This window comes from Vibrio sp. 9-16B-A1, from assembly GCF_056726165.1.
The window spans coordinates 1-55,522 of the sequence record NZ_JBSDZD010000020.1 but is presented as its reverse complement, the minus strand read 5'-3'; the positions used below and the strand labels follow the sequence as shown (position 1 = coordinate 55,522).

The window sequence follows — 55,522 nt, the reverse complement described above, 5'->3', positions numbered from 1 at the left end:
CGCTCAGCTGGCATTTCAGGTTGGTGGTGAGCTGATTTCAGAGACAAAGCGTATGGGCGAAAGCGTGCAAAAAGGTGAGGTTATCGGCCAGATTGATCCGGTGGATTACCAGTTGGCGGCGGATGCCATGCAGGCCCGTTTTGAATTGGCCAGTACCCAGTATTCCCGTGATAAACAGTTGTTTGCCAAGAATCTTATCAGTGCAGATGCCTTTGAACAGAGTCAGACCCGTTATCAGGCGGCCAAAGCCGAGCTTGAAAAAGCCCGCACTGATCTGAGCCATACCCGGCTGACAGCGCCGTTTGATGGCATCGTTTCTCAGACTTTTGCCAAACAATATCAGCTGGTTGGGAGTAATCAGGTGGTGCTGAACCTTATTAACAATACCAACATGGATGTGGCATTTTCTATGCCGGTGGATTACGTCCGTAAAACCGGAGTGGAAGCCCTGAAAGGTAAGCAGTTCTGGGTACGGATGGATAATCATCGCAGCGCCGTTATTCCAGCGCGCTTTAAAGAGATCTCTACTCAGCCAGATACCGATACCAACAGCTATCAGGCGTCGGTAACCATTTTGCGTCCGGAAAGCGTGAACCTGCTGGCGGGTATGACAGGTCAGGTACTGGTTGAGGGTGAAAACAGAACGCGGCCATTTTCCCTGCCGGAATCTGCCTGGGTAACCCGGGATGAAAGCCTGGGGCAGGTGTGGCGCTACGACGCGCATACCGGGCAGGTCGATCTGGTGGAAGTGGATCTGAACGAGCAGGGGGATGTTATCGGTGGCGTCAGTCAGGGGGATATGATTGTTTCTGCCGGGGTACATAACCTGGTGGAAGGTCAGGTAGTGAAAGCCTGGCAGCGTGAAGGGGGCATCTGATGAAAAAGGCATTATCCGTAACGGCGGTTGCCGTTGCACTGTTACTTCAGGGTTGCAGCATGGATCAGACACAGCAGGAAGCAAAGCCGCTGATGTCGGTTTCTACCTTCGAGGTTGCTCCGCCACACGAGAGTCAGTTCCGTTACTTTAACGGTTTGGTGGTACCTGCAGACCAGACGCCTCTGGCATTTCGTCTTGCGGGCGAGGTGGTCTGGCTCAATGCTAAAGAGGGCCAGAAAGTAGCAGAAGGCGATCTGCTTGCCACTCTGGATGATCGCAAGATCCGTCAGCAGCTCAGTGATGCTTCAGCTCAGTATAAGCTGGCGAAAAATCAGCTTAAGCGGGCAAAAGAGTTGTATGGCCGGGGCATGGTGTCACAGGCTGAGTTTGATGAGCTGAATGCGAACCTGAAACTGGCCAAGGCTCAGTATCAGAATCAGAGCAAACAGCTGGAGTATACCCAGTTGCGGGCGCCTTTTGATGGCGTGATTGCATCGGTTTCTGTAGAGAAATTTGAATCGGCAGCCGCCGGCAATCCGGTGATTTCGTTGTACCGTGATGACAAGGTATACGTTCAGATCCAGCTGTCAGATACGGTACTGGCGATGCTCAATCCGGATGACCGTGAGCGGGTATATCGCCCGGATGTCACCTTTACCGGTTACTCACAGAGCTGGCAGATGCGCTACCTGGAGCACACCAGTGAGCCGGCGGCACAATCCAAATCCTATGAAATGTGGCTGGAAATGGATCAGGTGACGCCGTCTATCTTGCCGGGCACACCCGCGACGGTAGAGGTGGATATGGCCGCGGCAGGTCTTGGTGTGGAGAGCGGCTACCGTCTGCCAATGACGGCGCTTGAGGCGGGCAGTGTCGATGGCCAGTTCTATGTATGGAAATGGCAGGATGGCAGGGTAAACCGCAGCCCGGTACTGGTCGATATGGTGACTGGCGATGGTGCGCTGGTCAGTCGCGGGGTAAGCGAGGGCGACGTGCTGGTAACAAGCAGTCTGCGAAAGCTGCGTGAGGGACAAGAAGTGAACAATGCCGGGAGCCGTGCACAATGACCATTGCAGAGTATTCAATCAAACATAAAGTCATCAGCTGGATGTTCATCATCATTCTTGCTGCTGGTGGCATCAGCGCCTTTAATAGTCTGGGGCGGCTGGAAGATCCGGCGTTTACCATCAAAGACGCCATGGTGATTTCTACCTATCCGGGAGCCACCTCTGAAGAAGTGGAAGAGGAGCTGACTTATCCGCTGGAAAAAGAGATCCGTAAGCTGCCGTATGTGAAGAACATAACGTCCACCTCTTCTGAAGGTATGTCTCAGATCATGGTGAGCATGAAGATGGACTACGGCCCGGACGAGCTCCCGCAAATCTGGGATGAGATGCGCAGGAAAATCAACGATCTTCGGCCAACGCTGCCTCAGGGCGTTCAGTCAGTGCAGGTGATCGACGATTTTGGTGACGTGTACGGCGTAATGCTGATGCTGACCGGTGACGGCTATGACTACACCGAGCTTAAGCGTTATGCCGATCAGCTGCGCCGTGAGCTGGAGCTGGTCGATGGCGTGGGCAAAGTGTCGATTGCCGGTGATCAGCAGGAACAGTTGTTCGTTGAGATTTCGCTGGAGAAGTCAAACGCGCTGAATCTGGATATCAACACCATTGTGGGGCTGCTCAATCAGCAAAACAGTGTGAACCCATCGGGTGAGGTGATGATCAACGGTGAAAGTCTGACGATTCGTCCGGCTGGTACCATGTCTTCGGTTGAAGAGCTGGAGAACCTGATTATCCATGGCCGCGATACTGGTCAGCTGATTCGTCTCAAAGATGTGGCGACGGTTACCCGTGGTGTGCAGGAAAAGCCGTCGAATGTGATCACCTACAACGGCAAACCGGCGATTAACCTCGCGATTTCATTCTCTGCCGGTGTCAACGTGGTTGAAGTGGGTCACCGTATTGATGCAGAGCTGGCCGCTCTGGAAAGCATTAAGCCGGCAGGACTGGATATTCAGTATTTCTATAACCAGGCGCACGAAGTAGACAGTTCGGTACAGGATTTTGTGGTGAGCCTTGGCCAGGCGGTAGCGATTGTTATCGTGGTTCTGCTGTTTGCCATGGGGCTGCGCAGCGGACTGATTATCGGCGCAGTACTGCTGCTGACGGTATTTGGCACTTTCATACTGATGCAGTGGAGTGAAGTTGAGCTGCACCGTATTTCACTTGGTGCACTGATCATCGCTCTGGGTATGCTGGTGGACAACGCCATCGTAGTGGTCGAGGGGATTTTGGTCGGGATCAGGCGGGGCAGAACCCGGACAGAAGCGGCTAAAGATATTGTCACCCAGACCCAGTGGCCGCTGCTCGGAGCGACGGTGATTGCTATTACCGCGTTTGCACCGATTGGCCTGTCTCAGGATGCGACCGGTGAGTTTATGGGTTCGCTTTTCTGGGTATTGTGTTTCTCGCTGTTCTTAAGCTGGATCACCGCGCTGACGATCACCCCGTTCCTGGCCGAACTGCTGCTGAAAGACGCGCCGGATTCAGGCGAAGATCAGGACCCGTATAAAGGCGCGCTGTTTACGTTCTTCCGCTGGATTTTAGAGTTGGCGATGAAGTTGCGCTGGGTAACGGTTGCTGCCATGGTGGCGCTGCTGGTGGGTGCGGTACTGGCCTTTGGTATGGTTAAGCAGCAGTTTTTCCCGCCGTCCAATACGCCGATGTTTTATGTTGATATGTGGATGCCGGAAGGTACTGATATCCGCAAAACCCATCAGCAGGCGATGGAAGTGGAGCAGTACATCCGCACTCTGGACAACGTTGAGTTTGTCACCACTTCGACGGGTCAGGGCCTGCAGCGTTTTGCACTGACTTACGCGCCGGAGAAAAGTTATGAGGCTTACACCCAGTTGCAGGTGAGAACAACCAGCCGGGAGAAGATGTTTGAGCTGCTCGATGAGCTCGATGCGTCGCTGGACAGCCGCTTTGTGGTGCCAACCTTCCAGTTCCGTTTGATGGAGTTTGGTCCGTCACCGGCCTCGAAGATTGAAGCGCGCATTACCGGACCTGACCCGCAGATACTGCGCGATATAGCCGGTCAGGTGGAAGATGTGCTGAGTCAGGACCCGGGAGCGCGCAATACTCGTCATAACTGGCGCGAGCGTACCAAAGAGCTGGTGCCGGTATTTAATGAGTCCAAAGCCCGCCGGCTGGGTATCTCCAGGCAGGAGCTATCGAATACCCTGCAGACCGCCTTTGGCGGCAGCGTGATGGGCGTGTTCCGCGATGGTACACAGATGTTGCCGATTGTGGCCCGTCTGCCGGAGCAGGAGCGGGTGGACTTTAAATCGGTTGAAAACGTTAAGATATGGAGTCCGGCGCTGCAGAGTTATGTACCAATCGATCAGGTGATCGACAGTACGGAGCTGGCATGGAGTGAGCCGCTGATTCAGCGCCGTGACCGCAAGCGTACCCTGACGGTGCTGGCCGACCATGACGTGCTGAGCGAAGACACCGCAGCCAGCCTGTTCAGCCGCATCCGTGCAGATGTGGAGTCCATCCCGCTGCCGGACGGTTACAGCCTGAGCTGGGGAGGAGAATACGAGTCATCCAAAGAGGCAAATGATGCGCTGTTTAAATCTTTGCCGATGGGGTATCTGCTGATGTTTATCATCACTGTCTTTTTGTTTGACTCGTTCCGCAAACCACTGGTGATCTGGTTCACCGTGCCACTGTCGATAATCGGCGTCTCGGTGGGGCTGCTGGCAGGCAATATGCCGTTCAGCTTTACCGCGTTCCTGGGCCTGCTGAGCCTGAGCGGTATGATCCTGAAAAACGGTATTGTGCTGATGGATCAGATAAACACTGAGCTGGCATCAGGCAAGGAGCCTTATCAGGCCATCGTGGACAGCGCAATCAGCCGGGTACGTCCTGTGAGTATGGCGGCCCTGACGACGATTTTGGGGATGATCCCACTGGTATTTGACGCCTTCTTTGGCTCAATGGCGGTGACTATTATGGCGGGCCTGGGTTTTGCCACGGTGCTGACTCTGGTGGTGGTGCCGGTGATGTTTGCGATAATGTTCAGGATACGGCCGGCCAGCTAACTGCAAAAAAAAGAAAGGAGAAGCCAATGGCTTCTCCTTTTTTACATCAGGCTTATCTTATTGCCTGGTTACACTCAGTGCCGGAACTACTTTGCTGCTTTGGTCACAGAGACCGTTGCTTTATCGACATCGTTGCTCTGCTCGTGAATAGCGTTCAGAGTGAAGGTGTAGCTGCCTTCTTCTGTGACAGCAAGCTTACAGTTACCCTCAGTGCCAAGAGCAAGCGAGTCTTTGTCAACGGTCACGTTATCACAACCGAAGTTCGGGTTAGACCAGCCAGACTCAGCAAACTTAAAGCCGTAATTGCCTGCTTTCAGAGTCGCGGTCAGGGTGTAGATGCCATTACCAACAAACTTCATCGCCCAGTCGTCACCAGTGCCCCAGCTGTTCATATCGCCACGAACGTAGACGGTAGTGTCAGCGTAAGGAGGTACTTTGGAGATATCCTTGTTTGAGCTGTCAACAGGCAGACCAGCGCCCTGTGCACCTGACTGAGGCTGAACAAATACCGCAGTGGTCAGAGCCGGCACGCTGAAGTTGCCATTTTCAAATGCAGACTGTTTAACAATGCTGTCCTGAGAGGCTTTCAGTACAGGGTGCAGTTCAAACCCGGTTGCGCCATTAATGTTAAATGACTGAGCTTTAGAGGTAGAGTTGATCATAACCACAATTGCATTGTAATTAGGATCCAGGTCTTTACCCGCAGATACACCGTCATCGATACTCATCACGATAAGACCCTGAGTCTGCTCTTTACCCACATTGCGGAAGTCAACCCGGTTCATTACTTCCTGAGCAGTGTCCAGACGGAACAGCTCGCTCGAGCTGCGGATCTTCAGCAGTTCCAGGAACTGTGCCTTGGTCAGGGCAATGTCTTCAGCCGCTGGTTTGGCTGTGCTGTCACCAACGATGGTTTTGATCAGATCCCAGTTCGCGCCATCCTTGTCTTCACGTGGCAGACCAACGTTCCAGTTGTTGTCCGAGCCGTCAAAGCGTACGCGGTTGTACCAGTCACCAGAATCGTACGAGTCACGCTGCATGGACTTGGAACGAAGCAGTTCTGAGCCCATGTGGATAAACGGAATACCCTGACCCATCATGACTGTCGACAGAGAGACAGTTTGCATTCGCGCCCGCTCAGCAGCACTGGTGCCGGTAGCGATCTTGTAGGCGTTGTTATCCCACAGGGTCTGGTTGTCGTGCTTGGACACGTAGCTGATGTTTTCTGACGGGAACTTGGTGTAACCGGCTGGTGCGCCATTGTAATCAATGCCTTTACCGGTTTTTGTGTTGCCCTCGTAGTCAAGCATCACAAAGCTTGCCAGGTTACCAGCCATACCCAGACGAACGATGTCCTGGTTGTGCAGCATAGCGGCGGTGTACTTCGCGTCCTGGACGACTTCTTCGTTAACATATGCACCGTTACCAAAGCCCTGGTTAAACCGGAGCGGGTGTTTGTCTTCAGAGTTTTTGCCGCCGTCAAACGGGCTGCCGCCACGGACTGCGTCACGCAGACGGTCAGAGAACGTACCGATCTCAGTACTGGCCATATTGACCTGGATAGACTGCTCAAAACGGGCGTTCTTGGATACTTCACCAAAGTCCCAGCCTTCACCGTAGAACAGGGTGTCGTTATCAATGGTACGAACTTCTTTCAGCGCTTCAACCATCAGAGGTTTCGGCTGGTGGCCCATAAGGTCAAAGCGGAAGCCATCGACTTTGTACTCTTTGGCCCAGACTTTGAGCGAGTCAACCATCAGCTTGCCCATCATCTTGTTTTCTGTCGCGGTGTTATCACAACAGGTTGAGGTGGCTACGGCACCGGTGTTCGGGTCAAGACGGTGGTAATACCCTGGGACAATCTTATCCAGTACGGATTTATCGTTTACGCCTGACGCATTGGTGTGGTTGTATACCACGTCCATGACCAGCTTAAGACCCATATCGTGAGTGGATTTCACCATTTGGCGGAATTCCAGGATACGCTGGGTGCCATCAGGGTTGGTGGCGTAGCTGCCTTCCGGTACGTTGTAATGGAACGGGTCGTAACCCCAGTTGAAGCTGTCGAGCATGCGCAGGTCGTTCATCAGCGCCTGTGCGTCACCGGTTTCCGGATTGTAGCTCTGAAGAACCTGCTCAATGGTGCTGGCTTTGTTTTCAGTGCTACAGACTTTTGCATCCGCCTTTTGTGCACACAAATCGCCGATGGTATCGGTAATGTTGACCTGTTTAGCGCTGTCTTCGTCTACCGTGGCAATGTCAAATGCAGGCAGAATGTGCAGAGTTGTCAGGCCGGCATCTTTCAGTTCCTGAAGATGTTTAACAGACTCACGATCTTTCTCGGTCAGTGCAATGTATTTGCCGTTGTTTGCGCTGTTGCCAGATGTGTCACTAAAGCTGAAATCACGAATATGGGACTCGTAGAGAACATGGTCTTCATCTTTGGTGAAAGTCGGGCTGTCAGTGGTCGCCCAGCCTTCCGGCATCAGGGCAGGATCACTCATATCCACAACCTGAGAAAAGAGCGAGTTTTGCGACAGGCTGAGAGAGTATGGGTCGGTTACTTCCCGGGTTTCGATTTTGCCGGTGGTCGGGTGATAAACTTTCACCTGATAACGGTAGAACTTGTTTACTGCGCTGCTTACAGCATCACTTGCCCAGATACCGGTTGTTGCATTTTCGGTCATGGTCAGTGTCTGTTCTACAGTCTTTTTATCATCGCTGTAAATCAGCAGTTTTACTTCCTGAGCCGTTGGCGCCCACAGCTTAAACGTCGCAGAAGAGCCTGTAACAATAGCACCAAGCTCAGCGCTGATTGCATTACCTGCATCTTTATCAACAAAGATGGAATCCAGTACACCTGGTTTCTGGATTTCTGTAGCGGCTGTCAGGTCACCTTTCGAGTTGAAAGTCGCAATCACAATTTGAGACTTAAGAATGGTTTTCAGCAGTTCGTCGCTGACAGTGATGGTCGCGCTGCCCAGACTGGAAAGGTGAGGGAAGCTGCCTTTCAGCTCATCAGACAGGCCGCTTCCTTTGGTTAGGTCAACAGTGGTGCCACCAGTGATACTCTTGGTTTTTTCATCAAACCCAATGCCGGCGGCTGAGTCGTAGTAGAGGACGATCTTGTCAGCACTGCCTGCGGATTCCCATGCGATAGTATCTGCGCTCAGCCAGTGGGCTTTTTGACCATTGATAGAGACCGGACGATCTCCGATAGGCTCATAGTACAGTTCGCTGCTGCCATGGAAACCAAATACGCCTTTGGAGCTGTCGAGTTTGGTCAGTTCAACTTTTGAGTTACCACCATAAGCTTTTTCATCACCTTTGTGCACGATGAAGTTCATACACTTGTGTGGGTCAGAAGCGTCAGGATTAACTTTAAGAACGAAGTAGGCGCCATAAGTATCGCTGATCCCGTCCCATTTGCGGGGAGATGACCATTGTGTTCCGGAATCGGCAATGTTCATCGCTTTCAGATCCGTACTGGTACAGCCTTCACCGTTCCATAAGTGCAGCCCCCAGCCGGAGTAATCACTGTCGGAAGACATGGCAGCAACATCACTGTCGCGTTTGTAGTAAATAACGACTTCGTTTTCACCTGCCTTTTTCAGGCCGGAAATGCGGTCGGTATTAGCAGATGCTTCAGTTGTGTCGTTGCCACAACCGCTCAGTGCCGCTACTGATAAAAGCGGAACCATGGCCTTGGCCAAAAGGTTTAGATTAAAAGTTGTTTTGTTCACGTTTCACAATTCCATTGTTCTTAGTTGATATAAAGGTGATTTGAGTTCCCCCTCATAGGGTTATTACAGATGCTATTACATGCCCGTATGAGCAATGTGTGATGTTTTCCGGTTATGTTTTTTGTAATTAACAAATAAGAGTTTTGAGTGATATGTTTCACGCTAAGTCAACCTGAAAGTTGCGCTGAGTGAGAGGTGTGGCACAGACATTTCATAAATCTGCACGGGGGAGTAGAGGGCAGGGATGAGAGGCGAATATGAGAGCTCATCCTCCGAAATGTGATCGGTATGCATGAAAATCTGCCAGTTATTTTCCATGAAAAAATAAGTGTTGGGCAGACCGGTTGTTTTTGCAGTTCAAATGCCAAAAAGAGGAGAGCTTAGCCTGAGTTGTGCTGGTATTTACTTCCTGAAGGAGTATTTACTCATATCTGCTGGTCAGGGTTCATGTATGAAAATCCTGATAACGTACATTGCGCAGTTGGAACTAAATTATTTGTGAAAACAATGCACTGGATAGAGAGCTGGCACAGTATAACTGCTGCTGTTTTTATATACAGTAATTGCGGAATTCAGTAACACACAGGATTATGCTGCTGCCTGTCTCAAATGATACAGAGGAGTATGAGCATGTCGGGCATTAAACGTGGTGATGTAAATGACGAGTGGGCACATCAACAGAGTTCGCCTAGTCACAGAAACGCTCATAAAAGGCATTCGACCCGATTTTTATTCGCTGCTTTTGCTTTATATAAAGCATTGTCAGCTCTTTGCATTGCATCATCGACACATTCATCGGACGCTCTCAGTTCAGAAATCCCGATACTGACGGTGTAGTTAATTTCCGCTCTGTCATGGACAACGGTGGCGGCTTCAACTCTGGACCGGATGCGTTCCGCTACGTGCTTTCCTTTTTCAATAGGGGTATTGCGTAAAATAACAGCAAATTCCTCACCTCCTAGCCGACAGAAAATATCATTTTCCCGCAGGGAAGTTCGGCATACATCCGAGAAATGTCTCAGTACCTGATCGCCATGTTGGTGACTATATTGGTCATTAATTTTTTTGAAATTATCCAGATCCAGGATCATAACTGTCAGTGCATTATCATATCTTCTGCAGGCACTAAACTCACTGGAAATTCTCTCACCAAAGCCCCTGCGGTTTAGTGCGCCTGTGAGCGGATCGGTTATTGCAAGCATGCGGTTTAACTCTTCCAGCTCTTTATATTCAGTGATGTCCTGGATGAAACCTGTGATTTTGTCAGGCTCTCCATTATCTTTATAAAGGACTTTTCCACGGCAATCTATCCAACGGCATTCACCATCGGATGGTCGTTTAATTGGGTAACGAACATGGTGTTCGCTACCTGAGTCCAGACTTGATTTTAAAGAGTTCTGAAACACGGTGTGATAGTCTTCATGCATGATCCCACAGAGTGTTTCAGGACCGGCAGGAAGCTCTTCTGAAAGTCCAAAGATCTGGTAGATTTGCTCTGACCAATAAACATCTCCTCCCTGATATGGAAATTCCCAGTAACCTATTTTTGCGTAGGTCAGGGCATCCTGGAGTCGGGCTTCACTTTCTTCCAGTTGGGTGCGGACGTCTATTAGATGCTGGGCAGTCTCCGACAAAGAATCATAGGTAGATAAGGTAATGTCCAGCAGCGCCTTGCCTTCCCCGTTAACTACGTTTTCTGCTATACGCTGTGCGTCATTGAGGCTGGTTCCTGACTTGATATCGGTCACCATCGTTGCCAGATATAAGTCACCTTCTAACATGTGTGTGATCAACCAGTGACTCAGGTTATCCAGAGATTGCTCAACCCGGTTTTCCTTAGGAATGGCTGGAAAGTCGACTTTTAACTGTTTAATTTTTTTTAGAAGCTTTTTGTGCTCATCAGCGTGCTTAAGTAAAAGTTCATCGCCAGGTAAGCAGGTACGCCATACCTGTTCTTCATTTTTAAAATGAGATTCTGTGTAGCGGGTAAGCTCATCAAATGCGCTGTCGATTTCTGACATATCAGACTGCGAAACGACGTAGTTTGCAAGAGCGTCCAGAAGATAAACAAGCTGCTTATGCTCTTTGTCTATTTCCTCTACCCCCATGGAGTAACGTTCATTCCATTTGAAGAATTCTATTGCATTTTCAGTCATTTACTACCACCAGGTCTCTAGCGTTACTACATCTCAGGCGGAATGAAGCCACCATTTTCAGGGCGCGCTTCTGTTTTATCCGGTAACTCACAATCTCATCAGAAACAGGGTAGGTTCGTGAGAAAAGAGAAACAGGCATTATAGCAGTCCATTCATTTATAAATTCAGTACTGCAAGCAGCTTTGTCTGAATGAGCACTGATGAGTCCATGTCAGCTTATCGCCAGGGGGGCTTTCGGTGAAGTGAAAGTGACAGTGCTTCCCTGTGAGCATGAGAGTACATGCCATATCAACAGAGACGCCCACCGAACAAAGATGGTAGTCACGAACGCACTTAAAACCAATAAATACAAAAGGTTACAGTGCGGAATTGGCCTTGTTTTTCGAAGAGAAAAAGGAAATTAGGCAAAATTCAGGCCTTATAAATCAATGGGTTACAAATCTGAAACTACTGTATTTTACCCTCGAAGTGAGCGTGAGGCACTATCCCTAAACTGCATTTATATCGGCTTAGAGTAACTAAGCCATTTCTGGCCTGCTTGGGGTGTTGGGTGCTCGTCCAGGCTATACACGACATGAACGTTTACTCCGTGTTGGTTGTAAATCGTCTACTGTTCATAGCTATAGTCGTTTCAAATCTCTCTGTCATTCGGCGGCTCCAAGGTACTGTCTGCAGAGCCTGATGTGCAACTTGTACAACATTGAGTTATATCACTGTTTTTTATCATTAATGTCGATAGTATCACCGCCATATACAAATAGCTGACGGTGACAACGTGGGAGAGATCTGCGGTGTTGTGCTGTAGACAAGGCGTTAAGATTATTATGACCATGGAGTGTATTTTGAGTAATTATAGTAAAGTTAATGAATTTGACAAAAACAACAAGCATAGAATAAATGGATTGTTAAAATTAAAAGGGAAGGCTCTTCACTATGATTCCAATCTTTCTCAGAATCTAATCAAAAAAGAACCTTGTTGTTATAAAAGTTTCTTTTATCACATGTCGAATGTGATGGACACTTCCTTAGTGTTTTTCATTAATGATGAAATTACAGCATGCTTGAGTGAAAGAGGCCCAATCCATGAACTTTTGGGTGAAGTTGAAGTTGATTATGGTCAAGATGATTATGTTGAATTGGCTAAATGTGAATTGCCTTTAATATTTCGAGAGCGTGTTGACTTCTTAATCGGCTCGCAGTTTTTAGATTTTTCCGTTAATACATTTTCAGCTTTTGAAATGTGGATGGAACGTATCTATGAAAAGTTAATAACGTTAAAGCCATCTAGTAATTCAAAAAGGAAAAGGTTAGTTAATTATATATCTAGATATAACAAGCCTGATGAAGATAAAGATGACATTATAGATAAAATAATGAGAAACTGTAGCTCTTATGTTTCTGGTGGTGAAAAGATAAACTATGTTTTGGCCGAAGCAAAAGAAAATGGATACAGTCGCAATTTAGAACGTGATAAAGAAATAATTAAACTTTATCAAAGGATGAGAAATACGGTTCATAATGCAGGTATTAATAAGTCAAATGATTCAATTTATTTTGAAATTAAAGGTATTAAAGTTTCAATGCCTGCTAATGCACCTGTGCATACTGAAGACCATAACTCCCATATGTTTTTGTGTGAGGAGCTTATAGAGATATATCTACATGTATTTAAATCATTAAGTCATTTAGATGATGATTGCTTCATTGATATTCAGTGAAAATACTTTTAACAATGCAACCAAGGTGATGCGTTACACTCGGCGGTTTTGGTATGGAGTTCGGTGTGCTTGGTTGGTTCAGTGGGGCACTCCTTATTGCAGGCGTTATGTTTATGAGGATGTATCAATATGACAATTAACCAAGTAGAGCGAGCCTATAAAGCTTGGCCTATATTGGCTCAAAGAGCTAAAGATCGTAAAACGATCACATACAAAGAGTTAGGTGATGCTATAGGCGTCCATCATCGAGCCATAAGGTTCGTCTTAGGTGTAATACAAGACTATTGCTTGGCAGAAGAAATACCGCCTTTAACTATTCTGATAATTAACTCTACAGGAAAGCCTGGAGATGGATTTATTGCATATGACTTAAGAAATTTTGGAGATGGCCTAGAAGAGGTATATGACTTTAAGTGGGAAAAACATGGCAACCCATTTGGTTTTTCTCTAGAAGGGCTCTCTTATCCAAATATTATTAAATCATTGGTTGATAACCCTGACTCGTCAGAGGAAATTTACAGTAAAGTAAAATCCCGTGGTATCAAGCAAATGTTATTTAGACAAGCTCTACTCAAAGCGTATTCTCATCAATGTGCGTTTACAGGACTTTCATTTGTGCAAGGGCTCGAAGCCGCCCATATAATACCTTGGAAGCATGCAACAGACGCACAAAGAATGGATGTGCGCAATGGTATTCTGTTAAATAGCTTTCATCATCGTCTATTTGATGCTGGCCTTATAACACTATCCAGCGAATATAAAATTCGCTATCACGATCCAAATGGCAGCGACGGCGATTATTCCAAATTTGATCGCTTAATGTCAACCAAGCTGCATGGAAAAACTATCAATCTTCCACACAAGATTAAAAATAGACCTTTAAGTGAATTTATAGCTGTCCATAACCGTTTACACGAGTGGGGAGAATAAATATAACAAACGATCATGGCACCACCCCACGGTGCCATCTCCTAATACCGAACCCCCACAGCCGGCACCTCATGCCACTCAACATCATGCTTGTCCGTATAAATCCGGGTCGATTGTTCACTGGCGTGGGCCATGCGTTGGCGGGGGTTGATGCCCATTTCATCGATCAGCCTGGCTGATAGCCTGCGGATTTCATGGAATGTGGGGCGCAGTTCTTTATCTACATCATCGAACAGGCCGAGGGCGTCGCGCACTTTGGCGAACTCGTGGCTGATGTTCTTGGATTGAACCTGGTAACGATGATCGCAGTCCTTCGCGATTTTTCCTCGTCGTACCGGTGCGCGGTGGACGATGTAAGGGCAGTGCAGCTTGTCTGTTCGGGACAGGTCCACAACGTCTTTAATTTCCTGAGTTACCGGTATGGCCACATAAGACGTCTTCGCTTTCTGGGCCTTGGCGCGGTGTATGTATAACGAGCCGTAGATGGTTACGCCGTCTTTCTGAGTTGGCTCTTTCAGCCACACAATCCCGCAGGTGTTTGGCTTGGGTGCCCGAATCCGGTATTTGATTCGGTACAGTTCTTTCACCGCGTGAGTGGACTGCAGTGAAAGACGCATAGCAACTTTGAGGAAGAGTGGGGCAGCGGCCTCTATCGCCCGGAACGCTTCCAGGCTTAAATCCATACGTTTTTTCCTGGCGTCTTCCTGGTTGAGGCGCTTTGGCTTCTTGTTCTTGATGAAGTTCTGAGTGACGGCCGATTCATCAGCCAGGTAATCGAAGATCTTCCTGAGCCTGCCCAGCTTTTTATTGAACACCGCTTTTGACTTCTCGCCGTAATACGTGTTCATAAAGTCGTTGATGTGTACGAGAGTCAGAGATTTGGTGAGCTTGTGGCCAAGGAACTCATCCAGCCGGCGAACGTCGCTTTGCAGCTCTTCCAGGATCCGCACGGAAAGCTGCTCTTCATCTTTAATTCGTTTCAATACCAGTGGCAGCCACTCACGGAGCGGCTTGTTGAACTTATCTCTGCGCCTGGCAAAAGCGTTTGCGAGCTGATGTTCTTCCGGCCGGTGCTCTGCGTTGTAGGCCACCGCCGCTGTGATTATCTCATCACGGGTGTATTTGTCTGGCATCACAATGCGGGTGCCATCAATCAGCGTGAAGCGGTAACGCTCCACGCCGTTTCGTGATTCAACATACAGATGCTTTGGCAGGCCAAGGCGCGAGCCAGATCTCTTTCTTCCTGTCATACTAACTTTCCATCAAAGACAACAGTTCCCGAACATTCTCGCTGACGTGTGGATCAGAACCATCGTCCGGAACGCATACCAGCCAGCGCCCGGTTGGTAACTGGCGGCCTTGCAGAATGCCTCTCTTAATCCAGTTACGGATAGACTGAGCGGTGTAGTTAGTATGGGGTAAAAACTCCTGCTTATACTGACTGACAGTAATCTCTCTCATTGTGCAGTCCTCTTTGTTGGTTTCGGCCGCTGGTCAGGCGGCCATGGATGGAATGAAGCGGAGCTCACTCCTTTCTTCCAAACGCCAAATAAAGTAAATAAAACACCCCACACGCGATGGAGTACGTGGCAACACTCAGCATTGTTTTGTCTCCTTGGTTGGGTCGTAGATCCTTACCCGTTGGGTGGTGTGGAAGCAGTTTGCATCGCCGTTGAACAGGCCGCCTTCGCGGAGGCGGGCGCAGCCTTCCGGGAGTGGTTCGCCGCACATTTTGCAGGTGCCCAGGTCCTCTTTGATGGTTGGGATCTCTGCGTGAACGCGGTGGACTAAGGCGGATATCGCTTCATCGTGCGAGTAGGGTTCGCCGGGGTAGGCGAAGAACTTGCAGATTTCTTCCAGCTTTTTCAGTTCCACATCGGCGAAAACAACGGGGAAGGTAGTCAGGCCCTGTTCTTTTCGGCGGTCCCGCAGCGCTTGGGCGCGCTTGCGGTTCTGCTCTTTAACTTTGTCGCTAGCCATGGCTGCACCTTACTTTTTCTTCTTAGATTTCTTGCTTGGTGCAAGCAGCTGGCGGGCGCGGGCCAGGCACTCATCGAAGACTTTACCGCGGGCGAAGCGAGCGTTCGTCCGGTAGAAGGTGATGCCGTGTTCAACGGCGCGGTTTATCTCGAACGAGTTGAAGCCATCCGCAGCAAGTTTTGCTTCCATATGTTTGGCGATGAAAGCTTCCTTGCTGTTGTTAAAAGTCATCGTACTCATTGCACACTCCTGATCTGTTTTGGGTGAAACCCGGCAATCAGGTATACGGTTGTCAGGTTGGTCAGGCCTGTATATACTTGATTGCGAGGCTGAAAAGTCTCATTGCACAAAGAACGCCCCTGTTGGTTTGGTCACCGATGGGGGTTTTCTCTTTTTAGTGAACTCCTTCCTTAGCCAATGCTCTCTCCAACTCCGGTCTAAGCGCCTGCGCAGCATCATCAGCATCGAGCGCGGCCGATGATGTTTCATCGGTGACGATCAGCGAGAAGGTGTCGAAGAACGCGGTGATTTTTGCCTGGGCGTCTTCGATGCTGCCGTGTAGCGGATCGTCTTTGGTTAGCGAACTTTTTACGTTATCCAGCGATTCCATCCAGCTTTCATAGCCCTGGATGCTGTTCATCAGTTCGGTTACTTCTGCCAGCTTGAGTGTTTTCATATCTAAAGCCTCATTACACAAAGTTCTCAGTAGATGGCGCCGGCCATCGTGGTGTTTAGTTTGTCGCCCAGTTGGTCAGAAAGGGCGAGGGTGTGAGTAAATCAAAGACCGGAGAACTCGAATCTTTGGGATTTCTTAGCGTCCGCTAACACTGCTTTTGCAAGACGCACCTGGCTGGCTTTTGCTATATCTCCGCCGGGTGCTCTTTCTGGGTTCTCGATAACATCAAGCAGTTCCTGCATCACTATTGCCAGAGTTCGACCCTCTAACGGGATGTATGGCATTGGTTCCAACATACTCAAATCCTCTTTTGATGGTTGGTTATGCGACATCTTCAGCAGGGCGAAGGTGCGCAGGCGTCAGCCTGGAACTCAGCGCTTCAGACCGGTCAAGAACCTGCATAGTTTTTGAGTGCAGCTCCGTTGAGATCTGAACTTCAAAGCTGTTGATGATGTCGTCCAACTGCTCAACGTTGCTGGCCAGCTCACCAACGACAGGATCTGACTGATGCAGGCTTCCGATAAAGTCGTGCAGTGAACGTCTGTGAATCCGGTAATCGTGCAGTTTGATAGCCAGATTGATGATTTGTTGAAGAGATAAGCTTTCCATATGTACCCCGCTTGTATCTATTTGATACATTCAAGGTACATAGGAAACTTGATCCTGTAAAGTACAAATTTTCGTATTCTCTTCTTTTGGGAGGTGTTCAGGCGAAAAAAAAGCCGCTGTTAAGCGGCTTATCTCATTGAGAATTGGGGAAATTATAGGTTCATAATGACCTGTTTCACATAACCTACAATTCGACAATTTCCATTAATCGGGATTGGGTCATATTTAGGGTTGAGTGGTACTAAGAACTTTTGTGGGCCATCGATCTCGAGTTTTTTGATAGTGGCCTGTGGCGCATCATTTAATGTTGCTACTACGATTTTTCCGTTATCAGGGCACTCGCAAGGCTCTACTACCACAATGGAACCATCTGGAATGCTGGGGGAACCATACGGATTCGTCATGGAATTACCTGAAACACGCATAGCGAATGCATTGTGTGAAGCATTGACAGAGATAGTTTGCCATTCGAACTCTAAATCAGCGTCCACAATAACGCTTGCCCAACTACCAGCTTGTACTTCACTTAAAATCGGTACCGCTTTGAGTTTGTCAGGATCTATGAATTCGGCATTGATACCCATTCTTTTAGCAATGGACTCAAAGTATTCCTTGTCTGTACTGCCTTCAGTACAAATTGATACGTTGTATTCTACATCCAGCCAACCTTCAGGCTTGTTGAAACATAGTTCAATGTGACGAGCGAGCTTTGATCCTATAGCCCTCGTTGCACCTTTCCCCATAAAGCGACTAACTTGAGTCGGCGCTCTATCAATACGATCAGCAAAGGCGGAGTTACCTCCTATGCTTTCTGCCAGTTCCCTTGCTTTGGTTCTTCGGATTTCTTCTACCGTTCTCATATCGTTAAGCACTGTTGCTGAATGTACCCACCATTTTACTTGCTGTACTAAATAGGTATATATCCTTGACGGTACAAAAAACCGTTTGCATAATGTATCGCGGAGGTACTGTTTATGTATGCAAACTATTGGCGTCAGTTAGACGCAGATCAACGATTGGCCTTAGCAAATGCAGTGGGAGCAAATCCAGATTACCTACGGCAGGTGTTGTATGGCTACCGCAAAGCCGGAGCTAAGTTAGCCAAAGAACTTCACACAATTACCAAAGGGAAGGTGGATAAGAAACGCCTTCGACCTGATTACTTTTAGTGTAGCGGAACTAGGAGCTATCAGTAGAACACCATTTTTCTGTATAAATAACCAGTAAGGAAACACAATGATTACCAGTCTGAAAGGCGTTATCCGTAACGCTGTTGAAGGGTGGCGAACTGAGGTGAGCAAAGAGTTTATTGCTTCCAAGGTGGCGCGCCATTATCACGGCCTGAAACTTTCGCATGAGGTGGATGCCCAGCGCAAAGAACTGCTCAAGGTTCCCGGGGCTGATGATAAGAACAACACACAAAACTTCTTCCGTTATAACGAGCGAACCAGCATCGAGGCCAAGGCCACGATCATGGATCTGCTTCCGGCCATTCTTGCGGCCATGCCTTCGTCCCGCGCTGCGGACATGCTCAATACTTTCCTGAATCCGCTCGGGTTTTCTGTGGCGGCCATTGGCGCCAGTGATTCTCAGGGCAACCGGGATCAGCTGCTTGCGGCTTTCAGCAAGGAATCGAGCGAGGCATTCCAGTCTGTATTACTCCTCAGTGAACACGCGTCGATTGACCAACTTCGCCGTGCTTACAAAGAGGTTCAGGAAAGCGAGGGCGCACACGAGCCGCTGCTCAACTATCTGGAAACCCTAATCAGCCAGAAAGCGTGAATGGAGAACTTTGTGCAATGAGTCTTTACATGATCATCAAAAACGGCGAAAGCCATTGGGTAGCGAATACAGGCCACGGCCGTTGTGAAGTCCCGCCGGATGAAGCGGCGTGGATCTTTTATCTGATGCAGGCGAGGAGGGGGGCAGTATGAGTATGTTGCTCATGGTTCAGGCCATGAAACTTAAGGTAGGCAACCCGACCAGAAAACTCGTGCTGCTCAAGCTGGCAGACAACGCGAACGATGAGGGCTATTGCTGGCCCTCGTACGACTATATCGCCAAGGCCTGCGAGGTAGACAGGCGAACCGCCATGCGCCACATTCAGGCGCTGATTGAAGCAGGTTGGGTGAAGCGCCATTACCGCAAAAAAGGATCTGACATCCGGATAAACGACAGCAATGTTTACCTGCTGGACCTGTCCGAAAAGGCGGAAAAGGGTAGTGACAATCTGACACCACCCCCTGGTGACAATTTGTCACCACCGGTAGTGTCAGAGGATCACCAGGGTAGTGTCACCGGTGACACCAGGGGTGGTGATCGTATGTCACCCAGAACCAGTCAATTAGAACCAGTCATAGAACCTATAAAAAATAAACAAAAAGATTCTGACCAAATCGAAGCCTGTTTTGAGCAGTTCTGGAAAGTCTTCCCGACCAAGAAGGGCAAGAAACAGGCCCTCTCCAAGTTCAAATCCATCGTGAAGGGGCGATGTGAATCCGTTCAGGATTTCTCGGCCATGTTGTGCCGTGACGTAACCCAACGGGTGCAGAACCGTCAGTTCGGTTTCGACAAGCTGCACCCAACGACGTACTTGAACCAGGAGCGATGGAACGATGAACACGAATCTAATCCAACCGGCGCAGGCACAAGCAACGGCGCCAACCGTTATGACCAGCACAATGCAAGGCTGCTCGCAGAGTTCGGAAACACTGCCACACCAGCTGGGGGCGCAGGTACTCCACCTGAGCCCGGAAGCGTGGATCCAAACCAAGTTTGTGGAGGCCTACGGGGCGAAGTGGCCGCACCAGGAACTACCATCGACCTGGATTCAGGGGATTTCCATCATGTCGGTTCCTGAGATCCGCAAAGCGGTGAGCAAGTGCGTAACCAGCGGAGACGCATGGCCGCCAAGCCTGCCCCAGTTCGTTGCCATGGGCCAGCTGCTGGAGATCGACTTCGACGAAGCATTCAGCCGGATGCTGCACGGCAGGCCGAACGGGGATATCGAGTACTGGGCCTGTCAGGAAGTGGGCTTCGCCTGCCGCCGATACCTGACCGAAAAAGACGCCCGAACCAGATACCGCCGCGCCCTGAAGAAATACACGGACAAGGCCAAAACCGGATCCCTCCCGGTACGGGACCTGATGCGCCTGAAGGATGAAACAAACATCACGCCAGTCACCGAACTAAAACAGCCAGAGCCAGCCGCGTTCGCCAAAGGATCTGTGTTTGAGCGGGTAGCGATGATGGGGAGCAGGGCATGAAGAAATACCAGGTTATCTATGCGGATCCCCCATGGCAGTTCAACTCAACGCGAACCGGCGGGAACATGAAATCCGGCGCGGCCCAGCACTACGACTGTATGACGCTGGACGAAATGAAAGCTATGCCCATCAACGAAATCACCGAAGACAACGCGCTGCTGGTGATGTGGTGGGTAGGCGCCATGCCGCAGGAGGCGATCGATCTGGTGGAGGCGTGGGGCTTCACCCTGAAAAACATGAACGGCTTTGTGTGGGAAAAGCTGACGGTGCACCACAATCCGGTTTTCGGCCTTGGTTACTACACCCGGGCGGGATCGGAATCTGCGATTATCGCCGTCAAAGGGAAGTTCAAGCCACAGAACCGCTCCGTTCGTGCAGTACGCCGCGCCCCGGTCGGCAGGCACAGCGAGAAACCGCACGAGTTCAGAGAAGATATTTTAAAACTGGCTGGCGACGTCCCCCGCCTGGAGCTGTTCGCAAGAACGGCTCCGGAAGGCTGGGACGTATTCGGCAACGAATGTGACCGCTCAATAGAGCTGATGGAGGCAATCTGATGCGACCAGAAACGTTGTTAGCGAAATTCAACCTGAAGGGACTCAACTACGAGCAAATGCAAAACGGTGGTGGCAAAGGCAAGTTCAGCCTGGAAGAGCAGCTGGCAATGGTTGGCGTCTGCTGGAAAGATTCCCCGGTTGGTTTTCTGGTGCTGTTCGTAGAAGCACTGGGTGATAAACACTCCCTCAAAATCCTGAGGCAGGCCGTACTGCTGGAAGCCATAGAACTCACCAAACTCTGGCGCGGCCAGAAAAGCGAAGCCGCGTTTGATGCCATGATTAACGCCGCCATTGTGGAAGCAACCAGACCATTAGGGCAGGTCTGCGCAACCTGCGGCGGAACAGGCAAATACAAGAATGCTAACTACGATATGCGGAACTGCCAGCACTGTAAGGAAGGCCGCGTTCTGTGGAGTGTCGAAACCCGTTTTGCAGTGATGTGCAATGGCCAGTTCGCCTGCACATACTCATTCTTTAAAGGGCACTACCACCCGGTACTGGAGCAACTGGCCAAGTGGCTATCCGACAAACGCAACGCTGCCATGCTGGCACTGATGCAACGGATAGAGGCAGAGGAGGCCGCCTGATGGAACCCTACAAGATAGAAACGCACAACGACCTGGCTGCGCGTTCCGTTGCTAACCATATTCGTAGTTTGGGAGGGCAGGCCATGTGCCGGGGGGCGGCAGTATTAACGAAGCACCAGTTCACGGAGCAGGATGCGGAGCCGGTAAAGTACTGCATTGGGCATACAACAGGCTGGCTAAGCCCCAGTGATGAGGAACGTTGGGATGAGTTTAGTGCTAAGCATTGCGAGCCATGCCAAGAGTTTGCTGGTGTGGGTTAGGTCAGTAGGAATTGTGGGAGTAGGTTGATTGGTGCGGGGGGAAGATTACACCTCGCTTGCTAGCCTTGGAACGCCCCGTGAAGGGGCGTTCTTCTACTCATCATATTGTGTTTCTAACAGTTCCAAAATATCGAGATTCATTTTAGCCCTCGCTACCTCTAGAATTCTATTTCGTGACTTTGGTATATGACATTCACTTTCACCATAGATGCGGTTGTCGAATGAGGCTGGTTTTTGGTCCTTTTCGTGGTAGTAAGTAGCATAAGTTGTAGCGAGACTTTCAACATCGCATTTGTAGGACTTATACCTGTTTTGAAGCTTGAGATCACAAACGGTGTGATCATTAGTTCTGGATGAGTTTGACTTCTTTATAATATTTAGTTCGCTAAATGAATATCTCTTGTTTGTCCCCAGTTTTATTAGTTCGATATCAGGAACACAGAAAGAGTAATGCTTGTCAAATGAGTCCTCATATGGGTTTATATGATTCGATGTGGTAAACTCTTTATTACCTCGAATTGATGAGTTGCAGATATGGCAGCAAGGAATTAAATTAAAGAATGATAGAGCTAGATATGGATGTTTAGACTTCAGGAAAAAATGGTCTAGATCAAAAAGAGCTCGACCTTCATCGTCAGTTGTTACTCCATTTGAAGGTTTATCTGTTGAAATTATCTCAAACTTGTAATTGTTACAATAAAAGCAATGTTTAGATTGGAGTCCCATTTCTTTATACAAATCCACACAGATTTTGTTACTTCGAAAACTCTTGTAATTGAACATTCTAGTTTGTAGGAGAGAGCAAAATTCTGTTGGTTTTTCTTTTCCGTCTATAGTTGCGGTAATGTCCCCTTCCAGAAGTATTTGTTTTATCTCTGAGATGATATTATCTAAATCTGACGGTCTAGAAATAATGATTCTCTTTAGGTTTTCATGGTTGTTACTTGTTAGATATCTAAAAAAATCAGTGAATCTCTGGTTTTTTGCAACATTATTCTTGGAAATTTTAGCTAAATGCTGGTTTGATTCAAACTCTAACAGTAGCAATGTGCTTTTTTCAATTAATGAGTTTTGGTAGTATTCAACTTTACGAGATTTTGATTTTTTCTTCTTCTTTTTATTTAGGTTGTTCCAATGATTCTTGGCTAGATCGTCAAGTAACCCTGGGATTGTAGTTGCACCTAAACTATCTTCAAATTTAATCATTATTAATCACCCTCATTAATTGATTTCGGGTAAGGTCATCTCCGACTATGCCTGCAAACTTTGTGAGTTCTTCTTTTCTTGAAGGTGTAAGGTTTCCCCGATTTGCTTCTGACGCAAATGAAATGATATTTTCGTACGCAAAGCTGCCTATTTTTTCGTTATCTAAGAAAAATGCTTCTCCGAAAAGTGTATACAAATTAGCACCAAATGTTCTTAATGGTTCACTCATTGGTTCATTGTATAGACTATGATTGTTAAGTATTTTGACATTGTCTCTCGGAAGGTCAGTAACCAAGAATGGTGAGTGTGTGGAGAAAACTAGTTGTATTTTTTGGTTCTTAGATAAGAAACTTGGCAATACCATGTTTAGTGATTTTATAAATTGAAGTTGCCACTTTGGATGGAGGTATAAATCACCCTCGTCTATACATATTATGGTGTCATTTTTGGTGTCCTTTAAAGCATCTTTTAATAATGAGAAAATATTTAGGTATGCTTGATGGCCGGAACTTATACCTAACCAAGATAGATTTATCTTTGGTGTGAGGCTTAAAGCCTCTATGAATCCGTATAGTTCATGTTTTTTGTCCATTCTTCCATGAGTTCTTAGAGCAAATTGCTGTAGGTTTCCGCGCGTTTTATCTGTTACTTCCTCTACATCTAACTTATCTATTATATGCTTATCATTTTCCAGTGCGTGGAGTATTGATTCGAATGGTAAGTATGCGTCCTCTATAGTTGAGTAAATATTGGAACGCTTTGACTTGATTTTAATTGATATGTCATTATTAATTTTACTCATAAGTTTGTATGTCGATTCAAACAGTGAGTTTATTGATGAATGAATGTCGCTTCCATAATAGGACTCATGGATTACATCCACTATTTCTTCTTGGCACTCATGGATTGTTCGATTTATTCTTTCCAGTGTTTTTTTTGCGATGAAGTATTTTATCCCCAAGATTAGTTTGTTTTTTGAAGATTTAATGTTCTTAATTTTGGTTGAATGTGATGATAAGATGTCATTTATAGCATTGACTAAGTTTTGGTTTTTTACTTTATCAATCCCAGAGTATAGGTTTAATGCCCGATCAACAGGGAATGATATTAAAATGTCTTCAATTTTGTCTAATGACAAGCTTTCTAGTATGTCATTGCTGGTTTTACCTAGAAAGTTAACTTGCTTGTAGAACAAGCTTTTTTGGTTGACCACAGCTTGGTAATTCGTTTTTGGTGAGATGGTTTTTACCCGTTTTGTAAACTCTAGATCCCTGTTGTCATATACGTTAGAAAAATAGATGGCATTGATTTTTCTCAATATTGAATTGTTTTCAATGGCGTTAAATAAATGTCTGCTATTACTGGAAATATTTATAATTAGATCTTTTGGTTTGTATACCGTGAAAGAATCATTGTCCTTAGTTATAAACAAGTACTCTTTTGGTAGACTTCTTCTTGAGCCTTTCAGAATACTACATATGAACTCTATTGTGTTGGTTTTCCCAGAACCATTTTGTCCAACTAGGGCCGTAACGTTGTTGAAGCATGGGTCAAATAGCCCTGTAATTTTGCTCTCTTTCTTTGTGTGATTAAGTACTCTGTTCTCCGGATCGAACGTGAAGTCATCATCCGGAGAAAAGTTCAGTTCAAAATCATTAAATGACCTATATTTTTTAACCCAAAAGTAACAAAGTTCCATCGTCTAAACCTATGGTAAGCAATTGTTTTTAATTATATTAACTGACGTAAGGTTTCGCAATAAAGTTAAAGGGAATACTTACAAGTAATTATTGACATTAGGCCTGTTTTGCGGTGAAACCCAAGTTGCAAAACCTCGTCCACTCGGTGAGGTTTTGTCGTTTCTGGACTTTATTACTTACCGAGGCGCCTTTCAAACTAGCTTGAGATAAAAGAAAACCCAGCATAGAAGCTGGGTTTGGTAGGGATAATCTTACCTGGGTGGATACAGCTCAAGCTGCTCAAGCACATGCCTTACACTAAATGGCTCGGAATACACATCCTGAATCTCCATCATCTTCTCTTTATCCAGATGTTTGATGCGCTCTTTTGCCAGTTCGTCCAGCGGAGTCAGGTCTACTGAGTAGGCGTTCTCCAGCTCTGGGTTTTTGTCTCGCTTTAACGCTTCTTTCAGGTTGTCCGTGGCGTCCTGCATACACAGGCTATCGTTGTAGTTGTATAGATACCCGATTACCGTTTTCTGATCTTCGAAAGAAAGAGAGTCGAACCACGGTGTGGTAGGGAAATCTATTTTATTTTTCTGAGCAAGTTTGTAGCAATAGTCAAAGCGTGCATCCCAGGCTTTCGCAGCTTCGGTACTGCTTGGTGCATTGCTAACGCAGCCAGCCAGAGCCAAGCAGGTTAGTAGTAGATTATTTCGTAGCTTCACTGACACAGTTCCAAAATTTCTGTTCTTCGCCATAGGTAAAGATTTCCTGCTCATAAGCAACTCTGAAAATCCGGTCACGAATAATCTGGCGTGCACCAGCCATTGCCGTAATGAAGGTTTCCCAGTCATTTTCCCGGATAGTAATCAGCGTTTCGATTGGTTTACCGGTTACGCTGGGCGTTCCGAAAATTTGATAAAAAGGAGTGACAGCAAGAGCACCTGCAAATAGGTTGCCTTGCTCTGCGATTCCTTTGATTTCATCAATCGCGTGCTTACTTTTTGTGCTCAACTTCATGTTGTTGATATCGCACATTCCAATCCTAGCCATACGTTGTTACCTATATTCTCTTTATAATCAGCGGGTAAGCTACCATGTGATGCTGGCTGGTGCAATTGGTGGCGTATATATTTTCGTGGGGAAGTATTGACTTACACGTGAACATGCGGGATTATTCCCATGTTGCAGAACCTCGCCCATCCGGCGGGGTTTTGTCGTTTCTGGACTTTATTCCTTACTGGGGCGCCTTTCGGGGCGCCTTTTTCATATCTGGGGTTTTCGATGGCGCTAACACGTATTGAAGAGTGGAAAGGGCGAATCATCACATACGGTGGTAGTGGTGGCATTAGCCTGTATAACGAAAAGGCCATTGCCAAAGCTCAGGAAGCGGCTGAGGTGGTGGCAAACAATTCTGAACTGTTTACTGAAAGGCTGATCTCATCGATTGGCCTTTTTCTTATCGCCTGCCGGTTGGTTTTCGAGATCTTTGTGTTTTTCGACCAGCGCCGGCTGAAAAAGCTGCGGGAGCAATCTGATGACCGAGCTACAAACCAGGAACTTTAAAGCCACCGAACTCCGCTGTAAGTGCGACTACTGCAAACGCGAACAGCCACACCAGTGTGATGCGCGGGCGCTGCAGGCCTTACAGGCAGTGCGTGAAGAGTTGGGCTTTCCGCTCACTGTTACTTCTGCGTATCGCTGCGAACGGCACCCGTCTGAAGCGAAGAAGAGCAAACCCGGCACCCATAACCGCGGCACGGCGTTTGATATTGCGTTGCCGTATGGTGAGTTGCGCTACAAGCTGCTTGCCGTAGCCATCAAGCATGGTTTTAACGGGGTGGGTTTTGCCAACTCGTTTATCCACATCGACTACCAACGGCCCACGGATATGACGTGGACCTATAAGTGAATTACTAACGGCGGCCAACTGGCCGTTTTTTTTATGGAGATAGCACAGTGAAAGTGAAGCTAAAACACCTGTGGCTGCTTATGTCAGCACTCGTTGTCGGGCTGGGTGCCAGCTTGTATTCCGTGACGGCCTCGGCCACTGAAATCGTGAACAACGCTTTTCCTCCGGATGCACCGGCGTGGATTGGTACCGTCATTGGTTTTGTGGTTGCCGCTGCCGGTCTGGTGGCCCAGCTGGATGCTCAGGTCAGTGAAGACTTTAAGCACAAATGGCCGTGGTGGCTGCGCGTTCCGTGGGATGCGCTGGCAGGTAATTACAAACATTCGAAGAACATCGGCAGCGTTTGAGCTGGGTAAAGGCCATTCCGGTACTGGGTAAGCTGGTGCTGACAGTACTGGAAGCCTGGCAAAAGCACCAGCGTAAACAACAGGCCAAGCAGCAGGAGCAGGAACGTGAAGCGATTAAGCAGGATCCGGTTAGTCACCATCGCGAGCGGTTTGGCGATAGTTCTGGCAGGGTGTCAGTCTCTGCCAGCGCTAAGCCCCGCGACTGACTTCTACAGCTGCAAGCCCACTCCGCCACAGCTTGAGTGGTATGAGGTGGAGGAGGGCGGTGTCTACTATCCCAAACGGGCCTTTACCAATCTTCAGCTCTATATCGAAGATCTGAATGATTGTATTGATTACTACCAGGCTAACCCGGGTTAGGTGGGTGCCTGGCATTTCCGGATAACCCGATTAACTCCAACTAAGGGATCCTTTCCCTCATCAAATTCTCACCGCCAAGAGCAAAAAAGTGCACTTCATAAGGCGCCACCGAGCGCCCGCAGGCTTCGGCCATTAGTTCTACGTGCTTACGGCGGTGACCCTATACATCAGGCGCCCCGGCACCTCGCCGACGGAATCGTTAGCCATGACCACGAAGCAGCTCAGGCTGTTTACTCCTTACGTGTAGCGCGGTTCGTAAAGTCATAAGGTGCAAGCCAGGGAGAGAGACCCACATTAAACGGAAACGTCAGCCTGAGGCGAAAAAGCGGCGTGACACCCGGAGAGACGGGAAAACCCTTTGAGTGAGGTAACGATGAATAACGAGAAACGGTTGTGGAATTTATCGGAACTCGAAGCGTTTAATTACCACCGTTCCACCATCCGCAAGAAACTGAAAGCCGCAGGCATTGAGCCAGTGGCCCACAAGGGTTCAACACCCCTGTATGACGTGGTGCAGATAGCGCCGTATTTGTGTAAGGCCCCGGTGAAAGAGAGTGATGCGCCGGATCTGATGGGCTTTCCCACTGCGGCGGAGCTTCGGGCTTATATCCAGTCGGAGCGGGAGAAGTTAGCGCTGCAAAAAGATTCCGATGAGTGTGTCACCCGGGAAGATTATGAGAATGAAGTCGGGGTGTGCATCGCCAGCGTGAAGGCCTTTAAAGATAAGGTGATCACCCGGATTGAGTCGGCCATTCCTACCGCAGCCGCAGAGCAGTTGGAAGACCTGGAAAAACTACTGAATTTCGATTTGAAGGCGGTGACCGATGAGCTTGGACAAGTTTGATCCCCGGTTGGGAGTGAAGTTTGCGGATGCTGCGGCTATCCGTCGTAGCCTGGCGTACTTGTGTGCACCAACCGATAAAACACCGGTTGAGGCAGCAGACGAGGAACTGTGGATCTCAGACGGTACGGACGTGACTAAGTTTCTGTCTTCTCAGGTTCCTTACATGCGCGAGCCAATGGATTGTTTGGCCCGTCGGATTTATGAGGCGGTGATTGTCGTCGGCCCGGCACGTTCGGGTAAAACCAAGGCTATGGTTGAGGGCTGGATTAACTATGCGGTAACGCAGGCCCCGGGCGATATGCTGCTTATCTACAGTACTAAGACCAAAGCGGCGGATATGTCCAAAGCGGACCTGGCCCGCTGCTTTGCTGCCACACCAAAGATCAAGAAGCTGAGAACGGGGCGAAAGTCAGACGATAACATCACCTACAAACGCTTCAGGAACGGGATGATTTTGCAGCTGGACTCAGCAACTGAATCGAGTCTGTCTGCTTCGACTTATCGCTACGCTGGCGCGACGGACTATGACCGCGCTGATGATGCGGTCGGTCAGGAAGGTTCCAAGTTTGAGCTGATGCTGATGCGTGTTCAGAACGCGAAATCATCCGGCATGGTGATGGCTGAATCTTCTCCCGGCCGGATAATCCGCCAGCCTAAAGAGCCGGATGAACTCGGCGCTCATGAAGCGCAGCCTTGTGGTGGTATTGCGGATCTTTATAACCAGGGTGACCGCCGCCGCTTTTACTGGCTGTGTGATGACTGCGGCGCGTACTTCCGGCCTGAGTTTGAAACCCTTAAATGGGAAGAACATGAAGACCACATGGAAGCCTCTCAAACGGCTTATGTGGCTTGCCCACGCTGTGAGCATCGGATTGAAGAGGTGCAAAAGCAGGCTAAGAACCTGCAAGGCCGCTGGTTCCGTGAGGACGGGGTGAACCAGTATGGCGAGGTGGTGGAAGATGAATCCGAAGCCAGAAAAGCCAAGTGGGCGACTTTCTGGTTTGAGGGGATTGTTGCTGCGTATGCCAGCTGGCAGAACCTTGTTTACCGCTACCTGAAAGCGAAGTCTTCTTTTGATGAGAGCGGTGATGAAGACAAACTGATTTCCTTCACGAACGTTCGTATGGGGCGTTCCTATATTTTGCAGTCTCACGGCCATGAGCTTAGCGCCCACGAACTGATGCAACGCGCACTCGCATACCCCCGCGCAGTGATCCCCACCGACGGCCGTTTCCTGATCATGACGGTGGATGTACAGGGCGGGAAATCTAACCCGCGCTTTGTGGTTCAGGCGCAGGTGTTTGGCGCGGGCCTGCAACGCTGGGTTATCGATCGCTTTGAAATTCTGACCACGCCAACCCGAAACGGGGACCGGATCAACCCGGCGGTTTACGCCGAAGACTGGGACCTGTTAATCGATCAGGTCATGAAGAAAACCTACCCACTGGCGGACGGCAGCGGCCGGGTGATGAAACCGGTACTGACGCTGTGTGACTCCGGTGGTTCCGGCGCGGAGAAGGACGGCAAGAAAACCTCTGTTACCGATCTGGCTTATCAGTTTTATAACCGTCTTAAGTCTAAGGGGCTGACTCATCTTTTCCGGCTGGTGAAAGGCGCCAGTAAGAAGATGGATGACCTTATCAAAGAGTCTTACCCGGATAAGCGAAGCAAGCTGGCCCACGGGGAGATCCCGCTTTTGATGCTGAACACCAACCGGCTTAAGAACCGGGTGGTGGCGAGCTATTCCCGTGAGGAGTTTGGTTCGCGCTATTTCCATTTGCCCGGCTGGGCCGAGCGGAACTGGTTTGATGAACTGACGGCGGAATACATCAATGAAAAGGGCGAGTGGGAATGCCCGGAGAAATCCCGCAACGAGAGTTTTGACCTGTGCGCCTACGCAGAGGCGGGGATGCATTACCTGGGTGGTGACGACATCGACTGGGACAACCCGCCAGGCTGGGCGATGCATTGGCAGTTGAACCCGAACGTGGTTGATGCCGATGTTCAGCCCCAGTTCGAGCGTAAGCGCAAGCCAAGATACCGGCACTCAAGAGGAATTTACGGATGACATTAGAAATCGCAACTAACCGGGAGCGCCTGAGCTGGTACCTGGAAGCTGAGAAGAAGATCCTGCAGCAGCAGTCGGTTAAGACGGCGGAAGGCGAAGAGCTGACGCTGGCCAGCCTTTCTACGGTGCGCCGCGAGATTGAGCGTCTGCAAACGCTGATCGCCCGGGAGAATCAGGGCGGGCACCGTTCGATGATCCGGAGAAATTACCTTGAGTAGCTTAAATCTCATCGACAAAGTGATTGCCGTGTTCAGCCCCGAGAAGGGGCTGAAACGTATGTACGACCGGACGCTGTTAAATAAGTACACGGCGGCCATGCCAGTGGACCCGCACACCAAACAGAAGCGCAGGCGTTCAACCGGTAACGCCAATCAGCTGAACAAGGGCGCGAAAGCACTGGCCGAGCGGGCGCGGGACGGGGATGAAAACAACCCGTTTGTTACCGCGATTCTCGATGAGCTGTGCGCCAATGTGGTGGGCCCGAACGGGATCATGATTGAGCCTCAGCCGCTGACGCATGAGGGCAAGATCCACACTGAGTTTGCCCAGTCAATTGCCCGCTGGCATGAGCTTCACTCCCTTAGCCAGAACATCGACGGCGAGACGTCCCGCAGTGAAACGGAGTGGTTGGCCTGCCGTACTTGGCTGCGGGATGGTGAGGTGTTTGGCCGGATGTATATGGGGCGGCACCCTCAGCTTGAGTACCCGTCTTCCACGCCGTTTGCGATTCAGCCTTTTGAGGCGGACTTTATCCCCCGTAATCATAACGAGGAGGAGAAGGGCATTTTGGAGGGGATCCAGCGGAACAAGCTGGGGCAGGCTATCCGCTATCTCATCCAGAAAGATTCAAAAGGCTTTGAGTTTGCGGAGGTGGATGCGGCGGCCATGTGCCATCTCAAGTTTACCCGCAGGCTGCATCAGAACCGGGGGATCTCGATTCTGCATTCCAGCCTGGATTTGATTGCCCGGCTGGAGAGTTATGACCATTCGGAAATGGTGAGTGCGGAGATTGCTTCCCGCTTTACCTACTTCATCAAACGCGACATTCAGGCTCCGGGCGAGAACGATTCATTCGACCGGGGCGGGGATATGTTCCTCGGTATGGGTAACTCGCTGGAACTGGCTCCGGGTGAGGATGCCGGGATCATCGAATCTAACCGGCGTGAGTCTATGAGTTCGCCTTTCCGTGATGCTCAGCAGCGGCTGGTGAGTGGTTCTGCTGGAGTGAACAACTCTTCTGTTACCCGCAAGTATGACGGCAGCTACTCGGTGGCCCGTCAGGAACTGGTGGACTCTTTTGCCCGTTACCGGGTGTTGCAACGCAAGTTTGTGCTGGGCTGGACCCGGCCTCAGTACCGCTGGGCGCTGGCTATGGCGGTGATGAGTGGCGAGCTGGTTGTGCCTGCGGATGTGGATGCTTCGACGGTGTTTAACGCTATTTATCAGGCGCCGGTGATGCCATGGATTGATCCGGCCAAAGAGATGACCGGGATTGAGAAAGGCACCCGGCTGAGTCTGTTCTCACTTAGCCATGCTCAGCGGGAGCGCAACATCAACCCGCTGGCGACGCGGCAGGAAGTGCAGGCCGAGCGGGAGGAGATGAACGAACTGGGCATTGTGAGCACATCGGACCCGGCTCATAACGTGGTGAAAGTGAACAATAAGGGTGAGGGGGTGATGAATGCCTAAACCAACCAAAAAAAGCTGGTACACGCTGACCAATGAAGCGGATAAGCCGGCGCAGTTGATGATTAACGGGATTATCGGTGATTACGATATTGGCTCGATTGATCTGGTGAAGGCGTTGCAGGTCATCGGCAGTAAAGAACTGGTGATGCGCATTCAGAGCCGGGGCGGCAGCGTTTATGAAGGGCTGGCGATGTACAACGCTATCAAGGCCCACAAGGGTAAAACCACGGCGGTGGTTGAGGGGCTGGCGGCGTCTATCGCGACGTATCTGATGATGGCTTGTGATGAGCGCCATATGCCCAAGAACGCCGCGGCGATGATCCATAACCCGAAGATGGGCGCCTGGGGCGAAGAAGGCGAGCTGGAGAGTGCTCTGACCCAGCTGAAAAATGCCAAGAGTACGATTGCCGGGGCCTATGCCGAGGTGAGCGGAAAGAACGAAGATGAGGTTCTGGAAGCGATGGCGGCAGAAACCTGGTTTACTGCTGATCAGGCGGTGGAGTGGGGGTTGGTCGATAAGGTGATTGACCCTGTGAACCTCACCAATTGCTTTAGTGATGCAGATATCGCGGGCCTGAATGAGTTTCAGAACGTGCCGGATGATCTGCTCAATTGTCTGACCGAGCCTGATGAGCCTCAGCAACCTGTGGCGATTGCCACTCCTCCAACGAATCAAACCGAAGAAGAACAGGTAAGCGACATGCCGAAACCAAATGAAGAACTGCAAAACGCGGTGAAAGCAGAAAACAAGCGCCAGGCGGCCATTCGTGCTTTGTGTATTCAGCACAATGTGAGCGATGAGCTGATGAACACCATGCTGCAGGATATGGATTGTTCTGTTGAAAGTGCCTCTGCAAAAATCCTGGAGAACATGGGCCGCGATAAGCAGACGCTGCGGAACCTGTGTAAAGACCTGAACCTGGATGACGAGCTGACCAATAAGGTGCTCGATGACCCGAACATCACGCTGGAAAGTGCTTCGGCGCAGCTGCTGAATATGATTGGTTCTGGCAGTGTGGACGGGCAAATGCCGAACCTGACGGCCACTCATATCCGGGCGGATAACGGCAACCATGTGAAAGACGAGCTGCAGAACGCGCTGAATGCCCGTTGTGGTGTGGGCGAACTGGAGAAGGATAACTCGTTTGGCCATGAGTCTCTGCTGAACATGGCGCGGGCCAGCCTGGGTGTGAATGTCCGCAGCCCGATGACTAAGCAGGAGCTGGTTAACCGGGCGTTTAACTCGGGTGATTTTGGCGACATCATCACTGAGGGTATCCGCACGGTAATGCGTGATGAAAAGCAGGCTGCAGCGCCGATGTGGCGTGAGCTGGCGAACACGGAGAACCTGCCGGACTTCCGCGAGACAGAGTTGGTGATGGTGAACGATGCGCCGGATCTGATGAACGTTTCTGAAGATGGTGAGTACAAGGCCGCGACCCTGAAAGGTAGCGGTGAGCGCATTCAGCTGGCGACGTTCGGCCGGGAGATTCAGTTCACCCGTCAGGCGATCATCAATGATGAGATTGGGCTGATTGCGAAGGTGCCGCGTAAGTTTATGCAGTCTGGTTATCGCCTGGCTGACAAGCTGATGTTCAACGCCATTCTGGCGGGCAAGATGGCTGATGGCGGTTCAGTATTTAAGAAGGGCGTCATTAAAGACTGGGGCAACCTGATTGATGATGTGGCGGCAGGTGATTACGCGGCGATGATTATGGCGCTGCACAAGGTGTTTGCGACCGCGACGACCACGCCGTTTAGTGGCAAGGAAGGGGCGGGTGATCCGCTGGATCTTCGTGGTGAGCTGCTGCTGGCCAATCCGGACCACGCTGCGATGTTTGAAGCGGTGCTGAACACGGCCAGCAAGCCGGATACTTTCAACCCGGCTTATAAGAAGTTCAGCCGCGTGATTGAGACAGCGCGCATTGCCAATGTGAACGGCGCCATTGCCCTGACCGGTAAAGATTTCGATAGCGTTGTCATGGGCTTCCTGGATGGTCAGCAAGACCCGTGGCTGGAAACCTCAGACGGCTGGACGAGTGACGGAGCTAAGTTCCGTATCACTTATGACCTGATGTCTAAGGTGCTGGACCGTCGCGGCATTGCGATGGCGAAGTTTAAATCTCAGTAAGTTATCGATCCTTTCTTTACTGTTTATCTATACAGGTGTATAAATAACTGTATGGATAAACAGTGTTGCAGGGGTGGGTTATGAAAGTCTCATTATTCGTGTTTGGATTTTGCTACGTTACCTATTTATTAATCGAGGTTTCTATCCCTGTTATGGGGGAGCAGATGAAACCCGGGCACGTATGTGCATGGCAGGCATCCGGCGAAATTGTTACAACTCAACAGGAAGATGAGTGCGAACGGTATCTACGCAAGCAGAAAGTGATTGACCAGATCCTCAGCAACTGACTTTTATCAATGAAGCCTCCAGCCGGAGGCTTTTTTAATGCGAGAAATTCACTATGCGTTTAGCAGACGGACTTAAGCTGGATATGACGGTTCCGGCAAACGGGACAACGAAAGACGTCCCTATGTTGTATGGCTCTCTTCTGGTGGTGCCGAATATGACGGCTAAGGTGGGCGAAGTGATCTCCGCTCACTGGCGCGGTTACTTTGACGGGCCAATCAAGGAAGGGGATGCTCCGGCGTTCCTGGGTGAGCCAGCCTATTTTGAAGCAGGTGTGTTCACCAAAACGAAACCGACGACCGCTGGCGAAGTGGCGCAGCCGGTTGGGGCCTTTATCGATAACGGGGTGTTGCTGACCGGTGAGCTGATCATTGAGTTTGTAGCCTGATAATGGTCAGTCGGTTTGAATCGGCCCGTGAACTGTTGCGGGCCTCCATTGCTGATTGCTTTGGCCAGTCTCTTTATGTGATGACTCGCCAGGGTGATCAGAAGCCGATCACCGGTTATGTCCGGCGGGATGAGAAAGGCACGCGGCAGGTGCTGCTCCTTCAAACGGATGCGGAGTTGCCTGAAGGCTGCACCACTGTGTATGGCGATAAGCGGTATCAGCTGGTGTTTAAGGCGCCGGTTAAAGTGAACGGAACGGACAGCCAGATCATGCGTGAGTATGTGCTGGTTCAGGAAGGTTCGGGAGCGTCGTGTGAGTGGTCTGAATTCTAGTGGTTCCCGGCTGGTGCTGGATAGTGAGTTTATCCGGCGCTATAGCGCGTTTGAAAAAGAGGTCCCCAAGGCTGTTCAGCGGGCGGTTTCAGCAACAAACCGCTGGCTGCGGGCCGTGACGATGGCAGAGCTGGGCTATGAGCTGAAGATTGATAACAAGGCGCTGCGGTCGCGTTTTCGTACTTATAAGAACGGGCGGATCTCCAAGCTTTGGATTGGTGTCCGGGATATTGGTGTTCACCGTGCAGGTAAACCGGTGCAGAACCGGCTGGGTGTGCGTGTTGGCGCTGAGTTCTATGAGGGCGCGTTTATCTCTCCGATGGATAGCGACGAGCTGCTTGTCTGGCGAAGGCGGGGCAAGGCGCGGACCAATATCGAGATGGTGACCATCGACATTGCTGATGATGTGGATGAGATCGTCGAGAACTATCTTCCGCAGATTAACCGTAAGTTTGAGGAGTTTTTTCACCGTGAGTTCCGATACGTTCTTTCGCGCGCCGCGTGAGTGGGTGGAGCTGGTGCGCTCGCATCTTGAGGGCCGGTTAAACCTGACGGTAGCGACGGTGTACCAGCGTGAAGCGACTCAGCTCAGCGAGACAAAAATCAGCTATCAGGTAGGTGAAGTTGAGCCGGTAAGCGGTTATGCCAATGACGGCCGGCACCTGCATGATATTGAGCTGCGTTTTCTGGTTGAGGTGCCGACTTCTCAGGAGGGCTTTGACCTGATTGCGCTGGATGCTTCCACCCGGATTCAGCGGGAACTGCTCGATCAGTCTTTTGGCTCAGAGCAGGATGTTGAGCCGGTTGTGGTGGTTTCGAATATGCCGAGCCGGTTTGATCCTTCTGTCGGGGTGTTTGCCCGGACGGTGACGGTTCGCCAGCGGATCCGGCTGGGGCCGCTGGAGAATGACTGGCACGAAATAGTGGGGACCTGTGACCATGCTGGGACAGCTAATCAAACATGTGGCTTCGTTGGAGAAGCAGGTTCTTGAGCTTAGGGAGGAGCTGGAAGAGAACAACCGGGCTTCTGCCAATATCATCCGGCTGGGTGTGGTAGCCAGGGCTGATAAAACCACAGTCGATATCAAAACAGGGGATAACCTTGCGAAGGGCATCCCTTTTTTTGTGCTTGCTGCGGGCCGGGTGCGGCATTACCGCAGGCCTACAGTGGGCGAGCAGTGTTTGCTTATCAACCTCGGCAGCGGTGACAACCTGAATAACTCGGTGGCGCTGATGGGGCTGCCATCTACCGCATTCCCTTGCCCGACGGTGGCAGAGAATGAGGTGATGACGGACTACGGCGACGGGATGACGGAGCGGTATAACCTGGATGATGGTTCGCTCACCTGCCATTACCCCGGCGGGGTGAAGATTTACGGTGATACCTGGCAGGACGGTAACTACACAGCTACCGGTGATATTACCGATCACACCCGTTCGATGCAGGCCGACCGTGAGATTTATAACGGCCACGAACACCCTGGCATTCTGCCGGGGCCGGATAAGACCAAGCCGACGGAGCAACAGCAATGATTGGTATTGATCCTCAAACCGGGTTGATGGTTTCTGGTGAGAGTGCGCTGAGCTGTCGTTTTGCCAGGGTTCTGACTACTGAAGTGAGTACCCGGGTGAAGCGCCGTGGTGTTGGGAACCGGGCGGTTTCGCGCCTGGGTAAACAGCAGACGCCAACGGAGGCGATGATTGTTCAGAACCTGACGCTGGAGGCGCTTTCCAAACCGGAGAACGGGCTGACGGATTATCAGGGGATACGCTGTCAGGCGATCCCGACTGACCGGGGTTTTCTGGTGAAGGTGTCCGGCAGCTGGCGTGGTGAATTACCGGAGCTGAGTGCGAGCTTATGACGACGAAACCTAAAGCTTTTCAGGAACCGGACTTTGAGACGCTGCTTGCTGAGTATATCGGGTTCGCTGTTGGCTACTGCGCCGGGCAGGACGAAGCGAAGGCGAAGCAGCTGCGTGAGGCGTTCAATAACCAGGGCGAGCTTTTGGCTCAGGTGACTCAGGCGTTTGTGCTTAAGCGAACGGCGGAGATACGCGAACAGAATCACCAGGCCTTGCAGATGTTCCGTAAGTATGTGAGTGATTCGAACATGGTGGATCTGCTGGCGATGCAGTACAGCATCAGGCGGCAGGTTCTGGAGCCGGAAGATAACACGGTATTCCCTCCCAAAGCGGCGGTAATGGAGTCAGATGAGAGCCTGCTTCGCCGGTTTGATCTGGCGCCGTATCAGTTCCATACCACCGGTACCCGTCTTGGTTACCGCTTTCATGCGTTAACGCTGGATGAGCGGCCAACCATCACGGTGGATTCTGAGCCTGAGGCGGTGACGATGCGGTTCGAGTTTCCTGGCGATGTGCAGCCTGCACTGGTGAAGGATGCTCAGGCACGGATGCTGGAGCCAAACTCGGGCAAGGTGTGTGTTGCTCTGCTTAGCCGGGAACAGCCGGACGGTGTGCCATCTTCTGAGTTGCAGGCCCGGGCCGGGGCGTATCTGAACCGGGATGATATTGCTCAGGAGTCAGATCTGGTCACGGTGAAAGCGGCTACGGCCATGCCGTATCAGATTGCGGTGACGCTCTATACCGGAGCGGATCCCAATACTCATATCGACAGTGCTCATGCTGAGCAGGTGGCCCGGCAGTTTGCTGATAAGGCGCACCGTCTTGGTGGGATCATCGATCGGGAAGAGGTGGCGCATATCTTTTATGAACTGGGCGCCAAACGGGCCAAGGTGCAGCATCCTGCAGCAGATGTGATCTGCCAGTGGGATGAAGCGCCGTATTGTACGGGGGTGACGATTGATGTCCGGGCAGAATAAGTCGTTTGTATCCGTCCAGCCTGATAACCGGACTCTGGTTGAAGAATCACTGGAGTTCGCCTGGAGTGCGGTTATCAATCAAACCGGGTCTCCTTATCCCGATCTTAAGCAGCCAATGCTGACCAGTGAGGAGTTCGTCTCCCTGCTGGCCGGAGAACGTGGCGTTACAGACTGGCAGCCGGATGACTCGTTAGCGAGCAAACGCAAGACAGCGGACCTGGCTTTCGATATCCACCGCAAGGCCGGAACGCGGCACGGCATAGCGCTGGCACTGGACGCGATTGATTGCGATGTGGAGATCACCCCCTGGCACCAGATGACGGATGCGCCGGGGGCTTATCATATTGAGTGTGTGGCTTGGCGCAGAAACTCCCCGGTTACTAAAGAGCTGCATGAGCGCATTTCCCGGCGAGTTACGTCTCATAAGTCTGAGCGCGACACATTAAACCTGGTGATGGCGCTGGGGATAGACAGTGGCTTCACGGCTGGCGGGGTAGCGGAGCAGTTAAACAACTTCTCTGAGTGCGATTTCAACGGAACCATTCAGCCTTTAGCGCCGGCAGCTGTCAGCCTGGCCGTTGCCGGCGCGATGTACAGCACGACCGTTTCTGATGAGTCTGTTCAGGGAACCATTGCGAACCATGCTCATGGCCGGGGCACCATTCATCTTTCTGGAGCACCAATCATGCTTTGTATTTCAGATTTCACTATTGCGGGGGCCGTATGAGTTTACCGCCAATTCAATATACCAACGCCGGGCTGGCAGAGCTTATCAGCGCTAAGAACAATGGCCTTAAAGGGGCTATCAAGTGGCTCAGTGCTGGTGACCGGAGCTATACACCGTCATTTGACCAGCGGGCGCTTAAGAATGAACGGCAGCGCAAAGAGATTCAGGATTGGGAAGATCTTTCCCCTACACAGTTAAGGCTGGCTGCAGTCTTTGATGGACAGGATGAGTATGAGATACGTGAGCTGGCGCTCTGGCTTGAGTCCGGAACGCTTCTTGGAGTTATCTCTGAACCAGGCAAGCTGCTGACATTCAAATCTGAGAACGGTAGCTGGCTGGCGCGCTTCACCCTGGATATTTCCCCGCTTCCGGCCAGCAGCATCACTGTGAACATTGGAAGTAATGACGTGAACCTGTTAATGGCCGAAGAGATGCTGACCTCGGCTATCGCCACGGTGTCACTTGGTACCACTCAAATCAAACTCGCGCATCAGCAAATGCAGCTGAGCGAGAAACTAAGAACGGAGCTGAATAAATGAGCATTGAAACGCGCATTGCTGAGCTGGAGAAAGCGTCGGCGGAGCAGACGGGGGCGAGTCAGGCGCTTTGTCAGGAAGTGTCTGGGAAGATGGGGGAGATTGATCAGAAAGTCGCTGAAGCCCAGCGAAAGTTTGACGACTTTGTTTCTGGGGACTTTGAGCAAAATGTGAATGCTGCTAAGAGTGTTAAGGTGTTCATTGACCCTGTTGCTGGTGATGATGCCAATAATGGTGAAAGTTCATCGCAGAGCATTAAGACCTCTGAGCGATTGAAGAATCTGATAGACAATGACTATGACTATATTCGTGTTGTAGTCAGGCAGGGTACGGTATTTGAGTTGATTCATTACATCAAAGCAAAGCGGGCAATTACCATCGAAAGCTGGAATGCAAATGATGGTGCGACGGAGCGCCCTGAAATCAAGCAAGCCGTTTCCACGTACGCCAATTTTGTTGCGCCCTACGTCTATCTGACTAACGTCAAGGTCAGTACATATCGAGCGAAAGAGAACGAGGTTCTTCCTGACGTATATAAAAACCGTTCTATTTTTGGCTCGCAAACCAAACTACGGATGATCTTCAGTGAGCTGGATATCAACGATAACCAGGTATTCCACATCCATGATGCCGGGTCCGGGGATGATTTCCACCGGCGCTCAGTGAGTTTTTATCAGTCAGGCGTCAGGGTTCTTGCAAGTGCCGCGGGTGTCACCGGTGCTCAGAAGAAACTGTTTTCTCGATTTGGGTCAGCGATTGCACCTCCGGTGGATTTGTTTGGTGTGTACTTTTCTCTTGAGTTAAATGGCCAGCACGCAAACCTGAGGGAGCTGTTGGCTATCCCTGACACCTACGTGATCACCAATCTGAACCTTGATATGGCGTGAGGTCATTATGTTGCTCGATATTAATTACAACGGAAAGCTGTACTATCAACACAAAGAAGAAGACCTGCTTGCATTGGGTGTACCTGCAAGTGTCATTGAGTCCGAAAAGGTTCAGGCAGAGTCTGATCGAGTGTCGGGGTTAAGGCAGGCTGCCTATAAAAAGGAATCCGATCCTCTCTACATGGAGTGGCAATACGACCAAACCGCCGAGAAAGAAAAGGCCTGGCGAGACAAAGTCGCCGAAATCAAAGCCCGCTACCCACTACCATCAGAAACCTGATTAACCGCCATCACCCGGCGGTTTTTTATTACCTCCAAGCCCTGCACCCGCAGGGCTTTTTCATAGGAGCCAATCCCGTGAACCAACAACCTAAACCCCAGGACTACCCAATCAAAGAGCCATTCCGCCTGAATGGCCGCTGGTGGGGACTCTCGGATAAAACCATAGCGCTTTTACCTCAGCAGGCTGTGTTTCTGCAGCAAAACGGCAAGATCGGTGAGCCGGTTGAGGTGAAAGCACCATCCAAAACTTCGGACAAAGAGGGCAAGTAATGCTCGCACCAATCCAGGACTTTGAACTCAACGGCGCGGAAGTCAAAACCATTGAACCGCAGCCAAGTATGGGGCCGTTGGCCCAGACGGTGGTTCACCTTGTCGGTACCGCGCCGGATAAGGCCATCGGTATCGCTTACAACGAGCCAATCCGCCTGTTCAACTATGCCAGCGCCATGGTAACGCTGGACTCTAAAGGCACCCGACAGGGCACGCTGCCAAACTGTGTTCGCTACCTGCTTGAGTACGTGAAGTGTGTTCTGTATGTCACCATCGTAGAGAAGAACGATGATGCTGCGGTAACAGAAGCCAACATCATCGGTGGCGTGAACGGTGCGACTGGCGCCATCACCGGCCTTGAGACAGTGAAAGGCTGTCCGGAAACGCCAACGATCATTGCAGCACCTGGCTTTAATTCCAAACCGGTAGGCCAGAAGCTCGCCACCCTTGGCCGGGATGTTCGTTGCCGTCCGGTGCTCGATGGCCCGAACACCAACGATATGGCGGCCGCAGAGTTCGCCGCTGAGTTTGGCGCTGAAGGTACCGGTGAAGATAAGCTGGCGATCATTGATCCGTGGTTCCTCAAGACTTATGACGGCGCCCAGCTGCTGATGCCAGCTTCCATCGCTCTGGTAGCAGCCATGGCCTCGGTCGAGGGTTACGAAAGCCCGCAAAACCGTGGCGTATTGTGTGATGAGACCTCACGCAATGTGTCGTACAAAATCAACGACAAAACCACGCAGGCTAACTTCCTCAATAAGCACGGCGTGGTGACCATTGCCCGAACCCGTATGGGTGGTTACGCCATTATTGGTAACCGCGCCAACACGGGCCGGTTCCTGAGCCATATTGGCCTGGAAGATCTGATGGCGCGTAAACTGGAAGAAACCAGCCAGCCGCTGATGGGCAAGCAGCTCACGGAAGAGTTTATGACCCAGGTGATTGACCGCCTGACCAACTGGGGCCAAAGCCTGGTGGCAGAGGGCATCATCCCGGTGTTTGAGGCTTTCCTTCACCCGAGTAAAAACAATCTTGAGAACTACACCTCCGGGCGCTGGTTCTTGTGTGTTAACTACGGCCGTTACTCGCCAAACGAGCACATGATCTACGAAATGAGCGTAGACAACGGCCTGATTGAAGCCTGGCTAGAGGAGGTGGTGAATGGCTGATCGTATTCGCATGCGGCTGACGGCGCAGGTTGAAACTGTGCCGCTGATGAACGAGATCGTGGAGTTCACCGCGCCGGAAATCAAAACCAAGACGGCCGCCAATGAAGGCTCTTTTGTGCAGTCGGAAGATGTGGTCGGTATCGAGCCTCTGAAATGGACGCTCAAGGTTCGGGGTGATCATCAGAAAATCCAGAACGCTCTTGGCCGTTACCTGATGGATAACGCGCAGATCAACGTGACCGAGAAAGGTAAAAACACCGACCAGACCAAGTACCAGGAGAACTACTCCCTGTACGGCCCAATCACCAGCATCAAGAAAGATGCGCTGAAGATGGGTGAGAAGCCGACGGTAACTATCGAAGGTACCTGTAAGGCGTACAAGCTGACGGATACTGGTTCCCTGGTGCATGACATCAACATCGATACCGGTAAGACGATTGTTGGCGGTACCGATTTGATGGGTACCGCCGGTATCAGCTGATTCAGTAGCTAACTGTTCTGATAGGCCTCCCATTTGGGAGGTCTTTTTTCTTGTATGGAGCCAGCCATGAAAACCATTTCCACCCTAACATTCTTCACCCGCCCAACCGTGGCCCTGAAAACCATTTCCGTCTCCGAGTTCAAAAAGCTCCCCCATATCGAGCAGGAAGGCACACTCGATCAGAAGCAACTGTTTGAGCAGGGTAAGGCCGCGATTCTGGCCTGTTCGGACGTGAACACCGAGGAGTTCGCCACGCTAACGGTGCCGGACTTCAACCAGCTGTTTAACGATATCAGCGAGCTGATCACCACGCGCAGCGATCTGGTGCAAGGTCAGGCGCTTAACGGTAAATCAACCAGCTTTACGCTGCTGCACCCGTTTGAGAACGAGGTGGGTGAGAAGGTCACAAAGGTTAAGTTCTCGGTTCCGACGGTTGCTCACTCTGAAGCGCTGGCTGAGCTGGACGATCAGCATGAGCGTGAAGTGTTCATGTTTGAGGTGATCACCGGTTTGCAGCGCAGCGATTTTGATTACCTGTCTATCAACGATTACCTGGCGCTGAAACCACAGGTGGGTGCTTTTTTTCAGCAATCGGCGGAGTACTTTCGCCAGCGGACGTTGAAAACCTGATAGACCTTATCCCGATGCACCGTAACACCACAGAGGCAGAGCTTAGGCAATGGCCTCAGGATGTGGTGGTGCGCCGGTACAAGCTGATCCTGGATAAACTCGGAGTGAAATGATGTCCGAAAAAGTAAGCCTGATCCTGGATGCGAGCGTTAACGGTCTGCAAGACATCATCACTGCCACTTCGGCCACTGAGCGACTGTCGGAAGCAGTGAACGAGCAACGTTCGGAGATCATCTCGCTCAACGCTAAGCTCCGCCAAATCAAAGGTTATGAGTCCGCAACACAGCGGGCGGCCAAACTGGCGCAGCAGATGAGCGATGCCAAGGCCCGCGTTGCTCAGCTCAGCCAGGAGATGGAAGAGCACAAGGCTCATACTCAGGGCCTGCGTGTTTCTTACAGCAAAACTCAGGCAGAGATCCGCAGCCTGAACAGCCAGATGAAAAAGGCGTCGGGCGAAGGTGCGCTCGAGCTTAAGAACCGGCTCTATGATGCCCAGAAGCGGCTCGACCTGCTCAATGATGAGATGCATCAGGGCAAGGTGAAAACCACAGACCTGAATGCGGCTTATAAGAAGGCGTCTAAACGGGTCACCGATCTCAGTGCCAGTCAGGATAAGCAGCGGGATAAGCTGCGTTCTCTGGGGGCAGCCCTCAAGCAATCCGGTATAAACACCGGGCGGCTGGGTGACGAGCAGCGAAAACTGGAACGTCGGGCCAACAAAGCGACTGATGCTATCGAGCGGCAGAACAAGCGCCTTAAGGAAATGAGCGCGATTCAAAGCCGGATTGATAAACGCAGCGCTAAGCTGGGTGAAATCGGCAGCCAGGCAACGTCTCTGGCTATGGCCAGTGCGCCAATGGCCGCGAGTATCTGGTCAGCGGTGAAGAACGAAAGCTCATTTGCTGATGTGAAAAAGGTCGTCGATATGACGCCCGAGCAGGCCAGCTCGCTTCGTCAGTGGTCCCTTAAAACCTCAACTGAAACCCCAATGTCGGCCAACGATATCAACGCCATGCTGGCAGCTGGTGGTCAGTCCGGGATTCAGGATATCGGTGAGCTGAAACAGTTCGTGCTGGACTCCGCCAAAATGGGCGTCGCTTTTGATATGGAAGCGGGTCAGGCAGGGGAAACACTCGCCGTGTTTAAGGCCGCGCTTGGTTTGGATCAGCAGGGGGCGATGGGTCTGGCAGGTCTGGCCAACCATCTTTCCAATAACTCCAACGCCAAAGCCCGCGATATTGCCGGCGTAATGGCCCGTCAGGGTGCGACGGCCAAAACCGCCGGGTTCGGGGCGAATGATGCCGCGGCGCTTTCTGCTGCCATGCTCTCAACCGGTATGGGAGAAGAGCGGGCCGCGACCGCATTGAAGAACATCTCTGGCCGCCTAACGATGGGCGGTGCTGCCACCAAGGCGCAGAAAGATGCGCTCAATACCATCGGATTTGATTCTGTCGATCTGGCTTCATCCATGCAGCAGGATGCCTCCGGTACCTTGCTGCAAGTGCTTGAAGCCATCAAAGATGCGCCGCTGGATGAGCAGAGTGCACTTATCACTCAGATCTTTGGTGAGGAAGCCAAAGGCGCGGTAGCCACGCTGGCGGGTAACACCGAGGTTTACCGCAAAACGCTGAGGCTGGCCAAAGAGGGGCAGGATGTTCACATCCAGTCGCTGCAGAATGAATATGATACCCGAATCGCCACATCAGAAAACGGGATCAGCCAGTTCGTGAACAAGCTGAACCGGCTGAGTGTGGTGATCGGCAATGCGCTGTTGCCGGCGCTGAACTGGGTGCTCGAGCCGCTGGGCAACGGTATCACCATGCTGGCGGATTTCGCGGAGGCCAATCAGGGCGTAACCGCTGCCGTTGGGATAGGTATTGCGGCCTTTATGGGCCTGAAAGCGGCCATGCTCGCGGGCAAAGCGGCATCGCTTATCTTTGGTAACACGCTCGATAAAAGCAGGCTGTTCCGCAAAGGGCTCAACCGGGAAACCAAAGAGAGTGGCCGGGCTGCGGCGTTTGCAGCGAAACAGTTTAACCGGCTTAACCAGGCACTTCGCAATTCCCGCGGCGGTGGCGGTCGCACTGGAGGGGGCGGGATTGGTGGCCGCAGGCGTCGTCGTTCTCCCCGTATTCGCTCCCGCAATCCACTGGCCCGGGCCTACAACATGGCCAGCAACATGATGACGGCCAACCAGGGCGCTCTGCCGATTTCGCTGGCTGGTGGTGCTCTTGCAATGACGCCCACTGTCGCCATGGCGCAGGACGCGATAGGCCTGACCGGTGATGTGGCTCAGGGCCTTGGCAAAGCAGGGGTTGGAAAGTTGCTTCGCCCACTGGATATGGCGATCTCCGCCGGGAACATTGCATCAGCGGCGCTTCAGGGCGATGCCAAAACCGCAATCACGGAAGGGGGCGGCCTGCTCGGCAGCATGGGCGGTGGCGCTCTTGGGGCGACGATCGGCACCATGATTTTCCCGGGTGTTGGTACCGTTGTTGGTGGCCTTGCGGGGTCATTACTGGGTGATCTTGGTGGTGAACTGCTGGGCGGCTGGTTTGGGGACAAGCTCGACTCTCCGGATGACAAGCTGATGGCCTCTGAGCAGGTCTCTGAAAAGCTGGTCGAAAAGGAGAAACGGGAAACACTGGTCCGCCAGACACCTAACGTCACGTTCCAGACCGAAGTCAGCGTTCAGGCCACACCGGGCATGAGCGAAGAAGAGCTTATCGCTCAGGCTACCACACAGATCCGTCAGCAAATGGCCGAGCAATACGGCGAGATGACGGGCCTCACCATAGAAGATTCCATCAACGTATCCGCAATCGACAGGGGGTAACCATGCACCACCTGGTGATCGGCGAATTTGTCTTTTCCGTGGGTAACAAAACCCCGATCAGCAAGTTCAGCCGGACCACGGCGGGCGCGTTCTCAGAAGTCGGGCTCATCGATAACGCCCGCTCTGAGCACACCGGCCGCCCGCTCGAAATCATCGACATCTCCGCCAAATGGCTGCAGTACGGCGCCGCCGAATCAGTGCAGGCCATACGGGCACTTATCAACGAACCGCAACAAGTCAGCGACGGCCAGGGCTACAACCTTGGCCGCTGGACCATTAAACAGCTCAAAGAAGGCCGTAGCGACCTGATCCACAACGGTCAGGCCATGGTCACCGATGTGACGCTGCAGCTCATGGAGTACAGGGAATGAAAGCCAACGCCAGAAAGGGAGAGCTGATCACCGATCTGCTCTTTCGTCACACCGGGCAAGACAGCGACGAGCTCGAAGCCCGGTTCTACGAACTCAACAGCCACGTTCGTGGCGACGTCTTCACAGAAGACACTACGGTGACCATACCGGACGCCAAATCCATCAAACCAAATCAAACCGTTACGAGGTCATGGGACTAATGTTCAAACTGATCGGGACACACAGTGAAATGATGATGGAGCGCCTGAAATCCTGGCGCCTGTCAGACGGCAACGGGGTAGAGGGTGACAGCCTTACCCTGCACATCAACTCAGACGACATCGACGGGATCCCGCCTAAAGGGGAGATATACACCGTCTATCTGGGAGACGTCCTGCGTGATGAGTTCCAGATCTCCAAACGCACCGTAAACCTGCACCCGCGTGAAGTCGTGCTGGTGCTGTCGGTCGCGCCATTCAGCATCAAAGATGAATCCGGCTACCGCGAGCGCCGCTCAGCGAGCTGGGATGACACAACCCTCGGCCAGATCGTTGCCGACACTGTTACCCCACATGGGTTCGAAGTTTTCGTTCACCCGAGATTACAGAAAATCCAAATCGCGCATATAGACCGGACCGACGAAAGCACGCCCTCATTCCTGCATCGTCTGGCCAAGCTGTTTGATGCCGTGGCCAAGCCGGTAGATGGCCGCTTTATCTTTGCCCCAAAAGGTGAGGCCCGGAGCGCGAGCGGTAAAGCGATCGAGTCCGTGATCTTATCTCAGCCAGGCGGGAACAACCCGCAGCTGCCCAATTTCATCAACGTGAGTATCGACCTGGACGGCCGGAGTGACCACAACGGCGTGAGGGCGTTTTATCTCTCCACTGGTGACGGCAGCCGGCAGGAAATCAAGCTGGGTTCACCGCCATTCAAAACCATAGGCAAAGACAGAAACAGCAGGCAGGAAGCCGAGCAGGCCTGTGCCGCCGAACAGCGAAAAATGCAGCGGGAAGGGCGCAAGCTGACCATAGAAGGCCCGCCAGATCCGCGCGTGTTTGCCGAGGGCCTGATCATCCTGGACCAGACATTCCCAACCGCATTTCAGGGCACCAGTTCAGTAGACACCGTTTCGTTCTCTGGTCAGGGCCTGCAACCAAGACGCATGACCATCAAAGCCACACTAACAGGAGAGTAAGATGATCCGCCGGAATACCAGTATTCACCAGCCAGCGACTGTGCGCTGTAAGATTTCTGATGCGCAGATCCGTAAGTACGCAAAAATGCCCGCGGTGAAGCAGTTGAAAGATGAGCGTGCTTCTCTGTACCTGCGGTTTCGCAAGAACAGGGAGCAAGGTTCGTGGATCTTGATGGAGTACAAAAATGGAAAGCAACAGCCGCACGTGATCGGGAAGTATCCGAGCCTGTCAGTTGCACACGTCTTCGATGTGGTGAGCCACTTTCTTTCAGACTTATCGACAGGAACCCGGGCTCATCACAATGAGTTTCAGACGGTTGATGAGCTGTTGGTGTGGTACCTGGACAGGGAAACGCGAGCAGGACACCTGGCAAGAGAACGGATCATTTCGCTCAAGTCGATGATTGAAGGCCACTTGATACCGCATCTTCATGGTAAGGCCATCGCGGACTTACAGCACAAGGATGTAGAGAAGCAGCTGATGAAGCCACTCAGAGAAGCCAACTACTCGATCAACTACATCCGAACCATCTTTCAGGCTATGAAGGTAGCGTTTAACAAGGCTAAGAAACTAAGGCTGTTAAGCCACAATCCGCTGAACGACATGACACTGACGGATTTTGTCACGGCCAGGGTGGAGGTCAGAGGATGCAGGCTTCGCCCGAGTGATACAGGGAACATACTGCAAGCCATGGATGAAGCAGATCCTTTTGCCCGAGTACTCGCATTGATGATGCTCAGTCACGGTACCAGGATAGGAGAGACGCGCTTGGCCAAGTGGTGCCATATCTGCTTTGTGACCAAACGCTGGACCATTCCAAAGAGCAATACTAAAACCCGGCGTGAGATTGTCTATCCGCTTACTGATGAGATGGTTGCAGTACTGCAATCGTTCAGGGACTGGCAACTGGAGAACAACTACAAAGGGAACAACGTATTTCCGCTTAGTAAGCGTGATAAAGAGCCGGTGCACAGAGTACGTGCAACCGAACTGGTACGGTCCATTGCCAAAGGCCAGTGGTCTGCTCATGACCTGAGAAAGCTGGCACGCACTATTTGGGCTGATATCGGCATTGACTACCTGGTAGGGGAGACATTGCTCAACCATGCCAAGGGAAAGCTGGATCAAGCCTACATTCATACACACATTGAACTGCAGAAGTCAGAAGCCCTTAAAACCTATCATCAGTGGCTAAAAAACTGCTGGCGAACATGCTACCAACCTGCATTTCAAAAAAGTTAGCTCCTTAAAATGATCTTTAAGATCAATCAACAACCGAGATCTCATACACCAACACAGCGGGTAGTTATACGATGGCTAAAATCACGCATAAACGAGATATAGATCACAATTTAATGGCGGCCGCGCAGGCCGTTCCGCATCAGGTGCGCCTGGTCAAACTGAGCAAGACTCAACTTAAGGTATTGGACTCGATCCGAAGGGGAGAAGAAGTGACAGCGCAACAAATCGCTGAACGATGTGATTTGTCGGCGAGTTGGTCCAGTTCTCTTCTAAAAATGATATGGGAGAGGGGATATCTTAATCGGGTGGCAGCTGGCTGTGATTTTGGAGGATTGGAGTATTTTTATAAATTAATCGATTGAGCTCTCAAAATGGGTTATTTACTGAGCAATGGTCGACGATATACTAATCCTACGTTGTGCTAGCGTATTGATGAATATTAATGACAAAGAAGACATCAGTATTTCATATAAAACCCCACGACTTTTTCAAGGTCTATAATTCCCTTCCGCCCACGTTCACTAACGATGAATTTATAAACAAAGCTCAGGAACTCCTCTCGCTAGAACCGGGCCGGAAGCAAGTACAAGGCTACTTGCAAACTCTTGGCTTTAAGTCTTCTGGCACCAAGGAAGAGCAGCACAATAAAGCTGCCGTTCTATGCCGGAACTCAGAGCGTTGTTTCTTAAGAAGAAAGTCCAAGCAAGCTAAGATCGAATAGGTTCTTCTGGAGCCTACAGGCCTGCAAACGCCCCTACACCCCGCGAAATGAAAATTTTTCGGGAACCTAAGCCACCACCACTACGGTGATGAAAGTAAAAACGCTTCAAAGCAAGTACGTTTGCGTGAGCCGTAACGCTATTACCTTTGTAAAGATATGCCTGTTAGAAACAAATGGGAATGAAGTGTAGGTAAGGTTTAGCTGTACTAGCTTCAGTATGATTTGATCAGCAAGGCTCATTTTGATATCTGTCTTGTAAATGCATTAATCATGATCAATTGGTTCTACTTGTGAGCGTAGTTGCATTGAACTGTGATTCATTAGATGGTACTGTACGACCCGACTGTCCAATGCTACTGCATGTAGGTACAAATTTATGCGGTAGTGTTGATAAAAATGTTCCTAAATTTATCGAGAAAGGAATAACAAACTAACAAGTTGGCTGTTTTTTAAACGCTCTATTAATGTTGTTACGTGATGATTTAGGAGCTGTTTGCATTCCTTTTATATGGGCTTTATATCAATGATAAAACATAAAAATATTGTTCCACTTACATTGTCTTTAATATGTCTTTCGGTACCTGCTTTCACTCAAGCAGCAGAAACCATTACTTACATTCCTAAGATGGAAGCACGATTACCAGTATATGGTTATGATTCCCACGTTGGATATGAGCGTAGTTCAATAAAAGGAAGTATCGACTTCAAAGGGACCTTTAAAACAATTTCTAAATTATGTATAAAACTGAAGGCGTATCAAGCATATGATACTTCAGCTCCAAGAGCTAGGTATAGATTTTCAACAGATAATGCACGTCCACGTACTCAGGTTGAAGCTAGCGTTTACGTAGAAGATTGGGTACCATTTAAAAACGTCGTTAAAACAAAGTGTATGTATAGTACGAACCCTAGAAACTCTCAAGATAAGTTTCTAAAGCTTTTAACAAAAAAAGGATTTTGGGATTTTAGAATTTTCACATATAACAAAACCACTATATATGAAGATGTTTGGTTTGAAATAACAGGCGAAACAAGTACTACGGGTGATAATATTGTTCTTGATGTGTCAGCGAATACCCTTGGCACGCCTGGGGCTGGTGATTTATATAAGCATACAGTTGAGAAATCTATTCCATATAAGATTTCTATCATAGAGAATCTGTCTAACCATGATACTAAACAAAATGGTACACAATTTAGAAGTGTAGGTGTGGCCTATCTGGATGCCAATAGAGATAAACGTATTTCTGTTGTCAATCAAGGGGATGTAGCCACGGTTACAACATCTGATGGTGAGATGCAGTTCTTTGTCATTGATGACGACCTTGAAAATAGTGGAACTATTAGAGTTAACATCAAAGATGCAGCGTTATAATTGATAGAAAGGCGCCATCCGGCGCCTTTCTCATATCACCTATACCCAATCCGACTCTGCAACAACTCCGCCAACCTCTGATTGGCCGTCTGCGCAATATCCGCCAAATCATTCACCGAAAACAATCCAGGTTCCTGAAGCAGCTCCGGGATCTGCGAGCACTCAAACACCATTGCATCATCACCAACCGGCATGCTTGATACAACGCGGCCATTTTCGAGAGTCATAAGGAGTCGGGTGGTTACGCGCTGGGGCGCAGGAGCGGGGAGGGTGTTGTTGTTCCAGTATTGCCAAAGGACATCATCGCATTCGTTTTGGTATTGGATGACTATATCGCGTATTTCTTTGCGGACTTTATTTGGGTGAAGGGTCTGCAGCCAGCCGAACAGCTTACGCAGTGGAATACAACCGATCTCATTATGTGGATCTATAGAGGGTATGTTCATCATGAACATACCCCAGCGCTCGCTATTAGTTCGAAGCTTTCTGGCTTGGGTTCCCCAACTCATTCCCATGCCTTCAACAATAGGTTTCATTGGGGTGTATGGTTCGCCTTTATGTTCCACGATTATCAGGTTGGATCCATGGAAAGGTACAGATACTTGTTTAGGCATATTAGCCTCCTCGGGATGCAATGAGATCATCACCACACAACGAGACCAACCATTGGGTGGTGAACTGAGCAAGATTGGTCTTACCGCTCCCAAGGTTACGGCGCGCCGAAGCGCTCTCACTCAGCCCACCATAATTTGGATGCGCAGAGGCAGCACATAAAAAAACCAGCAAAAAGCTGGCGTCTATGCGCCTTGGGAAATCGCGGGAGACCAATCCCGTCACTGGATTTTGCCAGTGAGTTTTGATTATGGCGTTACGACTTTAAAAAATCAACTAGAGTGACAATAGAATTAATCCCGGCAATGGCCGGGATTATGCTGCTTACTTACGTTTACTATTTGGTGTTCGTTTTACTCGAACCCATTTGCTACCTTTCTTTGTTGTCGGAGGCGCGTTTTTATTATCTGCAACAGTTGCAAAGTTATCTTTTTTGCCTCCGCGTGGGCCAACTTCTTGATAAATCCCACCATCGGATCCAACGTTTTCACCTGGTTTATACATTGTCATGCTTAAGTACTCCATTAGTTCTAACTTTATGATGAGCACTCCATGTGGTGTTATTAAGTCCATTTAGCACAATATATAGTGTTTCATTGTATCTTGGAAGGTGATGTTGCATATGAGGGAGATTGATCACATAAGTCATGTAACATTATGGGGGATTACATAGGTTGATCTTAAGTCCATAGTTGACCTTTTCCTTGATTAATAGATATGCCTGTATAAATATACAGGCATGCAGGCAATACGATACAAACTAAACCAGAAACGCTTCATCCCCGAAGAGGGCAGAGACCACCTGCGTGCTTTGAAACGTGATGGTGAGAGCTACAGCGAGCGCTTTGGTGGCTTCATGAACGAGTTCCGGGCCAGAAGGTTTCAACTGGTCAAGATCATCGACGTGGCCGCCTACACGCCGGACAATACCGACATCAACGCATGGATTGACGTTCCTGATGGCCACTACGTTGTGGGTTGCTACTACAGAGAGAGGCTCTACATTGTGCTCCGGAACGAGCAGCCTGTGTGGTTTAAGCTATAGGGTTAACGATAAGTATTTAGGCGTTTAATAAAACAAATATGAGGTCAGTCTAATTCCCTAAAGTTAATTTAGTAAATAATGAGAAATGTAAGCTAACTAGGATTGCTTTTGACTTTTCTAAGTTAGAAAAAACTCATGTATAACAGAGCGAAAATTGATAAAAATATAGATAAAATAAACATTTGGAAAATTATGACTAAGGTCTCATATTTGGTTTTCTTTCATTGATTTCAATATGTTGAATAATGAAAATCCGTCGCTCGTTTTGATTTATAAAATGGCTGGGAAAAATGAATAGTAAATTGGGCTTTTTGGCTGCTTCACTTACTCTATTAATGAGTGCAGGCGCTCAGGCTTCATCATGTAATGTGGTAGACAACAGCAATGTCTTGATAAAGGATCGAGAGACTCATTGGTCTAACCTTGCGTTATGGTGGCAACCATTAGCGGTCTCGAACGGCAAGACTTATGCTGCGTTTGCTACTAAAGCAAATAAGATGGATTGGCCTTTGTTTGAACATACAAAGGATAATTTAGGAAGGTACAACACGATAAATCTTGCTGTAGTAGATGGAAACAAGAAGTTGATTGCAGACAATCCATTCTACTATATGGAAAACGTGAAATATCTAAGTGGGCGGGAGCCACACTCACCTTCTGCTAAGCCCGATAAAGTTGGCCACAACCAAGTGAGTATCGCTGTTGATGGTCGTGGTAACGTTCATGCATTCGGTGATATGCATAGTGAGGAGTGGAACTACTTCAGAAGCACTTCAGACAAGCACACCCTTGAGTGGAGTAACTTGGGGATTTTGAATGGGAAGAAAGCAACTTACCCTATATCGGCTACTGCTCCGAACGGTGATATCTATGTGATTTTTAGGGATGTTACGGTAGATGCTTACCCATATACTCGTTTTGATTTACAAATGATGCGCTGGGACGTGAATGCTGAAAAGTGGCGTTTCATGGGGACTATTGCACGGCACAGTATCAGCTCGAGCTTAGGGACTGCTGTGTACCCGGATGATCTTAAGATTGACCCTAACGGAGATGTCCATATTTTATTTGAATGGGCAAAACGCGGGCCTCGTGGTGAAAGAAGTTATGGAAGTTACGTAAAGTATGATGTATCAGAAAACAGATACTATGCTGCGAATGGAAAGCCTGTTAATGTCCCGGTTAGTTTGAATAACAAGGATATTATTTATCAAGGCCTCAGGAACGGTGTTGAGTTCGGTGATAAGGACATCCAAGGCTCTAAATTAGCTCTTTATAATGATAATGGGAAGTACAACCCAAGTATTGCGTACCGCATGTTCGATAAAGTTAGTGGCACTAAGGAGGGGTATAGGGTTTATAGGACGCGTTACTCCAATGTATATAAAGGGTGGACTACTCCAACTCTAATTGACTCCCGAATCACATCCGCAGGGGTTGCTCATACTCATGATGGAGACCGCGCCAGGGTTTATTATACCTTGGATAAGGGTGAAGCGACTAGTTGCGGAAGATTAGTAATGGCGGAGAAAAATAAGACGACACTGCCAGCATTCACTAAATTTCCGATTAAGTCGTCAGCCAATACTGATCGCGTACAGGCGGTGACGGGGAAAGATCACGACACGGTGTATGTTGCTGACCAATGTGATGTAAGCCGTTCCCCAGTATTCCAGTGTACCGGAAAACTAAACGTATTTACTGTGCCGGATAACTTCGGCCGGTAAGCAAGACTGCAGATCCAAGTTTATCATTTGTAACTCGTAGATTTGCTCAAGATATTAGGACACCATTCAGAGTGCTGGAAGGTGTCCTTTTTGTTCATTAGTAGATCTCAAGCGTTTAGAATGTTTATGCCAAAGACTGCATGAAAGGCCCGAAACAAAACTACTGTATATTACCCTCGTTTTACCCTCATTTTACCCTTTTCTTAACGCTGGTCCTTGTCGCCTTATTCACTTTAACGAGATTTCAGTCACTATAGTTAATGGCTGTTCGTTGTTCTACAGGGGGTTACATTGGTTCTGGTGAATGACTAGTCATTTTCTAGAGGGTGGAGGATGTGCCACAGAAACGGAGACGCCCACCGAACAAAGGTGGGCGTTTTGCGTGTATAGCGAGTAAGACTTGCAGCGTTAGCTACAACTTAAAACTAGTTCAAAGGTCCGAATAACGCAAATTGGGCCCTAATCTGAGATAGTAAAGGTCGCCAGCACTGCCCGGTGGTCACTGGGCCAGATGTTCTCTGGTGTTATAAGAGGGTCGTCAGGATTGCCCGGAACAGCCAGGCTTCGGCTGACCTCCTGAGAGGGGCCAACTAAAGTGACGTTTTCGAGTTTCAGTCCCGGGGCGGGGCGATAAAAAACGAAGTCAATTCTGTCACGTTCGTCAGAAGCTGGTGCCCAGGTGAGCTTTTCCATTGGAACGTCTGAAATATAAGCTGGGTAGGTGATCCCCGGATGAGTGACCGGATCAGGAAACAGTTCCCGCCAGCAGTCTGTCAGCCCGGCGTCCTCGATCATTTTAAGTGTGGGCCATTCGATAACGACTTCATGATGGTCATAGTGAGAGCCGGTTTGTTCAATCCAGTCCAGGTGCGATGGCTCATTCAGATCTCCGGCTACAAAAATCAGCCGCTCATCATGGTTATCCATGTCAGCAACAATGTGCCGGATAGCATCCGGCCTTTTGGAGTGCATGCAGTCCTCGGTTAGCTGCGATGTGTCGGTTACCGCTTCATCGAGCTTTGCGAAGGTTGAGCCACAGTAGCCGCGTACCATATAAGGCGCACAGTTTTTGTAATCCAGATGGGCACTGTAAAACACGACTTCGCGCCCGTGAACATTAATAACGGCAGATGTCACTGAACCCCGGTCGTTTTTGAGCGGATAGATCCTGCTCTGTTCCAGGATGGGGTATCTGGACAGCAGTCCGGAGTCCTGGCAGCGCTGAGCATAATAGTTAAGTCCACGGGACCTGAGTGCTTTAATCAGACGCTGATCAAAGCGTGTTCCGTCGTAATTACGCCATTCGCTGATTGCAACGAGGTCTGCATCACTTCGGGCAATTTCATTGACGATGGCGTCAAATCCTCCGGGAACAATGGTCCCTTCCTGCCAGACGTTGAACTGTAAAACTTTAAGTGTGAATGATGTGTCAGAGCCAGTTTTCATAAGTAGTTACCTGATAAATCCAGGGAGGTAAAAAGACAAGTTTTCGGAGAGTGTAAAAGTGTATAACTCTCTGCAATTGAACTTACAGAAACGGCGTTTCAAAATATATGATCAATATCTGATATTTATAAAACAAAAAGCACGATTACTGTTTTATAAGGCCTAAAGTCGTTTACAGTGGCGCTTCTTTACCAACAAAGCACCTGATATATACCGGTAAGCCGTTGGGAGTTTATTTACCCACGCGCTGGCGGATCCCCTCATAATTCTGTCATCCCACAGAAGTGCGTTAACCGTTGATATTCTATGATTGCCCACCGGTATTGTTGCTCTCGAATGTGGTAGCGTCGATGCTTCCGCACTTCTCGCCCTAGTCTGGGAATTGAGAGTACACGCCGGTGTTTAATAGTATTGGCCTGGAAGTCCCACTGCCATTT

Annotated in this window: 62 protein-coding genes (1 of these 62 cut by a window edge); 45 read left to right on the top strand and 17 right to left on the bottom strand. The window is 50.0% G+C overall.

Annotated elements, in window-relative coordinates; all coding sequences use genetic code 11:
* The 3 genes in view from ACVB80_RS22615 to ACVB80_RS22605 are tightly spaced (each overlapping or abutting the next) and all read left to right on the top strand, a layout consistent with a single transcriptional unit that may run on beyond the window.
* A protein-coding gene (locus tag ACVB80_RS22615) for an efflux RND transporter periplasmic adaptor subunit (RefSeq protein ID WP_481083558.1) crosses the window boundary here: on the top strand, positions 1–877 show its 3' portion. The gene continues 203 nt to the left of window position 1, outside the view; the window shows 877 of its 1,080 coding nt (coding positions 204–1,080); the start codon falls outside the window, past its left edge; its stop codon occupies positions 875–877.
* Positions 877–1,944 (top strand): efflux RND transporter periplasmic adaptor subunit, encoded by a 1,068-nt coding sequence (locus ACVB80_RS22610; RefSeq protein WP_481083557.1) that lies wholly within the window; start codon positions 877–879, stop codon positions 1,942–1,944. Before ACVB80_RS22615 ends, ACVB80_RS22610 begins: the two co-directional genes overlap by 1 nt.
* Entirely contained in the window at positions 1,941–4,991 is a 3,051-nt protein-coding gene (locus ACVB80_RS22605) for an efflux RND transporter permease subunit (protein ID WP_481083556.1), read from the top strand. Before ACVB80_RS22610 ends, ACVB80_RS22605 begins: the two co-directional genes overlap by 4 nt.
* A gap of 86 nt (positions 4,992–5,077) precedes the next feature.
* Here the strand turns inward: ACVB80_RS22605 and pulA are convergent, their stop codons facing one another.
* Positions 5,078–8,692, bottom strand: coding sequence for a pullulanase-type alpha-1,6-glucosidase (gene pulA, locus ACVB80_RS22600; protein ID WP_481083575.1), 3,615 nt, complete (start codon positions 8,690–8,692; stop codon positions 5,078–5,080).
* 746 nt (positions 8,693–9,438) lie between these two features.
* Positions 9,439–10,890, bottom strand: a complete 1,452-nt coding sequence (locus tag ACVB80_RS22595) for a diguanylate cyclase (protein WP_481083555.1) — start codon at positions 10,888–10,890, stop codon at positions 9,439–9,441.
* 842 nt (positions 10,891–11,732) lie between these two features.
* On the opposite strand from ACVB80_RS22595, the gene ACVB80_RS22590 reads away from it, so the two are divergent.
* Positions 11,733–12,608: a hypothetical protein gene (locus tag ACVB80_RS22590; RefSeq protein WP_481083554.1), complete on the top strand. Its 876-nt coding sequence runs from the start codon at positions 11,733–11,735 to the stop codon at positions 12,606–12,608.
* A 129-nt stretch (positions 12,609–12,737) separates the two neighbouring features.
* Entirely contained in the window at positions 12,738–13,538 is an 801-nt protein-coding gene (locus tag ACVB80_RS22585; RefSeq protein WP_481083553.1) for an HNH endonuclease, read from the top strand.
* 41 nt (positions 13,539–13,579) lie between these two features.
* On the opposite strand, the gene ACVB80_RS22580 is transcribed toward ACVB80_RS22585, so the two are convergent.
* From ACVB80_RS22580 to ACVB80_RS22545, 8 genes are all read right to left on the bottom strand, one after another.
* Positions 13,580–14,788 (bottom strand): site-specific integrase, encoded by a 1,209-nt coding sequence (locus ACVB80_RS22580; RefSeq protein ID WP_481083552.1) that lies wholly within the window; start codon positions 14,786–14,788, stop codon positions 13,580–13,582.
* A gap of 1 nt (position 14,789) precedes the next feature.
* The gene (locus ACVB80_RS22575) at positions 14,790–14,999 is read right to left on the bottom strand and encodes a hypothetical protein (protein ID WP_481083551.1); all 210 of its coding nucleotides are present in this window, start codon (positions 14,997–14,999) and stop codon (positions 14,790–14,792) included.
* A 135-nt stretch (positions 15,000–15,134) separates the two neighbouring features.
* Complete coding sequence (locus ACVB80_RS22570; RefSeq protein ID WP_481083550.1) at positions 15,135–15,518, bottom strand: hypothetical protein; 384 nt, start codon at positions 15,516–15,518, stop codon at positions 15,135–15,137.
* A gap of 9 nt (positions 15,519–15,527) precedes the next feature.
* On the bottom strand, positions 15,528–15,758 hold the full coding sequence (locus tag ACVB80_RS22565) for a hypothetical protein (protein WP_481083549.1): 231 nt from the start codon (positions 15,756–15,758) through the stop codon (positions 15,528–15,530).
* A 154-nt stretch (positions 15,759–15,912) separates the two neighbouring features.
* Positions 15,913–16,194, bottom strand: a complete 282-nt coding sequence (locus ACVB80_RS22560) for a hypothetical protein (protein ID WP_481083548.1) — start codon at positions 16,192–16,194, stop codon at positions 15,913–15,915.
* A gap of 101 nt (positions 16,195–16,295) precedes the next feature.
* A complete protein-coding gene (locus ACVB80_RS22555; protein WP_481083547.1) occupies positions 16,296–16,490 on the bottom strand; it encodes a hypothetical protein in 195 nt (64 codons plus the stop codon).
* 25 nt (positions 16,491–16,515) lie between these two features.
* Positions 16,516–16,803 carry a hypothetical protein gene (locus ACVB80_RS22550; RefSeq protein WP_481083546.1) on the bottom strand — a complete coding sequence of 96 codons (288 nt, stop codon included), beginning with the start codon at positions 16,801–16,803 and terminating at the stop codon, positions 16,516–16,518.
* A 152-nt stretch (positions 16,804–16,955) separates the two neighbouring features.
* A complete protein-coding gene (locus ACVB80_RS22545) occupies positions 16,956–17,663 on the bottom strand; it encodes a LexA family protein (RefSeq protein ID WP_481083545.1) in 708 nt (235 codons plus the stop codon).
* A gap of 376 nt (positions 17,664–18,039) precedes the next feature.
* Here ACVB80_RS22545 and ACVB80_RS22540 point away from each other — a divergent pair, with 376 nt between their 5' ends.
* Genes ACVB80_RS22540 through ACVB80_RS22515 form a run of 6 tightly spaced genes read left to right on the top strand, consistent with a single transcriptional unit; the run spans position 18,040 to position 21,210 of the window.
* Entirely contained in the window at positions 18,040–18,585 is a 546-nt protein-coding gene (locus ACVB80_RS22540) for a toxin YdaT family protein (protein ID WP_481083544.1), read from the top strand.
* A 29-nt stretch (positions 18,586–18,614) separates the two neighbouring features.
* Positions 18,615–18,737 (top strand): hypothetical protein, encoded by a 123-nt coding sequence (locus tag ACVB80_RS22535; protein ID WP_481083543.1) that lies wholly within the window; start codon positions 18,615–18,617, stop codon positions 18,735–18,737.
* Positions 18,734–19,663 carry a helix-turn-helix domain-containing protein gene (locus ACVB80_RS22530; protein WP_481083542.1) on the top strand — a complete coding sequence of 310 codons (930 nt, stop codon included), beginning with the start codon at positions 18,734–18,736 and terminating at the stop codon, positions 19,661–19,663. The genes ACVB80_RS22535 and ACVB80_RS22530 overlap by 4 nt, the downstream gene beginning before the upstream one ends.
* Positions 19,650–20,069, top strand: coding sequence for a hypothetical protein (locus tag ACVB80_RS22525; protein WP_481083541.1), 420 nt, complete (start codon positions 19,650–19,652; stop codon positions 20,067–20,069). Before ACVB80_RS22530 ends, ACVB80_RS22525 begins: the two co-directional genes overlap by 14 nt.
* Complete coding sequence (locus ACVB80_RS22520; protein ID WP_481083540.1) at positions 20,066–20,623, top strand: MT-A70 family methyltransferase; 558 nt, start codon at positions 20,066–20,068, stop codon at positions 20,621–20,623. The genes ACVB80_RS22525 and ACVB80_RS22520 overlap by 4 nt, the downstream gene beginning before the upstream one ends.
* Positions 20,623–21,210 (top strand): hypothetical protein, encoded by a 588-nt coding sequence (locus tag ACVB80_RS22515; protein WP_481083539.1) that lies wholly within the window; start codon positions 20,623–20,625, stop codon positions 21,208–21,210. The genes ACVB80_RS22520 and ACVB80_RS22515 overlap by 1 nt, the downstream gene beginning before the upstream one ends.
* A gap of 353 nt (positions 21,211–21,563) precedes the next feature.
* On the opposite strand, the gene ACVB80_RS22510 is transcribed toward ACVB80_RS22515, so the two are convergent.
* The 4 genes from ACVB80_RS22510 to ACVB80_RS22495 form a co-directional block, all read right to left on the bottom strand.
* Complete coding sequence (locus ACVB80_RS22510; protein WP_481083538.1) at positions 21,564–22,676, bottom strand: hypothetical protein; 1,113 nt, start codon at positions 22,674–22,676, stop codon at positions 21,564–21,566.
* Positions 22,669–24,375, bottom strand: a complete 1,707-nt coding sequence (locus ACVB80_RS22505) for an AAA family ATPase (RefSeq protein WP_481083537.1) — start codon at positions 24,373–24,375, stop codon at positions 22,669–22,671. Before ACVB80_RS22505 ends, ACVB80_RS22510 begins: the two co-directional genes overlap by 8 nt.
* A gap of 252 nt (positions 24,376–24,627) precedes the next feature.
* Positions 24,628–25,083: a hypothetical protein gene (locus ACVB80_RS22500; RefSeq protein WP_481083536.1), complete on the bottom strand. Its 456-nt coding sequence runs from the start codon at positions 25,081–25,083 to the stop codon at positions 24,628–24,630.
* Positions 25,067–25,411: a hypothetical protein gene (locus ACVB80_RS22495; protein WP_481083535.1), complete on the bottom strand. Its 345-nt coding sequence runs from the start codon at positions 25,409–25,411 to the stop codon at positions 25,067–25,069. Before ACVB80_RS22495 ends, ACVB80_RS22500 begins: the two co-directional genes overlap by 17 nt.
* Positions 25,412–25,540: 129 nt before the next feature.
* On the opposite strand from ACVB80_RS22495, the gene ACVB80_RS22490 reads away from it, so the two are divergent.
* From ACVB80_RS22490 to ACVB80_RS22335, 32 genes are all read left to right on the top strand, one after another.
* Positions 25,541–25,924, top strand: coding sequence for a hypothetical protein (locus ACVB80_RS22490; protein ID WP_481083534.1), 384 nt, complete (start codon positions 25,541–25,543; stop codon positions 25,922–25,924).
* Entirely contained in the window at positions 25,896–26,270 is a 375-nt protein-coding gene (locus ACVB80_RS22485; RefSeq protein ID WP_481083533.1) for a D-Ala-D-Ala carboxypeptidase family metallohydrolase, read from the top strand. Before ACVB80_RS22490 ends, ACVB80_RS22485 begins: the two co-directional genes overlap by 29 nt.
* A 47-nt stretch (positions 26,271–26,317) precedes the next feature.
* Positions 26,318–26,617: a hypothetical protein gene (locus ACVB80_RS22480; RefSeq protein ID WP_481083532.1), complete on the top strand. Its 300-nt coding sequence runs from the start codon at positions 26,318–26,320 to the stop codon at positions 26,615–26,617.
* Complete coding sequence (locus ACVB80_RS22475; protein WP_481083531.1) at positions 26,614–26,823, top strand: hypothetical protein; 210 nt, start codon at positions 26,614–26,616, stop codon at positions 26,821–26,823. The genes ACVB80_RS22480 and ACVB80_RS22475 overlap by 4 nt, the downstream gene beginning before the upstream one ends.
* 527 nt (positions 26,824–27,350) lie before the next feature.
* Complete coding sequence (locus ACVB80_RS22470; RefSeq protein ID WP_481083530.1) at positions 27,351–27,821, top strand: hypothetical protein; 471 nt, start codon at positions 27,351–27,353, stop codon at positions 27,819–27,821.
* Positions 27,802–29,889 (top strand): terminase gpA endonuclease subunit, encoded by a 2,088-nt coding sequence (locus tag ACVB80_RS22465; protein ID WP_481083529.1) that lies wholly within the window; start codon positions 27,802–27,804, stop codon positions 29,887–29,889. Before ACVB80_RS22470 ends, ACVB80_RS22465 begins: the two co-directional genes overlap by 20 nt.
* Positions 29,886–30,107, top strand: coding sequence for a hypothetical protein (locus ACVB80_RS22460; RefSeq protein ID WP_481083528.1), 222 nt, complete (start codon positions 29,886–29,888; stop codon positions 30,105–30,107). The genes ACVB80_RS22465 and ACVB80_RS22460 overlap by 4 nt, the downstream gene beginning before the upstream one ends.
* A complete protein-coding gene (locus ACVB80_RS22455) occupies positions 30,100–31,578 on the top strand; it encodes a phage portal protein (RefSeq protein ID WP_481083527.1) in 1,479 nt (492 codons plus the stop codon). The genes ACVB80_RS22460 and ACVB80_RS22455 overlap by 8 nt, the downstream gene beginning before the upstream one ends.
* Positions 31,571–33,709: a head maturation protease, ClpP-related gene (locus ACVB80_RS22450; protein ID WP_481083526.1), complete on the top strand. Its 2,139-nt coding sequence runs from the start codon at positions 31,571–31,573 to the stop codon at positions 33,707–33,709. Before ACVB80_RS22455 ends, ACVB80_RS22450 begins: the two co-directional genes overlap by 8 nt.
* Positions 33,710–33,789: 80 nt before the next feature.
* Positions 33,790–33,996: a hypothetical protein gene (locus tag ACVB80_RS22445; RefSeq protein ID WP_481083525.1), complete on the top strand. Its 207-nt coding sequence runs from the start codon at positions 33,790–33,792 to the stop codon at positions 33,994–33,996.
* Positions 33,997–34,049: 53 nt separating this feature from the next.
* Positions 34,050–34,382 carry a hypothetical protein gene (locus ACVB80_RS22440; protein ID WP_481083524.1) on the top strand — a complete coding sequence of 111 codons (333 nt, stop codon included), beginning with the start codon at positions 34,050–34,052 and terminating at the stop codon, positions 34,380–34,382.
* Positions 34,383–34,384: 2 nt separating this feature from the next.
* Positions 34,385–34,714 (top strand): hypothetical protein, encoded by a 330-nt coding sequence (locus ACVB80_RS22435; protein ID WP_481083523.1) that lies wholly within the window; start codon positions 34,385–34,387, stop codon positions 34,712–34,714.
* The gene (locus ACVB80_RS22430) at positions 34,695–35,219 is read left to right on the top strand and encodes a phage tail protein (protein WP_481083522.1); all 525 of its coding nucleotides are present in this window, start codon (positions 34,695–34,697) and stop codon (positions 35,217–35,219) included. The genes ACVB80_RS22435 and ACVB80_RS22430 overlap by 20 nt, the downstream gene beginning before the upstream one ends.
* A gap of 10 nt (positions 35,220–35,229) precedes the next feature.
* Positions 35,230–35,706 (top strand): hypothetical protein, encoded by a 477-nt coding sequence (locus ACVB80_RS22425; RefSeq protein WP_481083574.1) that lies wholly within the window; start codon positions 35,230–35,232, stop codon positions 35,704–35,706.
* Positions 35,654–36,247, top strand: a complete 594-nt coding sequence (locus ACVB80_RS22420; RefSeq protein WP_481083521.1) for a phage baseplate assembly protein V — start codon at positions 35,654–35,656, stop codon at positions 36,245–36,247. Before ACVB80_RS22425 ends, ACVB80_RS22420 begins: the two co-directional genes overlap by 53 nt.
* Positions 36,244–36,576: a phage baseplate protein gene (locus tag ACVB80_RS22415; protein ID WP_481083520.1), complete on the top strand. Its 333-nt coding sequence runs from the start codon at positions 36,244–36,246 to the stop codon at positions 36,574–36,576. Before ACVB80_RS22420 ends, ACVB80_RS22415 begins: the two co-directional genes overlap by 4 nt.
* Positions 36,573–37,553 (top strand): baseplate J/gp47 family protein, encoded by a 981-nt coding sequence (locus tag ACVB80_RS22410; protein WP_481083519.1) that lies wholly within the window; start codon positions 36,573–36,575, stop codon positions 37,551–37,553. The genes ACVB80_RS22415 and ACVB80_RS22410 overlap by 4 nt, the downstream gene beginning before the upstream one ends.
* A complete protein-coding gene (locus tag ACVB80_RS22405; protein WP_481083518.1) occupies positions 37,537–38,280 on the top strand; it encodes a phage tail protein I in 744 nt (247 codons plus the stop codon). The genes ACVB80_RS22410 and ACVB80_RS22405 overlap by 17 nt, the downstream gene beginning before the upstream one ends.
* Entirely contained in the window at positions 38,277–38,819 is a 543-nt protein-coding gene (locus tag ACVB80_RS22400) for a hypothetical protein (RefSeq protein ID WP_481083517.1), read from the top strand. Before ACVB80_RS22405 ends, ACVB80_RS22400 begins: the two co-directional genes overlap by 4 nt.
* A complete protein-coding gene (locus tag ACVB80_RS22395) occupies positions 38,816–39,703 on the top strand; it encodes a hypothetical protein (RefSeq protein ID WP_481083516.1) in 888 nt (295 codons plus the stop codon). Before ACVB80_RS22400 ends, ACVB80_RS22395 begins: the two co-directional genes overlap by 4 nt.
* Positions 39,704–39,710: 7 nt before the next feature.
* Positions 39,711–39,983: a hypothetical protein gene (locus ACVB80_RS22390; RefSeq protein WP_481083515.1), complete on the top strand. Its 273-nt coding sequence runs from the start codon at positions 39,711–39,713 to the stop codon at positions 39,981–39,983.
* A 77-nt stretch (positions 39,984–40,060) separates the two neighbouring features.
* Entirely contained in the window at positions 40,061–40,255 is a 195-nt protein-coding gene (locus ACVB80_RS22385; RefSeq protein WP_481083514.1) for a hypothetical protein, read from the top strand.
* Positions 40,255–41,424 carry a phage tail sheath protein gene (locus tag ACVB80_RS22380; RefSeq protein WP_481083513.1) on the top strand — a complete coding sequence of 390 codons (1,170 nt, stop codon included), beginning with the start codon at positions 40,255–40,257 and terminating at the stop codon, positions 41,422–41,424. Before ACVB80_RS22385 ends, ACVB80_RS22380 begins: the two co-directional genes overlap by 1 nt.
* Positions 41,417–41,905 carry a phage major tail tube protein gene (locus tag ACVB80_RS22375; RefSeq protein ID WP_481083512.1) on the top strand — a complete coding sequence of 163 codons (489 nt, stop codon included), beginning with the start codon at positions 41,417–41,419 and terminating at the stop codon, positions 41,903–41,905. Before ACVB80_RS22380 ends, ACVB80_RS22375 begins: the two co-directional genes overlap by 8 nt.
* Positions 41,906–41,971: 66 nt before the next feature.
* Positions 41,972–42,535, top strand: coding sequence for a phage tail assembly protein (locus tag ACVB80_RS22370; protein WP_481083511.1), 564 nt, complete (start codon positions 41,972–41,974; stop codon positions 42,533–42,535).
* A gap of 112 nt (positions 42,536–42,647) precedes the next feature.
* Positions 42,648–45,371, top strand: coding sequence for a phage tail tape measure protein (locus ACVB80_RS22365; RefSeq protein ID WP_481083510.1), 2,724 nt, complete (start codon positions 42,648–42,650; stop codon positions 45,369–45,371).
* Positions 45,372–45,373: 2 nt separating this feature from the next.
* Positions 45,374–45,742 carry a phage tail protein gene (locus ACVB80_RS22360; RefSeq protein ID WP_481083509.1) on the top strand — a complete coding sequence of 123 codons (369 nt, stop codon included), beginning with the start codon at positions 45,374–45,376 and terminating at the stop codon, positions 45,740–45,742.
* The gene (locus ACVB80_RS22355) at positions 45,739–45,942 is read left to right on the top strand and encodes a hypothetical protein (protein ID WP_481083508.1); all 204 of its coding nucleotides are present in this window, start codon (positions 45,739–45,741) and stop codon (positions 45,940–45,942) included. The genes ACVB80_RS22360 and ACVB80_RS22355 overlap by 4 nt, the downstream gene beginning before the upstream one ends.
* Positions 45,942–46,916, top strand: coding sequence for a hypothetical protein (locus tag ACVB80_RS22350; protein WP_481083507.1), 975 nt, complete (start codon positions 45,942–45,944; stop codon positions 46,914–46,916). Before ACVB80_RS22355 ends, ACVB80_RS22350 begins: the two co-directional genes overlap by 1 nt.
* A 1-nt stretch (position 46,917) precedes the next feature.
* Positions 46,918–48,159, top strand: coding sequence for a tyrosine-type recombinase/integrase (locus ACVB80_RS22345; protein WP_481083506.1), 1,242 nt, complete (start codon positions 46,918–46,920; stop codon positions 48,157–48,159).
* Positions 48,160–48,230: 71 nt separating this feature from the next.
* Positions 48,231–48,521, top strand: coding sequence for a MarR family transcriptional regulator (locus ACVB80_RS22340; protein ID WP_481083505.1), 291 nt, complete (start codon positions 48,231–48,233; stop codon positions 48,519–48,521).
* An 882-nt stretch (positions 48,522–49,403) separates the two neighbouring features.
* Positions 49,404–50,255: a hypothetical protein gene (locus ACVB80_RS22335; protein ID WP_481083504.1), complete on the top strand. Its 852-nt coding sequence runs from the start codon at positions 49,404–49,406 to the stop codon at positions 50,253–50,255.
* A gap of 35 nt (positions 50,256–50,290) precedes the next feature.
* Here ACVB80_RS22335 and ACVB80_RS22330 read toward each other — a convergent pair whose 3' ends face one another.
* Positions 50,291–50,869 (bottom strand): phage antirepressor N-terminal domain-containing protein, encoded by a 579-nt coding sequence (locus ACVB80_RS22330; protein WP_481083503.1) that lies wholly within the window; start codon positions 50,867–50,869, stop codon positions 50,291–50,293.
* Between the two features lie 322 nt (positions 50,870–51,191).
* Complete coding sequence (locus ACVB80_RS22325; protein ID WP_481083502.1) at positions 51,192–51,377, bottom strand: hypothetical protein; 186 nt, start codon at positions 51,375–51,377, stop codon at positions 51,192–51,194.
* A gap of 229 nt (positions 51,378–51,606) precedes the next feature.
* Between ACVB80_RS22325 and ACVB80_RS22320 the strand changes: the two genes are divergently transcribed.
* Both ACVB80_RS22320 and ACVB80_RS22315 read left to right on the top strand, forming a co-directional pair.
* Positions 51,607–51,912, top strand: a complete 306-nt coding sequence (locus ACVB80_RS22320; protein WP_481083501.1) for a hypothetical protein — start codon at positions 51,607–51,609, stop codon at positions 51,910–51,912.
* Positions 51,913–52,202: 290 nt separating this feature from the next.
* On the top strand, positions 52,203–53,639 hold the full coding sequence (locus ACVB80_RS22315) for a BNR-4 repeat-containing protein (protein ID WP_481083500.1): 1,437 nt from the start codon (positions 52,203–52,205) through the stop codon (positions 53,637–53,639).
* 459 nt (positions 53,640–54,098) lie between these two features.
* Here ACVB80_RS22315 and ACVB80_RS22310 read toward each other — a convergent pair whose 3' ends face one another.
* The gene (locus ACVB80_RS22310; RefSeq protein WP_481083499.1) at positions 54,099–55,085 is read right to left on the bottom strand and encodes an endonuclease/exonuclease/phosphatase family protein; all 987 of its coding nucleotides are present in this window, start codon (positions 55,083–55,085) and stop codon (positions 54,099–54,101) included.
* Positions 55,086–55,522 lie beyond the last annotated feature (437 nt).

What these genes read in the sequence shown, in the direction of transcription:
- ACVB80_RS22445 (WP_481083525.1), top strand. Translation starts at nt 33,790, where the DNA reads ATGAAAGTCTCATTATTCGTGTTTGGATTTTGCTACGTTACCTATTTA.
- ACVB80_RS22410 (WP_481083519.1), top strand. Translation starts at nt 36,573, where the DNA reads ATGACGACGAAACCTAAAGCTTTTCAGGAACCGGACTTTGAGACGCTG.
- ACVB80_RS22570 (WP_481083550.1), bottom strand. Translation starts at nt 15,518, where the DNA reads ATGGCTAGCGACAAAGTTAAAGAGCAGAACCGCAAGCGCGCCCAAGCG.
- ACVB80_RS22365 (WP_481083510.1), top strand. Translation starts at nt 42,648, where the DNA reads ATGTCCGAAAAAGTAAGCCTGATCCTGGATGCGAGCGTTAACGGTCTG.
- ACVB80_RS22375 (WP_481083512.1), top strand. Translation starts at nt 41,417, where the DNA reads ATGGCTGATCGTATTCGCATGCGGCTGACGGCGCAGGTTGAAACTGTG.
- ACVB80_RS22505 (WP_481083537.1), bottom strand. Translation starts at nt 24,375, where the DNA reads ATGGAACTTTGTTACTTTTGGGTTAAAAAATATAGGTCATTTAATGAT.
- ACVB80_RS22325 (WP_481083502.1), bottom strand. Translation starts at nt 51,377, where the DNA reads ATGACAATGTATAAACCAGGTGAAAACGTTGGATCCGATGGTGGGATT.
- ACVB80_RS22575 (WP_481083551.1), bottom strand. Translation starts at nt 14,999, where the DNA reads ATGAGAGAGATTACTGTCAGTCAGTATAAGCAGGAGTTTTTACCCCAT.
- ACVB80_RS22470 (WP_481083530.1), top strand. Translation starts at nt 27,351, where the DNA reads ATGAATAACGAGAAACGGTTGTGGAATTTATCGGAACTCGAAGCGTTT.
- ACVB80_RS22360 (WP_481083509.1), top strand. Translation starts at nt 45,374, where the DNA reads ATGCACCACCTGGTGATCGGCGAATTTGTCTTTTCCGTGGGTAACAAA.
- ACVB80_RS22340 (WP_481083505.1), top strand. Translation starts at nt 48,231, where the DNA reads ATGGCTAAAATCACGCATAAACGAGATATAGATCACAATTTAATGGCG.
- ACVB80_RS22390 (WP_481083515.1), top strand. Translation starts at nt 39,711, where the DNA reads ATGTTGCTCGATATTAATTACAACGGAAAGCTGTACTATCAACACAAA.
- pulA (WP_481083575.1), bottom strand. Translation starts at nt 8,692, where the DNA reads ATGGTTCCGCTTTTATCAGTAGCGGCACTGAGCGGTTGTGGCAACGAC.
- ACVB80_RS22460 (WP_481083528.1), top strand. Translation starts at nt 29,886, where the DNA reads ATGACATTAGAAATCGCAACTAACCGGGAGCGCCTGAGCTGGTACCTG.
- ACVB80_RS22610 (WP_481083557.1), top strand. Translation starts at nt 877, where the DNA reads ATGAAAAAGGCATTATCCGTAACGGCGGTTGCCGTTGCACTGTTACTT.
- ACVB80_RS22535 (WP_481083543.1), top strand. Translation starts at nt 18,615, where the DNA reads ATGATCATCAAAAACGGCGAAAGCCATTGGGTAGCGAATACAGGCCAC.
- ACVB80_RS22435 (WP_481083523.1), top strand. Translation starts at nt 34,385, where the DNA reads ATGGTCAGTCGGTTTGAATCGGCCCGTGAACTGTTGCGGGCCTCCATT.
- ACVB80_RS22585 (WP_481083553.1), top strand. Translation starts at nt 12,738, where the DNA reads ATGACAATTAACCAAGTAGAGCGAGCCTATAAAGCTTGGCCTATATTG.
- ACVB80_RS22400 (WP_481083517.1), top strand. Translation starts at nt 38,277, where the DNA reads ATGAGTTTACCGCCAATTCAATATACCAACGCCGGGCTGGCAGAGCTT.
- ACVB80_RS22310 (WP_481083499.1), bottom strand. Translation starts at nt 55,085, where the DNA reads ATGAAAACTGGCTCTGACACATCATTCACACTTAAAGTTTTACAGTTC.
- ACVB80_RS22525 (WP_481083541.1), top strand. Translation starts at nt 19,650, where the DNA reads ATGTCGGTTCCTGAGATCCGCAAAGCGGTGAGCAAGTGCGTAACCAGC.
- ACVB80_RS22415 (WP_481083520.1), top strand. Translation starts at nt 36,244, where the DNA reads ATGATTGGTATTGATCCTCAAACCGGGTTGATGGTTTCTGGTGAGAGT.
- ACVB80_RS22485 (WP_481083533.1), top strand. Translation starts at nt 25,896, where the DNA reads ATGACCGAGCTACAAACCAGGAACTTTAAAGCCACCGAACTCCGCTGT.
- ACVB80_RS22335 (WP_481083504.1), top strand. Translation starts at nt 49,404, where the DNA reads ATGATAAAACATAAAAATATTGTTCCACTTACATTGTCTTTAATATGT.
- ACVB80_RS22520 (WP_481083540.1), top strand. Translation starts at nt 20,066, where the DNA reads ATGAAGAAATACCAGGTTATCTATGCGGATCCCCCATGGCAGTTCAAC.
- ACVB80_RS22320 (WP_481083501.1), top strand. Translation starts at nt 51,607, where the DNA reads ATGCAGGCAATACGATACAAACTAAACCAGAAACGCTTCATCCCCGAA.
- ACVB80_RS22550 (WP_481083546.1), bottom strand. Translation starts at nt 16,803, where the DNA reads ATGGAAAGCTTATCTCTTCAACAAATCATCAATCTGGCTATCAAACTG.
- ACVB80_RS22330 (WP_481083503.1), bottom strand. Translation starts at nt 50,869, where the DNA reads ATGCCTAAACAAGTATCTGTACCTTTCCATGGATCCAACCTGATAATC.
- ACVB80_RS22450 (WP_481083526.1), top strand. Translation starts at nt 31,571, where the DNA reads ATGCCTAAACCAACCAAAAAAAGCTGGTACACGCTGACCAATGAAGCG.
- ACVB80_RS22350 (WP_481083507.1), top strand. Translation starts at nt 45,942, where the DNA reads ATGTTCAAACTGATCGGGACACACAGTGAAATGATGATGGAGCGCCTG.
- ACVB80_RS22540 (WP_481083544.1), top strand. Translation starts at nt 18,040, where the DNA reads ATGATTACCAGTCTGAAAGGCGTTATCCGTAACGCTGTTGAAGGGTGG.
- ACVB80_RS22545 (WP_481083545.1), bottom strand. Translation starts at nt 17,663, where the DNA reads ATGAGAACGGTAGAAGAAATCCGAAGAACCAAAGCAAGGGAACTGGCA.
- ACVB80_RS22560 (WP_481083548.1), bottom strand. Translation starts at nt 16,194, where the DNA reads ATGAAAACACTCAAGCTGGCAGAAGTAACCGAACTGATGAACAGCATC.
- ACVB80_RS22380 (WP_481083513.1), top strand. Translation starts at nt 40,255, where the DNA reads ATGCTCGCACCAATCCAGGACTTTGAACTCAACGGCGCGGAAGTCAAA.
- ACVB80_RS22605 (WP_481083556.1), top strand. Translation starts at nt 1,941, where the DNA reads ATGACCATTGCAGAGTATTCAATCAAACATAAAGTCATCAGCTGGATG.
- ACVB80_RS22565 (WP_481083549.1), bottom strand. Translation starts at nt 15,758, where the DNA reads ATGAGTACGATGACTTTTAACAACAGCAAGGAAGCTTTCATCGCCAAA.
- ACVB80_RS22440 (WP_481083524.1), top strand. Translation starts at nt 34,050, where the DNA reads ATGCGTTTAGCAGACGGACTTAAGCTGGATATGACGGTTCCGGCAAAC.
- ACVB80_RS22315 (WP_481083500.1), top strand. Translation starts at nt 52,203, where the DNA reads ATGAATAGTAAATTGGGCTTTTTGGCTGCTTCACTTACTCTATTAATG.
- ACVB80_RS22345 (WP_481083506.1), top strand. Translation starts at nt 46,918, where the DNA reads ATGATCCGCCGGAATACCAGTATTCACCAGCCAGCGACTGTGCGCTGT.
- ACVB80_RS22580 (WP_481083552.1), bottom strand. Translation starts at nt 14,788, where the DNA reads ATGACAGGAAGAAAGAGATCTGGCTCGCGCCTTGGCCTGCCAAAGCAT.
- ACVB80_RS22465 (WP_481083529.1), top strand. Translation starts at nt 27,802, where the DNA reads ATGAGCTTGGACAAGTTTGATCCCCGGTTGGGAGTGAAGTTTGCGGAT.
- ACVB80_RS22515 (WP_481083539.1), top strand. Translation starts at nt 20,623, where the DNA reads ATGCGACCAGAAACGTTGTTAGCGAAATTCAACCTGAAGGGACTCAAC.
- ACVB80_RS22490 (WP_481083534.1), top strand. Translation starts at nt 25,541, where the DNA reads ATGTTGCAGAACCTCGCCCATCCGGCGGGGTTTTGTCGTTTCTGGACT.
- ACVB80_RS22370 (WP_481083511.1), top strand. Translation starts at nt 41,972, where the DNA reads ATGAAAACCATTTCCACCCTAACATTCTTCACCCGCCCAACCGTGGCC.
- ACVB80_RS22595 (WP_481083555.1), bottom strand. Translation starts at nt 10,890, where the DNA reads ATGACTGAAAATGCAATAGAATTCTTCAAATGGAATGAACGTTACTCC.
- ACVB80_RS22420 (WP_481083521.1), top strand. Translation starts at nt 35,654, where the DNA reads ATGCTGGGACAGCTAATCAAACATGTGGCTTCGTTGGAGAAGCAGGTT.
- ACVB80_RS22555 (WP_481083547.1), bottom strand. Translation starts at nt 16,490, where the DNA reads ATGTTGGAACCAATGCCATACATCCCGTTAGAGGGTCGAACTCTGGCA.
- ACVB80_RS22395 (WP_481083516.1), top strand. Translation starts at nt 38,816, where the DNA reads ATGAGCATTGAAACGCGCATTGCTGAGCTGGAGAAAGCGTCGGCGGAG.
- ACVB80_RS22510 (WP_481083538.1), bottom strand. Translation starts at nt 22,676, where the DNA reads ATGATTAAATTTGAAGATAGTTTAGGTGCAACTACAATCCCAGGGTTA.
- ACVB80_RS22405 (WP_481083518.1), top strand. Translation starts at nt 37,537, where the DNA reads ATGTCCGGGCAGAATAAGTCGTTTGTATCCGTCCAGCCTGATAACCGG.
- ACVB80_RS22355 (WP_481083508.1), top strand. Translation starts at nt 45,739, where the DNA reads ATGAAAGCCAACGCCAGAAAGGGAGAGCTGATCACCGATCTGCTCTTT.
- ACVB80_RS22530 (WP_481083542.1), top strand. Translation starts at nt 18,734, where the DNA reads ATGAGTATGTTGCTCATGGTTCAGGCCATGAAACTTAAGGTAGGCAAC.
- ACVB80_RS22495 (WP_481083535.1), bottom strand. Translation starts at nt 25,411, where the DNA reads ATGGCTAGGATTGGAATGTGCGATATCAACAACATGAAGTTGAGCACA.